Below are 51,557 nucleotides of genomic sequence, written 5' to 3'. Positions count from 1 at the left end.
GGTTGGAACGGCCAGGAACTCATCTGCCAGAATGCGGACGCGCTCCCCCAGAATCTGTGACGTAGACACTCCCAGATTTTCTCGGCTGGGAGCGCTTCCCCGTCGTTATGCAGGTGCAACTCCTGAGCTCAAGCTTGTGCGTTCGCCAAACCACTTCTTTTGCACCTGCCTTGTGAACCTCAAATCCAGCGACACCGCTGTCCAATCCGTTGAGCAGCGCCGACCTTCCAAACCAGGCCAAGACATGTATTCTCTTAGTTAGGATCAGCATAGAATCCGGACGGAGCCACCGCGTCAGGTTTACCAGCCCACGGCAGGGTTGAGACCTGGATCTCACAACCCATAACACCCGAGAGGCTCCGACTCCACAAAGCCGCGAGAGCAACTCCACGAGTCCGCGATAGGCGGGGACCACACGGCACACATCCGCCATCCTTAAACCGTACAAGTACTGGTGCTTCTCACCATCCAGACCTCTAATCCTCTTGCAGCGCGACCCGTAGCACGGCAGGCATTCGGGACATCCATTTTTCAATGGCCTTTTGCTCTTCTGGCTGCAGGCTATTCAGCCAGCGTCGGCTGCTGAGGCGCTGGCCGAGGCGCTCCACCGCTGTTTGCTCTCCCCTGCCCGACTGTGCCTGCAGCCGGACGATCTCGGCACGCAGCTCCGCCCGTGACGCCCCGTCGCGGGCCCGCTGGATCAGGTAGGCCTGCGACGACTCCGGCGCCCCAGCAATCACGGCTCCCAGGGTAAACGGCAGTCCACCTCGCAGGGCGTCAAGCAGCGGGGCAGGCCAGTTCAGCACCCGCAACTTGTTTTTAGCGAAGGTTCGCCAGGATTCGCCCAGCGGTCTGAACAGGGCGTCGAGGTGTTCTGTCTCCGGCCCCGGGGCCACTTTGGTCAGGCGCAACAGCCGGGCTCGGGCTTCGTCCCGCGGCACCGCGAGGATCATCGCCACCAGCTCCAGCTTCGCGTCCACCTCATCCAAGAGATTGAGATCCTCGCGCTGGAGATTTTCCACCAGGGCTGCGACGCGGGCTTCCTGATCAGTCATGTCCCGGATGGCCACCGGCACTTCGGTCAGACCCGCGAGTTGAGCTGCTCGCCAGCGACGTTCACCCGCCACGATCTCGTAGCCACCGTCAATGGGTCGCACCAGCAGCGGCTGCAGCACACCCCGCTCCTGCACACTCGCCGCCAGGGCCTGCAAGCTCGCCTCGTCAAAATTGCGCCTAGGCTGGGCCGCGCCCGGCCGCAGTTGGGTAAGGGGCAGCGTGCCTGAAGGCTGGACGGCTTTCCCGGCCTGGGCCGTGCTGGTCAGCAAGGCACTCAGATCCGCACGCATGGGTGGCCGCTTTCCCTTCCCAGTCACGACCGGACCTCGAAGGGGAGATCAAGGATGCGCGCGACGTCGGCGGTCAGCCGCAGGACATCCTGCCCGACTGGGCTGTTGGGAGCGAAGAGGCCCACCGGCTGTCCAGCCAGACTGCTGTCCATCCAGACCGCTTCACGCTGCGGAACCGGTTCAGCCAGCGGCGACAAGTACTGTTTCAACTGCTGCAAGACCTCGCGGTCGTGTGACCGCCGCGCATCGTACATGGTGGGGACGTACAGGCCGACCGTAAGCTCCGGGCGCAGATTGTGGTACATGTTCATCACCGCTTGCAAGCCCGGCAGAGCGTCCAGCCCTTTGTGACGGGTGGGCACCGGCACGATCAGGTGATCCGCAGCGAGCGCACCCATCGCCGCCAGCTTGCCGACACTGGGTGGACTGTCAATGATCACGAGGTCGTAGTTCGGCCGCACGGCACCCAGCGCCTTACGAAGCGACATCTCCGCTCCGATCACGCCCGGCATCATTGCCTCGGCCAAAGCCAGGTCGACCCGGGAAGGTATCAACTGCAGACCATGCACCTCCCGCGGTAGGGGGAGCGGCCTACCAGCAGTGGCTACCACATGGGCCGTGTCTTCGAGATCCACGTCCCCCAGGCCCAGCCAAGTGGTGAGGTTCGCCTGAGGATCGAGATCGATCAGCAACACGCGCTGTCCGGCCTGGGCCAGGGTATAACCCACATCGCGCGTGATGGACGTCTTTCCCGCTCCGCCAGCGTGGTTGAACACCGTCACGATCTTCATGGATTGACCATACTGTTTTTCCGGCTTTATGTGGCTGGACAGGACGGGTCATACCGGTATGACCTAAGGCTCAGCGGTTTCTGGATGGGCAGACTGCATGACGCTGTACCCGACCGTTGGAAGTTGGCTCACACACCTGGAAGCTGTGAGAATCCCCTGGCCCGGGGAACTGCTCTGGGAGAGCGACAGCTCGAGTTAGAAGCAGTCACCGTTCAGACTCAGGCCTGGCTTCCCAAGCTGCTCACGCCTGGCTTCTTAGAAGTTCCTGGTCGAGCTGGACAACGTCAAAATGAAAACCACCAACCTGCCCAGCCCCGAGATGGATCTGGCCAAAACATCAGGGGACCCCTTCATTTGTGGGTGGCGATCATCCATTTACCTAGTGGGGGAGACGTTGTCTTTTCTTTTTTCCTCCCCGCGCTTCGGCACTCACCGGGCCCTGCCCGTGCTTTACACCTCCGACGACACACCTGAGCGATTTGTACCCTTCTCCGACGACACACCTGAGCGATTGGTCCAGACTGCCGACGACACACTTGAGCGATTCGACTGCCCTCCCAGACGACACACTTGAGCGATTCGGGTACCCGACAACGACACACTTGAGCGATTGCCGACGACACACTTGAGCGATTGCCGACGACACACTTGAGCGATTCGGGTACCCGACAACGACACACTTGAGCGATTGCCGACGACACACTTGAGCGATTGCCGACGACACACTTGAGCGATTCGGGCAAAATTTATCGGCTGAGACGATAAATCTTCTAGGAGTGTTGATGATGATCATCATATCTTTTAATCAATATTCTTTTTCAAAGAAGGTAGAATTCATCAATCAAGGAGGCCCGTGTCGAAACCCAGTCGCTTCGACGAGCTGAATCTTTCCCGGCTCAACCTGATCTCGGCGGTGGACCAGGCCGAGGTTACGGAGTGGGACGTGACGTTCGAGAACCAGGGCCGGGTCGTCCGGGTCCGCTGTGAGGCGCTCCCGAAATATGCGGTGCCCCATGGCTTGGACAGCGACGTCACCGCCGCCCTGCTGAACCTCTACATTGAGCAGGGAGAGCCGGAGGACGGGCGATTTGCGGTGAGCGCCACCGCACTGCTCAAGCTATGTGGCTGGCACAACACGGGTAAATACCACGCGACCCTGCGCCACTGCCTCGAGCGCCTGCACACGTCCTCCTACAGCGTGAGTGGAGGGTGGCGGGACCATCCCAAGGGGCGATGGACCCATGCCAAATTCCACTTCATCGAATCCCTGGACTTCTCGAGCGCTGACCAGTACGGGACCTTCGACGAGCGCACCGTCATCTCGGGTCGCCTCGCGGACGCGATTGTGGCCAGCATTCGGGGCGGGTACCTCAAACCCTTGGACACCGAGTTCATGCTGTCGCTGTCCAGGCCCCGCACGCGGGCCCTCTACCGGATCCTAGATGGAGCGCGCTTCGATCCTGAGCATCCGGATCAGCCGCTTGATCAGTTGGAGGTCAACCTGATCGCCTGGGCGGAACAGTGCAAGCTGCCTAGTACGGTGCCAGGCAACATCCGCCGTGCCCTGGCGTCGCCGCACGAGGAACTAGTCAAACGCGGTTACCTACGCTCGGTCAGCATCACCGGGAGGGGCAAGGCGCAGGTGATCCGCTATGAGTTCGTGCGCGAGTTCACGCCCATGGACTCGGTCCTAGCCCGCCGCTTCCGGACCTACGGTGTGGCCGACGGAGTCGCGCGCAAGCTCCTTCGCGAACATGGCCGCGCCTTCCTCATCGAATGCATGGACCGCTTCGACACGCTGGTGCAGCGGGGCGTCCTGGTGGTGCGCAAATCCAAGGCCGCCGCCCTGATGCACCTGATTGGGCATCCGGACGAATACCCTTACCCCGTCGCTGGGGTCCCGCTGCCAGGGTCCACCGTCAGCAGCGAGGGATCCCCCAGACCCGTGGCGAAAGCCTCGCGAATGGAGCCGCTGCTGGATGTCCCCACCATCGCCGACGAGTTCGTCGCTCTCCCGCTCACGCAACAGGCGGAGAAGCTCGTGGCCCGCCTGGGATTCCTGTACCGCAAGCGACTGAGCGCCACCGACTTGGACCATGTCAGGCAGGCGGTCCTGGAGGGCCGGGTGGCCGCACCGTTGGTGCTGGAGGAGGCGGTAGCGGCTCTGGCCCGCAACGAGCAGGACACTTTCGTTCAGGGCCTCAAAGCCCAATTGAAGACGGCGTGAGGGCCGGAGAAGGCCAGCCTTGCCCCGCCGCTGGGTCGTGGAGCGCACCTTCGCATGGCTCAGAGAATGCCGTCGCCTGTCGAAAGACTACGAAGCGCTTCCAGAAACCACCGAGATGTTGGTGCATCTGGCCATGATTCGCCTCATGCTGCGCCGTCTGGCTCGGGACTCCCCTGGAGGTGAGCTAGCGGTCAACCCAACGAGTGTCCGCCGCTGAGGATCATTGACTCAAGCGCTCTGATCTGACGGAACACCTCTGGATCTGCTGCACCTGGATCATCGTAGAAGTGCTCTTCGTCCACTTCTGGCGGGAAGGCGGTCAGACTGACGGTCACGGACAGGCTCTGATACGAGTAGGAGACCTGGAGGTCTCCAGCCATGTGGCCGGTGACTTTGAACCATTGGGCGTCCCAATGCACCGGGTAGGGGTAGGGATCCTCCTGGTGGTAGTCGTCAATGATGTACAGCTCAAGTCTGCTCGGAAAATGAACCAGGCCGAAAACGGCATAGCGCTTCCCCACAGTCAAGCCTTCGGTTTTCCGGATACACGTAGCGATCATCTGCACACTTCAATCTCTCAACGACGTTAACAAACGCATTTTAGAAGCCCATGCCCAGCTCGGGCAGGGCGCGCGGCCCACCGTGAACGACCTGCTCCTGCTTCTTGCTGGGCGCGATGAGGAACTGTTTGTCCGGCGGGCACTCGACTTCCGGGTGCCTGAAGCGTTGCGGGAACGGCTGGACGAGGCCATGGATCGCCTGTCTCAGCAGAACTGCCGTCGCCTCTGGGTGTATCGAAAACGGCTGGAGGTTCTCACGTCTGGGGAAGAAGCCCTGACCGTTGCACCCGCCTCTATTCCCTTAACTCAAACGGCCAGCACCGTCACACCCCAGGTGCCTCATCAGCCGCCTCCATCAGCCCCACCGCTGCCGAGTCTCGCCTCACTGAAACGGCAACTTCAGCCCAGGGCGCAGCCACTCCCGAGAAAGGTCAGAAAGATGATCCTGCGCTACCAAGCCCAAGTGCTGGAACAGATTTCGGCTCCACTTCGACCCCTTGTAGAAGCAGGGCTACAGCTCAACCTGTTTCATGAACGGACGGCGGCGGCTGTACGTACCGCATTCCGAAGAGTCACTGGTCGCTTCCCAGAGGACACGGTGTAGCCCCAGTGAGGAGGCGGAGATCCAAGCCACCATAGGAAGAACGAGCTGTCGGCTGAGGAATACGGCCGATGGTGGCAGTGGACATGAGGGTTGCTGCTGCGGAACGGTGGGGATGGGCAGGGGAGGACGGGACAGGCCATCAGGCAAAGCCAGATGTGGTGAGTCCCCTTTAAGTTAGCGGTCGACAAGGTGTGGGCCAACGGATAGCCGCAACGTGAAGGACCCATGGTAAGAGCAAGCGGCGTGAGTGCTCCCGCCTCCGCTGGAGCCTGCCGCTGCTCCGCGTGGGGGCTCGTGGTGGGGGCGGCGGTCAGGCTGGTCGAGAGTTACGGCGGGCCACAGATGAACCTAATAAGGTTCGCCGTACACCATCCCGGATTCCATGGGAAGCATGCCACAGCGCCTGCCCAGCCCCCTGTCGGGGCGAGGAGTCATGCCCGTCAGACAAGGCGCAAGGTCAGGAACGCCAGGCGGTAATGCTGCGTGTCCAGCGTGAAGAAGGCAGCCCCCAGGTGCAGGGTGTACGCCCCAATCACGAAGTCCAGCAGGGGCCGCCGGGGCAGGCCGCCACCACTGGCCAGCCGCCGCAGGCTGTACCCCCGCAAAGTCTGCACTTGCCTGTTCCCACACCGCTAGCGGCGGCTCCGGGTCCACCTGCACGCCCGTCTCCTGTATGAATGCCGCCAGGTGCTCCCGTGTCATGTCCGGCGCGGCCAGGAGTTCCGCGAACACGCCCACGTGAATCACCAGGGGACCTCGAGGGCGAGCCGCGTTCAACTGCACCGCGATCAAGGAAGCGCCCTGCTCCGCAACGAGCAGGGCACTCAGGACATTTGTATCCAGGCAGGTGGTCATTCCTCATGCCCCCGCTCCTGTCGGTAATACGCCACGCTGTCCACGTCCAACGGGGGGAGCGTCCCGATGAAGCGGGTGAAGGGATTCTCCTCCAATGGCAGGTCAATGACGAGCTGCTGCCCGGCCTGGAGTAGCTGCGCGATCTCCTCGGGCAGCGTCAAGCGGCCTTGCTCGTCCACGGTCGCGGTCACTCTCGTCATCGGTCCCTCCTTCATCAGGCATGGTACGTCCCGGCCGGGGGGCGGCCATGTGCCCCACCCCCCGCTTCAACCCCCCGGCAGCAGCCGCTGCACTGTTCCGATGCAGGACCCGCCCTACGGCCGGGCGTCCAGCGCGTTTTGCCACGCCACCTCCCGCCCGATGAGCGCCTCCAGCGGATCGTGCTGATACCTCAGGAAGGTGGGAACGATCGTCGTGAGGAAGTCGTCAGCGTCCCCCGCGGTCATCAGGGAGAACGTAGAGACCCGTCCTCAGTGTGCAACTTCAGCAGCACGGGGGGCGGCAGCAGATTGTCCAGCGAGAGGTTCTGCTCGAACGCCCACAGGGGACCCTTCCGCGCCCCGGACTGCACGAGGTACTCGTACGCTTCGTGCCACGTTAGGCCCGACTCGTAGGTGTCCGGCAGGATGCTTTCCTCGCCCCGGCTGGTCCGGGTCTCGTACGCCGCGTCCCCCCGCCCACGGTCGTCATGCACGACGAGGGTGGTGAACTCGTCCGGCAGGCGCATGGGGTTCGGCTGAGTCAGCATGAAGCTGGGCGTGAGCAGGCTGTGCAGGAGGTGGACCAGGTTCCTGGGCGTGAGAGTGCTCCGTCTGTCAGGGCGAGGGTCTATTCGGGGGCCGTCTCTTCGAGCGTAAGGGCAGGCCGGGTTGGTCTGAGGCATGACGAAAGGGGGAGAGGCCAGGTCGCGGCCCCTCCCCCGGGAAGGTAAATCAGAACGGCAGGTCCTGCTCGTCCGCCGGGAAGTCATCCACCCCCTAGTCGATGTCGAGCCCCCCGGTCCGTCCAGCAGGCGCGGCAGCTATGGCGGCGCGTTCCCGGCGCGGCTGGGCACGGGCGGGCGTGCAGGTGGAGTTCCCCTCGCCGCTGGTCGTGTTGCGGGCGAGCGCCACCACCAGGCTGGCCTCTCCCTTCTTTTGGCGGCGCTTGTTCCCGCTGTCGTCAGTCCAAGACTTGTCGATGAGCGCTCCCTGCGCGAAGACCGCGTCGCCCTTCTTCAGGTTCTCCACCGCCTCGACCTGCTCGCGCCACACTGTCACGGTCACCCAGTGGGTTTTCTCCTGCTGCTGGTTCTGGCGTTGCGGTAACGCTCGTTCACCGCCATGCGCAGGTCGGCCACCGCGTCCCCGGCGGGCGTGTACCGCACCTCCACGTCCGCGCTGAGGTTCTCGTTGAGTTCAACCTGGTTCATGCCGCCCGCGAGCCGCACGTTCCTGCCGCTGTCCGTGATGAGGCTCGGTTCGCCCCGATCAGTTGGCTGACCTGGGGATCGCGGACGACGGGCGCAACGTCCTGAAGAACGCCGAGGGCCAGCTCCATAGCCTAGGTGGGCATGAGGTTTCCGCAGGAGAGCAGGAGGTCAATGGCGAGCTGGCGTTTGAGGTTGGGGGCGTGGAGGTCCAGCAGTTCCACGAGGGTGTGGGTGAGGAGGGGTTGTAGCGAACGGTGAGGGACCTCGCCCTGACGCGGGCGGGATGGTGATGCCGCCCCTGGCGTGCGGCCGGACGCGGAGGCGAACGCCGAGCGGCCAGCGGTCACTGGCCGCATGAAAAAAGACCCACCCGGGAGGGCAGGCCGAAGAGAAGAGAGGGGGATATTGACCTTAAAGGTTGGGCAGAGGACGCGATGTCAATAGGGGCGCGCGGGGTTATTGAAGTGCAACTCGTGGAATTCCGGCAGGCCGTTCGCGGGGCTCGGGCTGATCATGAGGACCTCGCGGAGGAGTTGGAACGGCGCGGTGTCGGCAGGCGAGGTGCGGGTGGAGGGTGAGAGTCCCCGTGTGGAGGCTGCCCTTCCCGATCCAGTCCATCTGGCGCAGCAGGGCGTAGGTCGCGTGGTTGAAGGTGAGGTGGCCTTCGAGGAGCCACCAGGCGGGGCATCCTTCTTGCAAGGCCCAGGCTTGCAGGGCAGCATTGAGGGTGGGGTGGTGCCCGGTGCGCAGGGCGTGTTCGGCGCGGGTGCGGAGCATGCTGCGGCAGGCCAGGGGGTCGCCGGGGAGCTGGCGCAGGAGGGTGCGGACGCGGCGGAGGTCGGCGATGGCGCGGTTCTCTTGGGCGAGGAAGAGGGGCGTGCCGTCCGGGTGCTTCAGAGTGCGCAGCAGCTGACGAAGGGTGTGGTGTTCGTGGTGCAGGTCGGCGGTGTGGGGGGCCATCGTGGTCTCTCCTTCGGGGGCCTGGCGGGGGGCCGGGTGGGGGGTGGGGCGGCGGAGCGTGAGGCGCGGACTGACCCTTCTTCAGGGGCCTCGTTCACTCCGCCGCGGCGCGGCCTTCCTACCAGTGGCGTGGGGGGACGTTAGAAGAGGGGGCCAATCAGGAAGGCCCACAGCGCGAGGGTGGAGGCGACCAGAAAGGGGGAGAGGTGGAGGCGAAGTTTGGGGTCGAGGCGGGGGGCGAAGCGGTGAAGCGCGAGGGTGAGCGCGGTCGCCAGGGCTACGTGGAGGAGGGCGAGCAGCAGGCTGACGAGGTGGAGGAGAACGCGGGCGCCGGTCGGGAGGGGGCGGTAGGAGGGTTGGGGTGGGGGGATCATGCGGGGCTTCTTACTAGTTCCGGATGGCGTTGCCGACGTTCTTGCGGGCGTCTTCTTCGAGGGCCGTCAGGAAGCCGTCGGGGGGCGTGATGCCGTGCTCGGTGAGTTTGGCGGCGAGTTCTTCCACGGTGAGTCCGGCCATCAGGCGGCCACGTTCGGGGTTGTAGAGGGCTCGGTCAGTGAGGCTGGAGTAGAGGAGGGCGTCTTCTTCGGAGGCGTCTTCGCGTTCGATGTTGAGGTAGTGGTGCCCGAGGGGGCGGTCCCATCCGGCGTCGACGAGAGGCTTCTGACCGTCGATCTCGGTGCGGAAGAAGTGCTTGCTCATGCGGGGCGGGCTGCCGCTTGCGGCCAGGGGCATTCCGGGTTGGGTGGATGAGAGCAGATGAGTGCATCTGGTTTATCTTTTGAAGCGGTTTGGATTCCAGAACTGAATTTGGGGGCGATGTAAGGGGTTGGCGGGCGCTGGGCGGGGGTGGAGGGGACGTTGGGGGGCGGGTTACATGACGTAGAACGTTTTGTTTATGTAATTCCATGTAACGCCCTTTTTGAGGGTCGAGCCGCCCGACCTCCCGGCACATGAGAAGCTGAGTGAAACAGTAGTGAGGGGAACGCAGTCAGATGAGAAGCGTGGGGCAAGATCGAATAACTGACGAAGTAAGCTTTAGACATGACGAAGTAAGATCGTAACAAGATCACTCAATGCCTGCGAACGGACGAAGGTACGCAGTATGCTGAAGGTCGTCAATCTCTCTTCAGGGTAGAAACTGCAACTCCCCCGCATCTGAACGTCGCCACATCTGCCCACTCACGCCACCACCGAATCCCACCACTCAACGTCACCTTCCTGCTCAATTCGTCCGTCCAAGGAGCCCGACCATGACCCAGGATTTACCGCCACTGACCCTCGACGTATTAATGGAAGTGACGGGCAAGAGCCGCCGCAACATGCAGGAAATCGTGCGGCAGTACCTCCTCATCACGGGCGACCAGGCGCAGTACTACAAGCGCCGTAACTTCCTGGAGATGCGTCTCACGGAGCAGCAGCGCGACCTGATTCTCCAGGGCATGCAACTCGCCGACGAACGTCGGATCAGTTACGCGGATGCCTTTCGTCAACTCGCAAGCGACCAGGAAAGCCCTTCTGGTTGGTCGATCACGCGAGCAGATTGGATGGCGATGACTGAGCAACTGACCGATCTGCGGACGTATGTGGGCACCCTGGAATCGCAGTTGGAGGAGCTGACGAAGCGGGCGGAAGCGCAAGAGACCTCCAACCTTGAGGTGCAGTCCAAGCTGGATCGGTTGCAGGAAACGCTGGACAAAGCCCTCAGTCCACTGGAGTAAGTGGGGGCACGGGTGCGGGTGTTCCGGGTGATGCCGGGCACCCGCACTCGCGTGTATTGCACTTGGGTTCAGAGGCTTGACGTGACCTCGGGAGAGTCCAGACAGGGGGTACGGTCGAGACGTCTGCGCCACTACTGAAGGCGTGATTGGTCGCCGTTTTCCCCGCGTGGTGATGCCTGGTCGAGCGGCACGAGGACTGTCCATGAACTCGCTCGGTCCTGCGCACCGCAGCAGGCTGGAGCATCCCTGAACGGGCCAACGGCGCCTGAACTTCGGGGACATGATGGCTTCGGGCGAGGTCCTTTCCAGGGACGCCAAGGCATCTCGCAGGACCGTCATGGGTGGCTGCCGTGTGTGCGGTGAGAGTTGCCGAGTCGCTGTGCCGTGCTGGGTTCTCCTTGCGGGGGACCCCGAAAAAGCCAGTCCTTCCCGGCTCCTCTTTGGCGTTCCGTGTCTGGGGGATGCGTGGATGAAACACCCCAGAAGCAGGTGCTTTCGTGCTGGGTGGTAGGGCAGGTTCAGGCAGGCCACCCAAGCGTCGGCACACCACCGGAAGGGGGGAAGACCGCCTTACCAAGCGGCCTTCCGCGTGGGGTTCGCGGACCTGGGCTGCGTGAACGGTGCGGCGAAGAGGCGATCAAAAAGGGTCTGAAGGGGGGAGCGTGTAGCCCTGCTGGAGCAGGAGGCGTCCCAGGTGTTCGAGGTCTATGACATGCACCCAGGCGTCCGGTGAGGAGCGGTCCGGCAGGGCGTGCCACGCAGGGCCGCGAGGTTCGTGGCGATCGGTTGCGGGCTGATTGTCGGTGGTGTGTCTGCCCCCTGATGTACCACAGCCTGAAGTTGTGTCCAATCCAGACCCGTGATCTGCGTCAGCAGACCGTGGTCGGGAGGAGAGGGCACCTCGTCCTCCGCATCCCAGTTCCGGCCGAGGTCACCACCGGGAGCTTCGGGAGGCACGTCTGCTGGCAGTTCGTTCAAGGTGCGTTCAGTCAATGTCTGAGGCCAGACCACGAGGGCTCCATCAACGAGGTGGACGGTGACAGTGGAGCCGTCCTGGAATCCAAGAGCCTCGCGCATATCGGCAGGCAGGTGGAGGGTCAGTCGGTTGCCGGAGATCTGGCAGGTCATATCCATGGTGTGGACTCAAATGCCTGCGGCGTTGAGAATGGCTCCCAGGACGACCCGTGCTTTACCAGCCTCGACCGCTTCGGCCACGGTCCTGTCCCCGAAAACGGCGTGACGATGGGTCATGAAGTAGTGGACGCCTGCCTCGGTGCCGTTGACGGCCCAGGCTGCCCTGCGGATGTCCTCGATGGTGATGATCTCCTGGTTGCTAATGGCAATGGGGTCGATGCCATGATCCGGAATCACATGAATGCCCACACCTTTCATAGCAGCCTCCTTCTTCCAGGGTAGAGCTCAAGAGGGAAAGGGAGTTCCATCATGGCGTCAGCCTCCTCACTGGATTCCCTGACGCTCCAGCAGGACGCGCAAGTTGGCCGCGGCGATCACCGCATCGACGTCCTGCTCGTGCCGCCACCGTCTGACCAGCTGCGCGGCCGCATATGCGAGCGCTCCCCGCTGTCGCTCCGTGGGCTGGGGCACACGACACATCGCCTCGACCACCGTCATGAGTTGCTCCCGTTCCCTCTGCGACGTCGGCCGCCTCATCCATGGGTTGGAACTTCCAAGTTGTAGGCCTGGTGCCCCCCCATGCCCTTCGGCGAGTTCCTCCAGGTGGTACGGCAAGTCCACGTCCGCATGCGCCGCCGCCACGACCTCCCGGTACGACGATTGCTGCTCCGAACGGGCGACCAGGGCCACCCGGTAAGCCCGGTAGACCAACTGCTGGGCGACCGAGAGGGGACGAACACGGCTCAGGTCCGCCTTGAGCTCCATGGGCTCACTGGTCAGGGTCGACAGCAGGTACGTCAGGGTGTGGAGCTGGATCAGCGCCTGGGACGGCGCTGAGGTGGCGGTCGCGATCAGGTCTCCCAGCTCCGCTCGGAGCCGGTCAGGGGTGACCAGGTAGGGCTGGAGTCCAGTGACACGGACCACGTGTGTGGCGGCGATCTGGCGGGCCTCTTTGTTCGTCAGGCCTGTTCCCTGGCCACCTGGCTGGCCTGCGGCCAGCTGCTCCCCATACCCCCGCAAGGCCCGCAGGACTTCTTCCAGATGGGGTGGGGGGGACGGGTCCTCCCGGAAGCCACGGTGGTGGTCGAGGTCGTGGATGATGCCGAGCAATTGCAGGGTGATCCAGGGGAGAGGGCCTTCAATGGGTGGGGTGCCGGGGAACTCGGGGGAGGCCATACCCACAACCTACTCAAAATAATACTCATCGTCTATGGAAATCAGATCTGAAGTTGCGGGTGAGTGGGGGGGTGACTCCGCATCCCCTGCGTCTTCGTTTCGCCCAGAATGTTCGTGCTCTTCGCAAAGCCCGTGGACTGACCCAGGAGGTCTTGGCGGAGCTGAGCGGGCTGCACTTCACCTACATCGGAGGCATTGAGCGGGGCGAGCGCAATCTGGGCATCGACAACATCGGCCGAATCGCCGATGCCTTCGGGCTGGACGCGGCAGAGCTGCTGCGGCAGAGACCAGAGACACGGGTTGACTCTGGCAATGGTCCCCAGAAAAGTTAGAGGGCGACTCGTGATGGATCCCAGGCTGTGTGGTGGGTGCTCGGATGCCCGGTCATTCTGCCCTCAACAGCGAAGAGCGTCGCCGTCGTCTTCCCGATGCTGGCTCCCTCCACTAGGCGGCGGGGAATCACTTGGGGTCACCTGGGACTGCGAACAGGTGGAGGGTCAGTCACTGGCTCTCTAAGTGAAGGCTCTTCAGGTATAATGTTACTTATGCCTGAACAGCAGCCAAGACCCGGTGGGGGAGAGCTCGCCTTCTACCGCGGTGACCTGCTCGCCCTCACCCGGGAATGGACCAGCCTCCACGACGAGGAGCTGCGGCGCCGGGCGGTCAAGGCTGCTGCAGACAGGGACATCTCAGCTCTCGTCAGCCTCACCACCGCTTACCTCAGCCACGCCGGCGCGTCGGGTGTCCTGACCAGCCCCCACACGGTCGCGGCCTATGGGCGGGGCGTGCGGCAATTCCTGGCGTGGGCTGAGACTCAGGCCGTCAGTCTGCTGCGCCCCGGGCGTCACGAAGGCCAAAACTTCGTCAACGCTCTTCTGGCCGAGGGCCGGGCGCCCGCAGGCGTCTCTCAACGGGTCGCGGCCGCCAGCTGTCTCTACCGGGCCCTGCGCTGGGCCGGGGCGACCGACGCCACGCCCTTCCAGGATGTCCGCGTGCCCCGCGATCCCACGCCGGGGCTCGTCAAACGCCCCCCCTACACCGACGACGAACTCCACGATGTGCTGCAGGTGGCCGACGTACAGGCCCGGCTCCTGCTGCTGCTCACGGCCCATGGGGGGCTGCGGATCAGCGAGGCCCTGGCGCTGAGGTGGGAAGAACTGGACGAGGGGGCACGGCGCCTCCTGGTCACGTCTGGCAAGAGCCGCAAGAGCCGGGTGGTGGCGATGAGCACGTCGCTGGCGCGGGCGGTGCGCGATTACCGGGTCCTGTACGGCCCCGGGGGCACGGAGCAGCTCAACGGGCTGCGCACCACCAGCCCCGACCGGGTGTTCCGGTTCGCGGATCCGGAGACGGCCCGGTATCACCTGGGCAAGGCGTTTCAGGTTGCTGGTGTGAAGTTCCGGGGCTTTCACCCGGGGCGGAAGTATGCGGGGACGCGGCTGCTGGGGCAGGTCAAGGACTTCGGGCGGGTGGCGGCGCACCTTGGGCACGAGAGCGTGGACACCACCCGCAAAGGGTACGCGGCCCTCCCGATCGATGACCTTAAGGGTGACCTCGCCGGCTGGTAGGCCGCCTACGCCGCGCTGGTCCGGACGGCTCGCGATGCCGAAGGTCGTGAGCCATTGCAGGAACGTTCACTTCCCACGCCGCCGCTCCAACAAATGACTGTTTCTGGTTGGATCGAAATATTGGCAGATATTTCGCCTTAAACAAAAAACGACTTCGAAAAAAGCCGTCTGGGACGATCTTTTTTTGACTGTCTCACAGGAACGCCAGGAAGGGGCCTCCAACCGAAGCCGAGGGGGTACAGACCCCTCGAACGGAGCTTGACCTTCTGGAGATCGCGGCCAGCCTTGCGGTCGTTCGTCTCCGTAAGGAGGTGCACGCGCGGTAGGCTGCTCGGTCCTGACCCCCGGCTTCCTCCAGGTAGGACGACCCGGACCAGCCCAGCGAGTAACGGCTGAAAGGGCGCCAGGAACGGTGCGGCCCGCGCTGCCGGTGCAGACTGCCCCCATGCGGTCTCCCCTTCTGTCCGTCCTGGAGCTGGTGCCGCTCTCTTCCGCCCGGCAGACTGGGTGCCAACGAGACGGTCGCCACGAGGGCGAGCGTGACCATGTTGACCCGCCCCAGGCCGTCGAGCCAGGGAAACGAACGCCGGGCGGTCCAAGCCGTTCCCACAGCTGCGAGGCCGATGACCCGCACTTCCGTCAGGCCCTACTCTATGTCCCGCCGGGAAAGGCCATACAGCGCGAGCAGGGGAAAGAGGGGCAGCAGGAACAGTGTCCCCGACGCGAGCCGCCGCGCCCAGTCGGGCAGGGCCGGGCGTTCCTCTCCATCCTGATATGCCGCCTGGGTGAGCAGCAGCACGGCCAGGGTCAGGGCGAGGTAGGTGGACGACGAGAGCAGGCCCTCGAATAGGCGTTCGGCGTTGTGCAGGCCGGCGACCGGCAGGGCCAGCACGAAGAGTCCAGTGAGCACGGCCGCGGGGGGCAGCAGCCACGACAGCACGGTCAGCAGGACCCGCACTGGAGCCTCCAGTAACTCGGGGCGGGTGAGCAGCCAGGTCACGCTGAAGGCGAAGGCCGCTCCTGCCAGGGGCAGGAAGACCCATGGCTCCCCCAGGGAGCGGGGGACGGCGTCCAGGCCGATGCCGTCGAAGAGGGCCGACACCAGCGCGATCAGCAGGCCCATCACGCTGATGAACAGCGTGCCCCCGACCAGCAGGGTGGCGTTCGTGACCATGCCGCGGAACAGCAGCGAGGTGCGAGAGGACGGCGAGGGTGGTCAGAGCGGTCACGCCCAGGGTGCCCCAGGTGAGCCGGGCCTCCCGGGTCAGGAAGGCACCCAGCAAGGAGAAGGCCAGGGGGAGCATCACCACGGGGACCGTCAGAACGGTGGACCAGGGCGCGGGGAACGGGGCCTCCTCAGCCCACTGCTGGAGCCACCAGAACAGCAGGCCCTGCATGAGGCCCACAAGGAGGGCGAGCCACGGGGCAGGCACCGCGAGAACGGAGGGAGACACGGCTCAGTCTCCCGGGGAGAGGTCGACAGGAGCATCCGACCGAAGGGTGACCCTGAGCGCAGGGAGGACGAGTGGGCCTCGGCCTGGGAAAAGCTTCCTCTCCCTCACGGCGACCCCGGGAAGCCCGAGGCGTTGCAGCCGTCCACGCCCACCGTGCCTCCCCGACGCCGGCACACGGGCGTCAGGGCTTGACGGCTCACGGCGGCGATCACGATCCTGACCCCGTAGCCGAAGTCTGTGGTCTTCAGCAACGGTGAGAACTGCGCCAGGGCCACGAACGCCCCTCGCCCGTCCGCCCGTCCCCAGTTGAGGTACTGCTGGCCGTCCCAGAGGTAGACGAAGTGCAGGTCGCCTGGGCGAGTGTTCTCCAGCGGAAGGATCAGGGTCAAGACGCTGGGCGTGAGGAGCCGCTGAGCGTAGATGCGGTAATGACCAATCACCCGGAAGGGCACCTCGTTCAGGATGTAGCTCTTTGCGAAGGGTGCGGGCAGAACCGGGCGCAGCTTCTGGAAGAGAAAGCTCACGCGCGGCTCGTACACGTACTCTCCCGGTGCGCTCTCGACCCCGACGCGCAGGCCTTTCCCCAGATCGAGCTCCCGGCGGGTTTCGGTATGCGTCAGGAAGTCCAGACGCTTGGTGTACAACACATCGGAGGGGGCGGCGGAGGCCAGGGAGAGGGGGACTCCGGCCCACAGCAGAAGGCGCCTCACGGGACCGTCAGCTCGTGAACCGGGGCCAGCAGCCACACGACCCGGCCCGTCTTCAGGGTCACCTTCAGGCCCGCGTGCACCTCATAGGTGCCCGCAGGCAGCGGTGTGCCGTCACTCCGGCGCCCATTCCATCCGCCGCGCCACGGGAAGGGCAAGGGCTGGCGATCTTCCGAACACGGGGACCACCCCTGACGCCCCCAGAAGCCGGGTGAGCCTCCCACCACGTCCCCGCTGCGGGGGTCGACCACGTTGACCACGGGCTCACAGCGCCAGGCTCCCTGAGCCCGCCAAGGCGTCACGTCCGCGGAGAGCTCAAAGCCATACTGGCTTCCCCCGGGCGCCTCCAACTTCAACTGGGCCTGTCCCTGCCCCTGGCCAGGCACCCGGGTGAGAGGCAGGATTCGGAAGCGCACCCGGTCCAGGGGGAGCCTGCGCTCCCGGAGCAGGCGTTCCACCCCTGCCTGTGCCCGGCGATCCGGCACGAAGACGAACACGACCTGCCGTCCCCCTTCCTCGCCCAGGCGCGTCCGGAACTCGATGCCAGACGCGCCGTCACGCAGCACGGCCCGCACCTGCGCGGTGCCAGTGGCCGGGTTCCTCGCCACCACCTCGAACGTCTGGTCCGGGGGGCGGATGACCTCCGCGTCGGGGACCCCCACCTCGAAGGTCGCGCGGATCAGGTACCGACCCGGCGGCACCAGCGCCCCGGTGGGGAGTTGCAGGTTCCATTCCCGGCGCCCCACTGTCACCGTGCTGCGGGCGGGGACCGGTGTGTGGTACAGCACCGAGAGGCAGTTCTGCGCTCCCGGCACCGGCAGCACGACCTCGCCGGTAGCCGCATCCCGAATCTCCACCTCCAGGGCACAGGCGCCGTGGTCCAGCAGCAGCGGCTCCTCGCTGGGATTGGTGACCTTCAGCTCGATGGGGAGGGTGTCTCCCTGGTGCACGCGAGTGGGGACCTCCAGCCGGGCCTGGTGAAGCGCACGGAACGCAGGGCCTTCCGGCAACTTGCCTGCCGGAACCGGCGCGATCACGACGATGCCCGGGGGGAGGCCCTGTTCGGCCAGGTACGCCCGGGCACGCTCCTCCATGCCGGGCAGCAGCAACTCGACGACCACGCGGTTGCGGGTCTCGTCGATGTCGATGCTCTGCCAACCGTCGATGCCCCGGGCGGCCACCTTCGCTTCCAGGAGCTGTTCGGCGTTGAACTGGCCAGGCACGAAGACGACCGTCTCCGGAGAGAAGCCCCGTCGCCTGAGTTCCTCGCCCTGAACCGCGAACAGCTCGCGCACGGCCGCCTGACGCTGGGCAGGGTCAGTGGAAGTGGCGTAGACGGAGAGCAGGCCATCCCGCACGAAGAAGCCCCCGTAGGCCGGGGCTCGGCGGGCGACCTCCGCGTTCAGCTCGTCGATGTTCAGACGCAGGGCAGGCTGGGAGCGGGCGGGGGGCCCGGGAGGCGGCGTCACCTGACCGAGCGCGGAGCCGGACAGCAGAGCCGAGAGCAGCAGGAGTCGGGGCCAGGACATACCTCAGCTTTTGGCAGCCAGCCTGACGGCGCATGAGGCGACGTCGGGGCTGCGGCGTCCGGCCTTCACGTGGGAGGGGGATCCCAACGGCTAAACATCGTGCCAGGTGGAGGGGCGCCGATCACCTCACTTCCCCGGCTGAAGCTCCCAGACCTGTACGCCCTCTTGGTTCAGGGTCACGAGTGCCCGACCCCCTTCGCTGAAGCCCAACGGCTCGGCCCGGACGGGCAGGCGGCCCAGTGGCTGCCCGCTGCCGCCGTCATGCAGGCTGAGCCCCTGTTCACCCCGGTTCAGGGCGAGTAACCGACCATCCGGGCTCCACAGCAGGCGGCGCGGCTCCTGCCAGGACGCGGGCTGGTCCCGGTAAGACGCCTGTGGGTACGACCGCAGGGCCTTCCCGGTGCGGGCGTCCAGCAGCCACAGCCCATTGCCCCCCGACACGGCCACGCGTGTCCCGGCAGGATTGGCCAGGAGCCGCGGCACCGAGATGCCGAGGTTTCCCAGCGATTGCACCTTCACGCCGGTGCGTGCTCGCCAGATGCCCGCTGGCCACTGGGACGACAGCGGCTTACCGGGCTCGAACCGCGGGTACTGCATGCCCAGCACCCAGGCCTGACCGTTCACCCACTGCACCGTGGGGACGGAGACGGCCAGCACGCCGCCGCGTTCCTGTTCCTGCCCCGAATAGGAGGGCACTCCCCGGCCCACGCTCGTCCCGGTGTTCACGTCCCGGACCTCGAAGGTGTCCAGGTTGCCCGGCACATGGTTGACCCCGGCCAGGAAGCCTCCGTCGGGGGACCAGGTCAGTTCCTGGGCCGGAAAATTCGGGAAGGTTCGCTCCCGCCGCCCCGTGCTGACGTCCCACAGGTAAGCCGCACTCCCAGCGGCGTACTTCTCGATGATGACGCCGCTCATCGTGAAGAGCCCGCCTGCCAGCCCCTTCCCGTTCGGACTGAAAGCCAGCGAGCGACCGCCGATGAACTCGTAGCGCGGCGAGGCAGGTGGCAGGAAGCCGCGCAGGGTTCTCAGGGTGTTCCCCCGCGTATCGGTCAGGCGCACCGTGGCGTCCCCCAGGTTCAGGGCGAGGGTCCGTCCATCCGGGCTGACGGCGGCGGTCTTCACCGTGCCGTAGGTCGCCTCGTCCAAACCGCTCCTGAGATTCCAGCGCTTGACGGTGCTGTCGGCGCTGGAGGTCCAGAGCGCGTCCCCGGCGGGAGCGAGGGACCCCACCTGCTCCGCGTGTCCCACGAGCACCCGTTCCCGTCTCAGGTCCGGCAGGCCGAGCTGGACGACGTTCCGCCCGGAGGCGACCAGCACGCCCTGCCCACCGGGCCGCAGCGTCAGGGCCTGCACGCCGTCGGGCAGCCGGGCCTCCCCCAGCTTTCGGCCGGTCGCCAGGTCCCAGCGCTTCACCGTGCCGTCGTTCGCCCCGGAGATCAGGGTGCCGTCCGGAGCGAAGGTCAGCGCCGTCACCCGCCCGCCGTGCGCGGTCTGGCCCGCACGGCCCGCCTGGGTGGCCCGCGCAGCAGAAGGCTGATCCTTGAGGGTGCCAGTCCTCTGACCCGTCGCTGCGTTCCACACCACGATGCCCCCGCCGAAGGACCCGGAGGCCAGGACTACAGCCGCCGGGTGAACGGCCAGGGACAGGACACGGCCGTAGAAGCTCTGCTCGCGGGACGGCTGTTCCGCCACCGAGGTGATGCGGAAAGCGTCCCAGGTGCCCTTCCCTGTCCGTGCATCACTGCGGATGAGGTGCCGGTTGCCGACCATGTCGAGGTGCGAGTAGTACACTGCCGTCCCATCGGGGCTGAAGACGACCGCGGGGCTGCTGGGAACCGCGTCGCTGGAACTGTGGCTCCAGCGGACCCGGCCCGTCGCCACGTCATAGGCCTGAACGTCTGAACCGACGTTGACGAGGGTCTGTCCGTCGGGACTGAAGACCAGCGCCCCGTCGTATGTGTTCGTGGTGGCGATCCGGCGAAGTTCCTGGCCAGTCCGGGCGTCACTCAGGACCAGGGTGGCGCGGCTTCCCCGGATCCGGTCGAGCCGCAGCACCGCCACCGTCCGGCCATCCGGGCTCAGGGCCAGTGGTCCGGTGCCCAGGCTGGGTGTCTGCACGGTGGTCCGTAGCTGAAGGGTCAGGGGCGTGGTCTGGGCGACAGCCGCCGTGGACACGGCCAGCAGGAGGGACGCCAGCAGCAGGGATCGGGCCATGCCACAGGCTAAGGGGCGAAGCTGACCCCAGCCGTACCCGGCCGAAAACGTCCTGCTGCACGTTCACCTGGCCCCAACCTGAGCCGTCCGGCATGTTGCGCCGCACGGTTCCATCCGTCACCCTGGAGAGACCAGCCTCCGAGGCCGCCGCTGGCGTGGCCCACGCAGGGAGGCCGCCCCCCGGAGCGCCGGGTGCCGCGTGGGGCCACTGGACCGGGCAGGGTGCGGCCAAGTAGACGCTTTCCTGCCCCCCGCACCACAAAAGCGCCTCGTGGGTGGGACCTGATCTGTAGGCGCGTGCTCCCACAGGTTGAACAGGACATGTGTCGGACTACAGTCGCGTATTCTTCCGACACGAGTCCGGCTGGATTCGAAAGGAGCTGTGCATGTCTCGGGCCACCCGCGCCATCAGGGAACCGCTGCTCAACCAGCAGGTTCCGGACACCACCGACCCGGCGGTCATTCAGCGCCTCTCCAGGGGGCTGCCCGCTGGCATCCGCATGCTGGAACAAATGGGCCTGAACCGCGAGCAGCAGGCCTGGCTGCTCGGCCTCAGTGCCCGGAGCTTGCAGCGTGCGGGTGCGGGGAACGGCCCCGAGCTGACCCAGGACCAGCTTACCCGGCTGAGTCTGGTTGTCGGCATCTACAAGGCGCTGCACATCCTGTACGACGACGCTGCGGCCGACGGCTGGCTCAGGCGGGCCAACCGGCGGCACCCCTTTGCCGGGCAGACCCCCCTGGAGTACATGAGCCGGGGCGGCATCCCCGCGATGTACGAGGTGCGCCGACTACTGGATGCCGACCGCAGCGGGATGTTCTCGGTCACGCCCGAGGCCCGCAAGGCCGCCTCGAGTTTCGAGACGGTGGTGGACCTTTGAGGGAGCCTCCACCGCTCCGGGCACACCAGGCCCTGACCTCCCGGCTGATTCCCTCCCGCTACGAGGCCCAGACGCCCCGCCCGTCGGTCCTCGGCGCCATTGCCCAGGACCGGGACGAGTTCGACATCCTGCTCGACCTGGACAACCTCACCAACGGCCGGGTGACCAGCGGGCAGGGCGTCACTTATCAGCCGTACGAGCAGATGGTTCTGGCTGCCTTCGAACATGCGGGCAACAACCGCTTCAACGTGCCGGTACCGGGGCACGGCGCGTGGTACGCCGCCGACAGGCTGGTGACCTGCGTCCACGAGGTGGCCCACCACTTCAAGGCGAGGGCCATCGACGAGGGGCTGACGGACACGCCCCATGTGACGGAGTACACCGTCTACGAGTGCGACGCCCAGGACACCTTCTACGACGCGATGCAGGATCCGGACTATCTCGGGCACCTGGCCATCGACCCGGATTCCTACGCCTATTCGCAGCCGCTGGGTGAGGAGGTGCGTGCCGAGAACCGGGCAGGCATCGTCTACGAGAGCGTCCGCGCCCCGGAACCCGGGCAGACCTGCGTGGTGTTCCTTCAGCCCTGGGCCGTGCGCAACGTGGGCCGCACCAGTCAGGTTTATCTGCTGTGGGATCCGGCGCGGCAGGTCGCTGTGGCCACCCGACAGCCGCCGAGCCCAGACGTGCTGCGGACATGACGGGGCCTAAGACCGCCGGGCACGCTCCTTTTCACTGTCGTCAGGGCCAGAGACAGACCCACCTGGCCCCGTTTCTCACTGGAGCCGCCACCAGTTCAGCGCATTGCCGTCGCGCACCAGCAGTCCCGTCCCCTCGGGCGTGAAGGCAGCGGTGGGCCAGGGCGTCGGATACCCGCACCCGGTCAGGCGCGTCAGGCCTGTGGTCAGTGCGGAGGGCAACTTCACCTCCCGCCGTGTCTCCAAGTCAGCCACACGCAGGCCGTAGAAGGCCGCGCCGCATCCGTCCCCGGACGCCTCATACAGCAGCACATGACGGCGGTCCCGGGCGTAGTCCAGCAGCCTCAGCCCCCGGTACGCCTCCTCCGGGTCGCCGGTCCGCAGGGTCAGGCCAGGGTCCGCCTGGCCCGTGCGGGGGTCGAGGCGATAGAGGTACAGGTCGGCCTGTTCGAGTTGCACTTTGCTGCGCCGGGCCACTCCCCGCACCACCGCCCGGCCGTCCGGACTCGGCAGGAGATACGGGCGAGAAGTGCTGCGCCATGCCTCCTGCCACAGGACCCGGTCCCTCTGGTCGGTAGCACTCAGCCGCGACTGGGAGCCCCCACCCGGCCGCTGCCGGACCTCCGTCCGCAGTTGGATCGTCCCCACTGGGCGGGCATTGGCCTCCTGACCCAGCAGCCGTCCGGTCACCGCGTCCCAGGTGCGGCCCTGCCAGTCGTCGCCCCCATTCTCCAGCCGCGCGAACAGCGTCCTTGGCCCGGAGAAGCTCAACTCCGTTCGGTAGACGTTCTCCGGCAGCGCGAAGGTGTGCAGGGTCCGCCCGGCGCGGTCGAGGACCGCCACACTTTCGGAGCGGGCGGCGGCGATGAATTGCCCGTCTGGACTCACCACCAATCGGGTCACGCCCTCCAGTCCCGGCCCACCCAGGCGCCGACCCTGACCCCCCGGACGCACCACCCGCAGTTCGCCCTGGCCGTCGCCGGTGTCCAGCGCCACCAGGGCGCTCCCGCCGGGCAAGGGCACCGACGCCGTGACTGGCGTGCCCAGGGGACGCACGAACGCGCCGTCCGATACGCGGCGGACCTCGGGCACGCTGCCGTTCCGGACGGTCAGGAACAGCGTGCCGTCCGGCGAGGGCACGGCGTCGCGCAGTTCACCCGCCCCCACCGTCCATCGAGGCCCCTGACCGCTCAGGCTCCATAGGCTGACCTGATGCCCGCTGGCGCTGTACACGCGGGAGGTCGCCTGAGGCGTCGCGGTCAGCAGCCGCCCCGCATCCACCCAGCGCACCTGGGGCTCGCCGTCACGCCTGACCCCGAAGCTGCCGAGGACCTGCCGCGACAGGACCTTGCCGTCCCGCGTCGCCACGTCGAGATACAGGGCCGCATTCGGGTCGTAGTCACGCTTCTCCACGCTGCGCAGGGCCGCCACCCGCGTGCCGTCGGGCGAGGGTTCCACGTCCAGCACCTGTCCGGCGGGGAGGGTGATGTCACTCACCGGCCCCTCCCGGCCCGACAGGCGCAAGGTCGCCCGTCCCTGCTGAGGGGAGAGGACCGTCACGCCGTACCCATCCGCGCAGCCGACCAGGTGCTGTTGCGAGGGAGCACAGATGTCCCCTAGCACGGCCCGGCCGTCCGCTCGCAGGGTGTAGGCGGTCTGATAGGGCGTCGCCTTTTTGTAGCCCCGGACCCGGATGAACGGCCCGGTCAAGGCACCGCCGTCCGCGCGGTAGCCGTCCAGAAGCAACCTCGGCCCGTAGTCGGCCTTCGCGTCCGGCAGGCTGGATGGAAGTGTCAACACCTGGCGCGACAGCGGCCTCCCGGTCTGCGCGTTCCAGCGGTAGAGGAGCCGCGTCCCGTCCAGGGTGTAGGCGGTGCCGTCCGGTCCCCAGGCCAGGCCGCCCGCGAAGCCCGCCGGGGAATTCAGGGTGTCGAAGGTGCCCGCCGCGTGGCCGTCGATGCGGGCCGTCCCGCCGGGAGAGAGTTGGAGGGCGGGGGCTGCGCCGGTCAGCACGGCGCAGGTCAGGGCAGCGGCCAGCCGCCAGCGGCGGGGCACCGAACGAGGCGTCGTCATGGACCCCCAGCCTAGGGGCGGCAGGCTGACGGGCCGTGAGAGGGGGCGTGAACGCGAGGTCCGTTCCGGCCTAGGCGTACGGCTCATGTCTGGCCTCTGCGCTGGCCGTTCAGCGGCGCAGTTCTCCCACGAACGCGAAGTCGCGGTCCAGGCCGTTCAGTTCCAGGGGCACCCTCTGCCGCGCCGTTCCCTCCCCGTGCGTCCCTTTCAGTTTCCGTGGGCAAGTGTTCGCAGGTCTGCCTGTGCCGCGCAGTGCCGGGGCGACGGCGTTGGGCCACGAGCCTCCGTGGATCTCTCACCTCCTCGCGCACAGCCTGGCGTCAGACACCGGACGTAGCCTGAGGGCATGTTCCCCACCTTGTGGACCCTGGCTCTGGCGGTCAGCCCGCATGCGGCGTCTCCTCGGCCCTTGTGCGCCGACATCCTTATCTCCCCGGTTTCCGTCACCGTCAAGAACGAGCGCGGCCTGGTCCTGGGCACGGCCGCTGCTGGATTTGATCCTTACCGCTCTACTGGCGATACGCTCAAGGTCACTTTTCAGAAGGGTGAAGATGGGCGCTACACCATCACCGCGTCCAAGCGCTGGTATCAGCCCACCACCGTGCGGGGCGTGCGGGTGCAAGAGGGAAGCTGCGGCCCGGTGAACCCGCCCCACCTGACCCTGACCTTGAGGCCCCGGCCCGACGCCCCGCTGATCCGCGACTTCCAGATCCGCTCCACCCGGGGCGACGTGAGTGGCTCCTGGCCCGCCTGGACGGCCTACCGGGTCTTTCTGGATGCCCCGGCGAGTGTCCGCCGCGCCGTGACCTGGCACTCCAGCCGCCCGGAGGTCGCCTCCATCGACCGGTTCGGGGTCCTGCGGACGAAGTGCCTCAAGACCCTCCAGACGACCGTCATCACCGCGACCCTGAAAGCGGACCCGACCCGGAAGGCCACCGCCCGGTACCGCACCGGCTCGGCCCGGATCGACTGTCGCAAGGCCAGAGGACACTAGGGCGTGGTGAAGTGGCCCCGGCTGCTGGCCATCCTGGTGACCCTGGGGGCCGTGGGCCTGTTCGGGCTGGCCCTGGCCGTCGCGGTCTTCGTCTCAATGGATGAGATCTCGGGTGTGCATCTGCCCCAGCTGTACTGGGTGGCGGCGGCGCTGGCGCTAACCGGGGGCCTGGTGGGCTGGGGCGCGGCTCGGCTGTGGGACCGCAGCGACCGGGAGGAACCGTGACGCCCAGGGGACGCCATGGCTGGGGGCGGGCATGAAGGACCGGAGGCGGTGGATGCGGCGCGTGGTTCTGGCCCTGGCGCTGATCGCCTTCGGGGCCTGGCTGACTTCCCCCAAGGGGAACGGCGTCCAGGGGATGTGCACGCACACGCCCTTCTGCCTGGACCCCCTGGTCTACCTCCGGAACGCCGAACGGCAACCCTGGCAGCAGGACTACTCGACGGCCCTCAACCTCCGCCCCGGCGAGACCCGGGAGGTCACCCTGGTGTTCGACCTCAATGGCGTTCCTGCCGACACGCCCGTGAAGGTGGTGCAGGTCAGCCGCCGCTGGCTGAACCGTTCCATCGGGGAGCTGTTCGCCCGCCCCCAGGGACTGGGCCACGAGACCGTCTTCTACCGGGACCCGGACCTGATGGTCCACGCCCGCCGCCCCTTTTTCCAGGGCGGTCAGCTCACGCTGAAGGTCACGGCGGCGGGGGACGCCCGGCCGAGTCTCTCGGTGCTCGATCTGACCGTGCAGAAGCAGGGCACGCGCTGGGGCAGCACCGGGCAGGCCACCCTCCGCCTGTGGCTCCATCCACCCCGGGAAAGGAACAGGCCTCCAGGTCTCCCGCTCCCGGTCAGCTTCACCCCGTAGCCTGTCGCCATGCCCTGGAAGAAGTCTTTCCTACTCGCCTTGCTTGCCGCCACCCTGACGAGCACGGCCACGGCGGCCCACGTCGCGGTGCGCTTCGGTTCGCTGCACTGGATTGACGCGCAGGGCGGCCTGCCCCGTGTCCAGGCGGGCCGAGTGCTGGTCCCGCTGAAGCCCGCCTGCAACCTGCTGGGCCTCACCTGCCGGGTCCAGGGACGCAGTGCGCGGGTCGGGAGCCGCCTGATTCCCCTGCAAGACGGCTTCGTTCCGCTGCGAGCGCTGGTGGCCGAAAACGGGGGCTACACCCTCACCTACGACAACGTGGCTCACGTGGCCGTCGTGGGCACCCTTCCGAACGTGGACATGCTGGCCACCCCCTGGATGCAGGCGAACAACGACTGGGGCGTGCACCTGCGTTCGCCCTACCGGGGGCCGCTTTCCGTGCGCAAGACCAGGGAAGCCGGGCGCCTTCGTTACACCCTGTCCACGCACGGCAGCGGGCTGAACGAGATGACCCTCCTGAGCGGCTTCCCCCCGGGCTGGGGAGCGAATGTTCAGTCGCTGGACGTGACGGGCGCCCAGCGACCCAGCCTGCCAGACAACCCCAACCGTGACCCCGGGTGCAGAGGCCAGACCCAGTGCACCGGCTCGGTCGGACGTGAGGCGCTGTGGGTGCTGGCCGCCCTGGACGCGAAATAGGCTCGTGAACCACGACCCACCTTTGACCGATGCCGTCGTCAGGTCCGTGACCTAGCGTGGTCGCATGACCCGAAGTCTGCTGGCCACCTGGTAGCACGACCGCATGTTGCTGCCCCTACGGTGGGGCTGGAGCAGCCTGTGAGCAGGACCACTGCTTGGCCCTCCATGCTGCGCCTGTGGCGCTGTGGACGTTGGGTGGAGAGCAACACGGTGCCGGGCTGTCAGGACCGACAGGACTCCACCTGGCCCAATCCCGCGATCTGGGCGGTCATGGGCGTACTGGCCACTGCCGGGGCAGGCTTGTGGCGGTCTGCGGGCAGAGGTTCCTGAATTCCCCTTTTACCTCGCCGGCACGTCCTCGCCCAGCAGCATCCGGGCGACCGCGGCTCGCAGGGCTGGATCTCGCAACAGGGGCAGGGCCTGATCGGCGTGCCCCCCCTCGACCAGTCCCCTGGCCAGCGTGAACGCTCCCAGTGAGTGCTTTTCAGCGGGCAGTCGGGAAAGGGCCTCCCTTGCCCAGGCCACATCCCCCTTTCTCGCCCGGATCTCGACGACCTCTACCCAGGTGTCCCCCGGCAGCGACGTGTGGGTGGCCAGCGTGTCCAGCGTCGAGGGTGAGACCCGTGCCAGTGTCGCCAGCACGCTCCTTCTCGCCTCGTCCGGGACCTTGGCCGAGAGTTCCAGGGCGGCCATCAGCAGCAGGCCGGCCTGTTCCTGTCTCCCTTTCTTCGCCCGCATCTCGGCGCCATTCACCAGGGCGTAGACGGTCGGCAGCGAGGGCGAGGCCTGCGCGCGCCGGATGGCCTCCCCGAGGTCTCCCCGTTCGGCCAGGCCCTGCACCAGCGCTCCTCGCAGGCGGTCCGGTCCCTGCGGGTCGCGTCCCCTCCAGCCCTGGATCAGGGCGTCGGCGGCGGATATCTGCCCCAGCCGCGCCAGAGCCCGGACCACGGCAGAGGTGCTGTCAGGGGCGCCGCTGCCCTCCAGGGCCACCCGCGCCTCCTCGACCAGCCGCCGGGCCACGTCGGTCTGGCCCTGACCCGCCAGAATCCCGCCGAGTTCCGCCAGGCTCTGGACGCGGAGGGAGACGGGCGAGATGGTCCGGGCCAGTCGGGCGGCCTCGGCGGCGTGTCCGGCCGTCGCCAGTTCACGGGCGAGGTGCCCACGCATGGTCCAGGGGAGTGGTGCGGAGATCGCCACCTGAAACGCCCGCCTAGCGTCTCCCAGCTTGAGCAGCAAGAGGGCGCTGCGGATGCGGACAAAATCCTCTGCTCCTTCCAGCGGAAGCTGATCCAGCGCCTGACGCGCTGCCTGTGGAAAGCCCGCCTGAGAGAAGGCTTCCATCACCGCCAGCCAGCGCCCCTGATTCTGGCGGTCCTTCAGGCTGGGGATCAGTTGCTGTGCCCGGCCCAGAGTCCCCGTGACGGCGACGGTGGGAGCGATGAGGGGAACGAGCCGTGCCCGCTCCTCGGGGGTCAGGCGACCGTAGGCTGCCCAGGTCGCGTCCGCCACGGCGCGCACCTCCGTTTTCGGCGCTGGGGAACTCATCGCCACCTGGGTCAGGATGGCGAGGGCCTGCACGCGTTCCACCGGTGTCCCCAGCGTGCCCAGCACCTGAACTGCCACGCCGCTGCCCCTCGCCTGCAAGAACGGCAGGGCCGAGATGGCCCAGACCCGCACCCGGTCACCGCTGTCCACCAGGGTCAGGGCACGGTGCGCGACCTCCACCGCGCCCTGCCGGGCCAGGGCAGGCATGCTCAGCATCACCGCGTCCCGGCGGGCCTGGGACGGCAGCGGGCGCAGCGCGGCCAGCCAAACGTCGTGCGGACCGAGTTCGGCCCGGGCCAGGTGGGGCAACTCTGGCAGGGCGGCACTCGCGGGCCAGGTCAGCACCTGGGAGGCGACGGTGCGGCGCTCGGCGGGGGTCAGGTCACGGGCCTGGGCACCGGGGACCAGCAGGGCACCCAGCAGCAGGGCGGCGGGAAACAGGCGCATGGGTCCAGGGTGCCGGAGGAGGCCTGACGCTCGGTGAGGACAGACCCCTCCAGACGAGGGTGCTTCAGGGGATGGTCAGGGCCAGCAGCACCGACACGGCGGCCAGCAGCAGGGCCAAGGCACCGAAGCCTGCACTCCAGCCCCAGAGGCCCCGTCGACGGCGCCGCACCGCTGCGACCCCGAAGCCGAGGGCCAGCACCGCGCAGAATGCAGCCAGCGGCACCGTCTGGTTCATCAGCAGGTATGGACGGTCGAGGGTGAGGCGCGACCGATAGGTGTCTGGAACCTGCACTGAGACCGCCAGAACATACGGCCACGTCAGGACGGCGCAGGCCAGAATGGACCCCTTCACGGCAGACCCAGCACGGTGAAGCTCGCGCCAGGGGAGGTGCCGACGCCCAGCAGCAGCGCCCGGCTGTCCGGGCGGAAGATGAGGGCCACGTCCTCCAGTTCCAGCGTGACGGGCGGCACAGGCCAGACGGTCTGCTTTCCGGTGGCCACAGTTCCGATCACCAGCGCCGCGCGGCCCTCTTCGAGGTAGGCCACCTGCCGCCCGTCCGGCGAGAGCGCCAGGGCGCGCACCCGCCCCGCTGTCGGCCAGCTGCGCAGCGTCTTTCCGGTGCGGGAGTCGTAGATCTTGACGGCATGGGGGCGAACGGCATAGGTCTGCCCTGCCCCGGTGACCGTCTGGATCGCCACGACCAGCGTCCGGCAGTCGGCGGTGGTGGCCGCCAGGCGGACGTTCTCCCGCAGGGTCAGCCCGAACCGTACCCCTTCTAAGGCGCTGAGGCTCCAGAGAGAGGCCCGGACGCCCGCACTACGGGCAACAAAAACCGGCGTGCGCTCGCACACTGCCCTGCCCGTCGGTGTGACGTCGGCCGCCTCACTGCCGGAGTGGCGGTAGGCGCGCCCCGGCAGGTTGCCCAGGAAGACCTCCCCGGTACGGGCCAGGACCCGGTCCAGCGGGACCACCCGGCCGCCCAGGACGAGTTCGCGGTCCCCCAGGGTGAACCCCGCCACGTGGTTGACGCCGGTCACCGTCGGCCCGACCGCCTGGCCGCTTCGCGTGTCCCAGAAGCGCAGCGGGCTGCCACTCACCAGCAGTGTTCCCGCGCGGTTAAAGCGCAAGCTCGTGACCCGCCAGGATTGCGCGGCGGCGCTCCAGCGCACCCGGCCCGTGCCCGCCTCCACCAGGGAGACCGGGCCGTCTTCCCCCGAGACGGCCATCAGCCGTCCGTCCGGGCTGTAGGCCGCCACGGTCAGGCGCACCTGGGGCAGAGGGTACGCGGCCACCTCCTTCCCCGCCGGGGTCAGGGCCAGCGCCCCCAGACTGCTGGCGCTGATCAGGTTCCGGCCGAGCCAGGCCACGTCCCGCACGCCGATGAACGTGTTCAGCCGCTGCGGTGGGGGCAGCCGCTTCCAGATGGAGAGGTCCCAGACGCGCGGGCTGCTGGTGCCGTTCGCCAGCAGGAAGCGGCCGTCGGCGCTGAAGGCGAGCTTTTCCGTTCCGTCGGCGTAGGTGGGCAGCGAGCGGCCCTGTCCGGTCTTCAGGTTGTAGACCGTGACCGACTGGTTGTACGCCTTGGGGAAGCTCATTCCCCAGCCCACGGCCAGGCGCTTGCCTGCCGGATCGAAGGCGAGCGCGCTCGCGGCCGCCGGAGTCAGGGGGTTGTCCATGAAGGTGGTGTCCTCGCCTGCGAGGCGCGTCAGCGTGGGCAGCGGCTCCAGCGACGGCAGGGCGTAGCGCAGCACCCGCTCGCCCTGCAGGGCCGCGAGTTGCCGCCCATCCCGGCTCAGCGCCACGGCAGAGGACGAGGGGAAGGTGACCGGGGAGGGTAACGTCAGCCTGCGCCACCGGCCCGGCTGACCGACCAGGACTTCGTCCCCGCAGCGCACGGCCAGGGTCTGGCCACTGGCGGCGAGGGATGGCGGTGCAGGCCGCCCGTCGGTTTTCCCGCAGAGGTCGCGGGCCAGCACCGTGACGCCTGTAGCGCGCACCCGGACCAGGGTTCCTCCCTGATCCAGCGCGAGAAAGTCGGCGCCCGAGGAAACCACGCCCGTGAGCGTGCGGCCCGTGGGAGACAGCAGGGCAAGGCGCTGCCCGCCGGGACGGAACAGGCCAAGTCGGTCGGCAGACGCGGCGGCCACCGCCTGCCCGTCCCCGCTGACCGCCACCAATGCGGCCGGGCCACCGGGAACACTGCCCTGCGCCTGCACCCGGATGGCCTCCGCGCCGGGTCCCGCGAGCAGGGCCATCAGCAGCAGGAGGTGGCCCCTGCGCCGACCGGAGGTGCGGCATTCTGGCTGCGTCCAGCGCCTGGACCTCACCGGACCTCCAGCCAGGCGGCGGGGGCGCTCAGCCATTCCACGCGGCCATCCCGGCGGGTCACCCGCAGCCCCGCCCGCACCTGATACCGCCCGGCGGGGGCAAGCTGTCCATCGGTCAGGCGGCCGTTCCAGAAGCCGTTCAGCCCCAGGTGCAGAGTGTCGCCGCGCGGGCAGGCTTCCTCCCCGCCCCGCATCCGGGTGAAGCGCGTCTGACGGCTCCAGTCCACCAGCTCGCCCGCCGGGTTCAGGACGGCCGTGATGAACTCGCAGCTCTGCGCCACCGGAATCAGCCGGGTGGCCGCCTCCCGGTTCAACTTGAGGTCGAAGTGGCTCTGGCGCTGCTCCCCCCCGACCAGATCCGACACCCGCAAGGTGGCCTGCGGCGCCCGTCCCACCGGCGGGACCTGGGGTTGCGGCAAGCGGATGAAGCGGACGCGGGCGAGCGAAAGACCCTTCTCGCGGGCCTCCCGCTCGATGGCCCGCTGGGCCCGCAGATCCGGCACTGCGAGTTCGAGGAGTTGCACCCCGTTCCGGGTCAGGAAGCGGGGCGTGCGCTCTGGGGCTCCCAGATAATTCCCGAACCAGAACGCTTTGACCACCTGCTCGACGCCGCCGTCCGGGGCCGCCGGGAGGATGGTGAAGCCCACATCCGCTGGGCGCAGCACCTGGTCGCCCTGTCCGAAAGCGGCTTGCAGGGTGTACTTGCCGGGTGGGAGCGCGTTCCCCAAGGGGTCACGCAGGTCCCAGTACACGCCGGGACCAGCCGGGTCGGGGCGGGTCAAGTTGAGGGACTGCCCTGGATTGAGCCGAGCGGTGAACAGCGCCTCGGCGCAGGCGACATTGCCGGGCACCGGGCGCACCACCTTTCCGCCCGCGTCCTTGACCTGCCACCTCAGCTGGCTGCACAGCCCGGCGTTGAACTCCAGCGGCTGTTTGCCAGTAAACGTGAACCAGAAGCTGATGGGCAGGAGGTCGCCCTGGGCCACCCGTCTGGGGATCTGGAGGGCCGTACGGTGCGGCACGTTCCAGGTGGTGTGGGGAGGTAGGGCTTCCGGTTTGGGCACCGAGAACACCACGATGCCGAGGGGGATGCCCCTGGCGGTCAGGTGGGCCTTGGCGGGTTCCAGGTATTCGGGGAGGCTCAGGCTGACCGTCACCCGGTTCTGCTTGTTGCCTGCGCCGATCGAGTTCCAGCCGCGTATGCCGCGGGCCGCATATTTCGCCTGCGCGAGTTGCAGGGCGCTGTAGCGCACCACCTCGAAGCGTGGGTGCTCGGTGTCGATGCCCTGGGCCTTGAGGTCCGGTCCCCGGTGCTCCAGCAACGCCTTCAACACCGCTGCGCGGGATGCTGGGCGGTCGTCGGTGACCTGGATGATGAGCTGCGGGCCGTTGACGTAGATCCCGGCGAAAGTGGGGGCCTTCAGCCCGATCTTGACGTCATAGGTGTCGGCGTAGGGCAGGGTGCCGAAAGCGGTGGTCACCCGCGGGGCGGCGGGCGGAGTGGACTGGGCGAGGGCGGGGCCAGCCGTGCTCAGGCAGAGCGTCAGGGTCAGGGCGAGGGCACGCAGCGGCACGTCTGTATGGTAGGCACTGAATCTGACGGCGGTCTGGCTCCCTCCGACTTCCGCGGGCCAGCAATGCCGTTCAGATGAGCCCTGCGGTCGGGCGATCCACCATCCCATCTGCAGGACCCAGCCAGGGCACCTGTCGTACGGCGAGCGGTATGGAGCGCGGCAGGCGCACCTCCACGCTTGCGGTGCTTGTAGGCCCTCCCCCTGTGGCGAATCTGGTCTGACAGGGCACCCTCACCCTGCTGTTCCTACCGGGAGGAGCCGGCGGGCAGCAGGAACTCTGGCCCACCCGACGAACTGATCAGGCGATACACCGCACCGTCTTCCGGCGTGCGCGGGACGGTCGAGGGAATCACCCGGAGGTGGCCCACCTGGCAGGCGGCCTGCTGGTCTGGGAGGCCACAGGTCACCCGGCGCACCTGACCGTCCAGCGAGCGCATCTCACCGGTCCGGAGCTCGGACGCCGCAAAGAGGTTGGCGCGCACCAGGGCGTCGAGCTCTTTGACGTTGGGATACCGCCCCTTCCACACGATCAGCGACGCGGTGAGGTCGCGGTCGCCTGTGACGCCGGGGTAGAGCAGGACGACGGGGCCGGAAACTTCACGCTCCACGACCTGGTAAGCCGCCTTGCAGTAGATGTCCTCGTGGCCTTTGGCGCACAGGCGGGTCCACTCGCGACTCGAAGGCGGCGAGCCCAGGTCCAGCCCGGCCTGCCAGAAATAGCCGCCGACGAGCAGCAGCGGTACGGCCAGGATCAGGCCCGCCAGCAAGCCCAGCATAAAGCTGGGAGAGATCGGGCCTCCACGGCTCAAGCTCTGCCCGCCTTCAGAGGAGAGGACACGTTCCTGGGCCGCACGGGGGCCGTCATTCCAGCCCCTGGATGCCGAGGGTGGCGCGGTACTGGCCCCGGGCCGACTCGCCGATCAGCAGCAGGCCCACCCGCTCCTTCCCCTCCTGGGTCAGGGTCCACAGGCTGCTGGTCAGCGTTCCCGCGTCGGCCCGGTTGCGCAGGGTCCACCCCGCTTGCCGCAGTTGCGCGGCGTAGTGGTCGAACAGCGCCGCTCGCGACAGGGTGCTCTCGATCCCCGCGTACTGGGTGACGTTGTCCCCACTGCTTCCGCCTCCCCGTGGGGAGACGGTCGCCCCGGCGGGAGGCGCCAATCTCGGCAGCAACCGGGCCGGGTCGAACCGCTCATCCTGGGCATAGCGCAGGGTCTGAGCCAGGTCCGGAGCACGTTGCCGGCCCAGCGTGACCTGCGTGAGCCCACCGACCCGCCGCGTCTGGATGCTCAGTTGCTGATCTGGGTTCTGGCGGTAGTAGGGCCGGCCCCCAGTCGGCGTGCTGGGCAGGAAGCCCCCCTCGGGAAATGGCCCGCCCGAGGACAGAGAAAAGACCTTCCAGCCAGCAGGCGCCAGCACCCGGGCGAAATGGGCATCGACCTGCTCGGGCGTCAGCGCCGTGTCGAAGTAGACCGTGACCCCGGCAGGATAGGCAGGGTCGGGCGTCTCGGTGACGACGCTGCCGATCACGCGGCTCCCCTGCGGCAGGGCGAAGCCGAGATCAGGCGGAAGCTGGCCAACCAGCACACTGCTGCGCAGCGAGGCGGGCCCCCACAGCGGCGTGAGTGTCCTCTGAAGCAGTTCACGCTCGGGGGAGACGGCGGGCGTCTGGGCGAGGCCAGAGGACAGCGTCAAAGCGCCCAGGAGGGCCAGCAGCTTGAAGGACATGACCCAGCCTTACGGGTTGGGGCTGACCGGGGATGAGTCCGCTCTGAAGGGGATGCTGGCGCCCGCTCCATCGTGGGAGCTAGGCTTTCTGACCTCTCCTGAGTGGGGGCTAAGGCCTGGGCAGGGAGGCCGCGTTATAACGCATGGCAGGGCGCCCGTCTCCCCAGTCGACCTCCACCCACAGCGCCGTCGCCTGCCGCACCAGCGCCCGCTGCGCCTCGGTGGGCGAATCGAAGATCAGCATGGACATCCCCATCCCCGGCACGAGTTGCCGGTTCATGCCGGTGCGTGGCTTCCAGCGCAGCACCTCCTCCCCGAAGCTGTCGCGCAGCACCAGCCAGGCCTGCCACTTCCCGACCTCCTGAAAATTCCGAATGGGCGCCCAGAGGGTCACGCTGACGGGCGCGGGTGAGGCCTCCCCGGAACTCAGCCGCGCGTCGAACTCCTGAGCCGCCCGGACGAGCACGGGATACTTCGGATCCTTCCAGGCACAGGCGCCCCGCAACACTTCGGCGGGCGGCGTGAACCACACCTGCCGTTGCCCAGCTCGCTCTCTCGCCGCGCGCAGTTCGGCTTCGGTCGTCAGAGTCTCAGGCGTGCGGCAGATCTGGAGGCGCTCCGCCTGGGTGGGGTACAGCAGGCGTTCCGGGGAGGGCGCCGGGGCCATGCCCAGGCCACCCGCGAGCACGAGCGAAAGAAGCCACATGGGCGCAGTCTGCCCGCCCTCAGGCGGCCGAGCATGAGGGGCGCGGGCGGCGGGGAGCGCCTCCCTTTACCGCAACCAGTCCAGCGCAGCGGACGAAGCGGGTGGATTCAGGGCCTCGGGGTCGGTTTCCGTGCTGAAGTACACGCTGATCAACGTCCAGTGGGCGGGGTCGTCGTCCGTGACCCGGCTTCCTTCGGTCCGCCCCGGAACAGTGGGCTGGACGGCATAGACCGGCACCCAGCGGTTCAGGGGCAGGGCCTGTTCCGCTGGAGGCAGGGACGCGGTCGTCCCATAAGCCGAAGGAAGGTCCAGGCAACTGCTGGAGGACGTTCCCCCGGCCCGGACCACCAGGCGGCGCTGGGTGCCCGTGCAGCCGTCCTGAAGCAGGCCCACGGTGACAGGCAGCCGACCATCCTGAGTCGCCTCTTCCAATGGCCCCTGGATTCCCTGGGACAGGGCGTAGGTCCGCGCACCCCGGGGCGGCGTGAGTTCCAGGGTCGAGACCGTCCCCAGCACTCCGGCGAGTTCCTCACCCGTCGGGGCCCGCGTGGTGACGGAGGCTTCGCGGCACCCGGCGAGCAGCAAGAGGGGCACCAACAGAAGGGAGCGCACCAGGCCAGCATGCCACCAAGCCACTCCGAAAAGGGGCGAATCTGCGCGGCCTTCAACGTGTGGGCCTATTCTCTCCCTGTTCCCCGGAGGTCCGGATGCGTCTCGTCCTGCTGCTTGCTGTCACGGCCTTCCTCACCGCCTGCCGTCCCGAGGAGCCTGTCCCCGAGACGACGGCACCGTCCACGGTCACAGAGGCCGATCTGCTGGCCGCCATCGACCGCACGCCCCATCCCCTCCCCGACCTCCGACCTACGGTACTGGGTGAGGCGGGCACCCTGGCCGGGCCGACCTCCCCCCTGTTCCCCGTGGGTCAGGCCGTGTTCCTGGGCTGGCCGTCTCCGTCCCCTGCGGGCTCTGCGGTGTCCGGCGCGGGCCGCATCCTTGAGCCGGGCCGGGTGGAGGTGCATCTGCCACCCGAACCCGGCCCCAGCGGGAGGGAGCGGCCAACGGCCCTGGAGTGGGTGCGGGAGTTCAACATCTTCGAACCCTGCGCCGTGGACACCCTCCGGGTGGATTCCGGGCAGGAGGACGTACGCCTCGCCCGCGTAGAGGTCACGACACGCAACCCTGAGCTGAACGTGGCATCCGGCGTGGGGGACGCCTTGGCTGATCCCACTGACCTGCGGTTTGCGACGGAACCGCCCCCGGAGTTCGTGAACGTGCTGCCTCACGCCTTGACCGAGACCCGCGCAGTCAGCGACCGGACCGGCTTTCTCCTTCACGCCGATGGGGACGTGTGGGTGCGGGGCGAGCGGCGCTGCGTCTTTCCCTACGTCGCGCGGCTGGAGGACGCCGACCAGTACAACCTGTTCGTGAACCTGAAATTGCGCCGGGGCTGGAACGTGGTCCGGGTCCGGCTGGACGGCGGTGTGCCGCGCGGCAGGCTGAAGATCACCGAACTGGTCGTCACTGGGGGAGCGGCGAGCTTCTCCTTCCAGCCGGATGGACGGCCCTGATGACGGCACTGTTCAGACGGTTGGGAGCGGTAGCCCTGCTCCTGGTCACGCTGGCGGCCGTGGCCACCCGGTCCAGGCCAGGGCCGCCGATCTCTCCAGGGGTCCTGGCGCCGTTGACCGGCGTGTTGATCCAACGACTACGACAACCTCGCTATGAAGGTGGATAAGGCTCGCTAGGACAAGATGGAAGGGTGGAGCAACAGATCTTGAAGGTGATCCAGGCCCAGTCGGAACACGGACACCGCGCGGTGTCCGTGTTTCTTCCGTTTCACCGGCTGGTGAGTGGTCATCCACAGCGCACACCGAACGTACCCAGACAGTCTTGACGCTCGAGAAGAGCGCAACTTCACTTCTTCAGCTTGTCCTTCGAGGCGCCACCGGCTTTCCTGCCCGGCCGCTTGACCGTCTCCTTGATCGTCATCTTCGGATGCCGCGCCGCCGTCGCCTTGTCGACATACCTGCCCGTGATGGCAGAGCGGTAGGCCACTCTTCCCTGTTGCGGCTCGGTGGGCGGTCGATCTGGTGGCGGCTTCTTGTCCCGCTTGCCGCTCATTTCCTCGGCGTGGAGCGAGGGTCCGGCCGAGGCTCGGGACGAGGCTTGTTGTTGCCGTCGCGGCTCTTGTCTTCGATCTGCCGGTTGGAGTTCTGCGTCTCCACCGGGGGACGTGAGGGCGGTGGCTTCTTGTCCTCGGGCATGGCCCGAATCTACCTGAACAGGGTCATGGCCAGGACTGCAAGCACGATGATCAGCCCGGACACGGCGATGTTCTGCCATCCCAGCCACTGGTACTTGAAGTCCCGCACGCGCCGACTGTCCTCCAGGTACCCGATCCACATCCCCTGCAGTTCGTGAAGCAGGCGGTCGTACTGCGCGCTTTCGCGCTCGTAGTAGACGTCGCTTTGTCTTGCCTCGTACCAGGCTGCCGTGGTCCTGTTGGTCACTCGTAAGCTGATGAGCCCGGCCAGCATCAGCAGGGTGATGATCGCCAGGGCAAGCACACTGATTGAGAGGCCGTTTTGCAGCCCCGTGGGCTGGTCCGTCAGGGTGCGCACAAAGGTGACCAGAGGAATCGCGCCTGCGGCCAGAGTGGCGTTGGCCCTCGCGCGGTCCTCCGCCGTCTTGATGTCGTTCGTCGCCCGCTCCACGTCGTTCTTCAGGTAGTCCAGCAGCTTCTCGCCGGACTTCCGGGCGTCCTCGGGCGTGGCGCGATCCTCCTGGCCACCGCCTTCCGCAGCACCCCCGGGCAGCACCCCTTGTGGCTGCTCGTCGGTCGTTGGAGGAATCGAGTCCATACCCCAGGCTAACCGCTGGGCTCCCTGCCAACCATGATGGCTGGCGCCGCGCCCCGCGGGGTACAGCCAAAAGGAGGTGGGAGGCGGCTCGGAGAGGCGGACTGCGGCCTCGCTCCCCTAGCCGCCGAAGCGTGAAGGGAAGAGGCAGCCAGCAGACGACGGAGCACTGTCCCGGCCGGGACAGCAGCGTGCCCCATAGGGCAGACTTCATTCGCGGCCGCCAATCCTGGGAAGGGCATCGTAGAAGGCTTTGAACAGACCGACGAGGCCCCCAGCCCCCAGAAGCGTTGCCAGTCCCGTGAGCCAGGTCGGCGCCCTGAGCGCGATGATCGACTGGCGGTAGTGCAGATCGGTCTCAGTCATGCGCCGACGTTGGGGCGGGGGGCGGGGGGAAGGTCTCCCCGGGCAGGGCGAGATCCGCTTTTTCCGCTGGGGCTCCCCCCGCCCAGCCAGGAACTTACGGTGAGCAGCGGGCGAGGTAGCGCGCTTGTGGGCCTTCGGTGATGACGTCTCCATCTCCGATGTTGTGGCATGACCCCCGGGCATGGGCAGCACGCCCCGGCGGCTAACCCCTCTGGAAGTTGCTCGACCACCACGTTGAGGTGGCTGGTGCAGGCCCATCGCCTGCCCCCAGACCTGAGCCGGCGGCCCCGCTTAATAGACCAACATCCACCGATCGTCTGCCCGTTCCTTCTGGACAGTGAAGGAGGAGCGGACCTGACTACCCTTCAAAACGCGGCATGAGAGTCGCGAGGGTGTGCCAAGACGACCGAGAGGGATGCAGCAGCAGATCTTGAAGATGGTCGAGGCCAAGCCGGAACACGGACACCGTGCGGTGTCCGTGTTTCTTGATCCGTACGCCTTTCTCGGTTACCAGCAGCTCCCCAGTTACACAGGCCCAGATAAACGCCACACCGACCACCGTCAGCAGGGTGGAGACCCGTTCAGCACGGGTTAGCCCGGTGTCTTCCAGATTGAAGCCCCTCGTTTTGAGCGCGGAGTGCAAGTTTTCTGCCTGCCAACGCTGGGCATACCGTCGGAGATTCGGTCCCACGTGCCCCCGATAAGCGAGGTACAGCGTCTCCCCGGCCGCGTTCTTCGTCGCGGCCACCCGGAGTGACACACCGTAGATCAGGGTCTGGCGACGCCAGACCCTGACTTCGCCCACTTGGAGCTTGTTGAACACAGCCCACACGGGCAGACGGTGTTGGCCGATGGTGGCGCGTGCAGGCAAGCGAATACAGGGAGCGATGCTGTGCTGATCGAGGAAACGAAACCAGTGCTGGCCGATGAATTCTCGGTCTGCCAGCAGGCACCGGACCTGCCGATCCGGGCAAAACGTCAGGAAGCGCAACACGAGTGATTCCCGAGTACGGGAATCACTCGCCCCACCATGTGGGAGCAATGCCCACATGAGGGGCAGACTGAACCCGTTCCACACAGCAGAAAGCAGCAGGATGTTCACGTCCTGCTGGCCGAGTCGCCAGTTGGTCCGGTCGAGGATCAGATCGACGGGACCGTCCGGCAGGAAGGACAGCGCAAATCTGGGAAACAAACCCTCGGGGAAAGGAAATTGGACGAAGCGACAGAGTCGCTGGTAGCGAGCTGTGAGCGTACCTGGCAACGGAACATGGGTCTTGAGGGTGTAGAGGACGACCGTGCGAGCCTGAATGACCGCCAGGACCAAGGCGGTGAAGACCATCAAGCGGCGGGCATCAAGGGGGAAGGCAGACCGCAGAACGGTCTGCAAGGTATCGTGAGGGGGTCGGCTCTTGGGTGCTTTCATCGCAGAAACACCGTATAAGAGCCGACTTTCTGCTGCCTGTCATCCGTTTTGAAGAGTAGTCAGGGAGCGGACACTTTGTGGCGCTGCCCAGGCAACCTGCCGCACTTGCCGTCCTTGCGCTGGGCCGATTGCTCAGCCTGCACGCAGCCAGCGCCTTTAGCCCGTATTGTCAAGACCGGGCATCTTGAGGTTCCACGGCCGGCTGCGTCGTTCCAGGCTGAAGAAGCCTGGCTGCACATGGGTCAACTGCTCGAGCAACTCGGCGTTGAAGCCGACACCGCTGGCGATCTGGTCGGGCGTCTGCACCTTCTGCTCGATCAGGAACTCCAGCACCTGCGCGAGGAGCAGGGGCCGCTCGGGTTCGGTCTCCAAGTCATAGGGTTCGACCTTCAGCCAGCCGCGCTGCGCCAGGTACTTGCGGTAGTTCGTGTACTTGTCGTCGTTGAGGATGCCAAGCCGGTGAACCCGGTGCAGCATGAACGCGATGCTGACCTTCCACTTGGGTTTAAGGGCACGCAGAGCATCCAGGTTGAGGCTGGACAGGTCACGAAGGAAAGCCTGCTCGGGAAGCAGGAAGGCCTGTGCGAAGCGCCACGCCTGATCTTCCAGCAGCTTGAACGTGTCGTCGTCGTCCAGGCAGGCCGGGGCGACGTGGCGATGCAACAGGACATGGCCAATTTCATGGGCGACATCCGCCCGGGACCGAAAAGCATTCCGGCGAATCGAGTTCAGCATGAAGTACGGGCGCGCGTCCGCTTCACGCCATTCTGAGAAAGCGTCCAGCCGATCGGTGCCCAGGTCATGCCGCACCACGATGGCCCCGCTCTCCTCGAGCAGCCAGACCAGGTTCGGTGCCGGGTTCTCCCCCAGCTTCCAGTGCCGCCTGGCAATCACGGCGGCCGCCTCGATCATGTCCTGGGTAATCTCCTCAGGAGCGCCTGGCAGCTCGCCCACCGCGGGCATGACGACAGGAGGCAGATCGACGAGCTCCTGAACATAATCCACGGCGTCCCAGAGCAGCGACATCTTGGCCTGCGCCCGGAGCCTGGCCGTGCGGGTGGCGGCGCTGAAGGAGCGGTAGAAGACTTTCCGCTCGCCGAAACGCGGGGCCGGGCGACTGAAAAAAGCCACCGGCTGTTCCAGGGCGTGGGCGATCGCGTCCACAGTGTCAGGGGAAGGGACCCGGACCCCCGTCTCGTAGGCGCTGACCGCAGCTGGCGTCAGACTCAGCAGACGGGCAAGCTCGGACTTCGAGTACCCCCGTGCTTCGCGTGCCTGGATGAGCCTGGCTGCGGTGAAGCCAGGGTTGCGTGCGTTCATTCGGTCTCGCTGCCTTCCTTCCGTGCGGGGCGGGTCGTGAAGCGCCGGCTCGGCTGGCCCGCATTGAGGTCGATGTCCTCCTCCGCCCGGCCGAATTCAGGGTAGAGGGAGAGCAGGTCACGCTGGAAAAAGAATTGCGTGGCGCTGCCGTCAGGGACGCCGAAGGTGACCCAAGCCGGGACCTGCTTGAGCCGATCACCGCGGCGGAAGCCGTACGTCAGCTGGACGAAGGTCTTCCCTTCCAGGTTCTGGGCCATGGTCAGATCTTCAAGTTCGTCGCCGACATACAGCAGCCTGTTCTGGGCATCCCGAATCAGCCGCCGTACGTAGTTGGGCGCCCCTTTGACTTGACCGGGTGACCGCGTCTTGTGGACGGTCATGATGACGTCGAGCTCGTCGTGGACGAGCGTCAGCATCTGTGGATGGCCAGCGATGCCGGTGTTCACGAACACAGCGTCGAATCCGTGCAGATCGCCTACATCTGCGCAATGCTGATCGACATCACCCCACCGATCCGTCCCTTTCACGCGGTTCTGGAGCTCCTCCCGGGTGTAGCGAGGAGGTCTGGCGGGGTCCGGGCGGCACTGCGCCACGACAGCCCTGGTGAAGTTCCGGAGCGCTCCGGTCGCTTCCAACCGCTCGAATAGGGTCTGGTACGGGTTGGGTGGAGGCAGTACCTGAGGGCGCATGTCCTAAAGGGTATGAAATTCCTCTGGAAATTTCAACATTAGCTAGACAGGCGCTCCGATGCTGCAACAAATCGGTAGGTAGACGCACTTTTGTCAACAGGGCCACCCACCAACCAAGTCTGTCCATTTTGGGTATACCCCAACTTGGCGTCAGGAGCCGGATGGGAAAGGCGTCGGGATAGGGTCGGTTTCGGATTTTTCTGACACACGCCGCTGAAGGTCGTAGACCTCACCCTGACAGTCCCTCTCCCGGTGCTCAGGTCTGACGCCCACTGCTGGTGAGATGGTCTGCGCCCCACTGCCCTGCGCATTTGGCGTATTGCTCCCACAGAGGCAGGGCCGTAAGGTGCAGCCACGATGCCCAGCCGCATACGCTAACCCCCTCAGACCCCTGGCCCAAGCCTCGAACCGCCTGCTTTGTGCAGAGCTGGTTCGGCCTGACCTGATCTGAGGAGAACCCCTTGAGCGTCATCCTGTCCCAGGTCTCTATGACCTTCGGAGACCAGCCCCTCTACCGGGGCGTCAACCTTGAACTCCACCCCGGCGAACGCGCCGCCCTGCTGGGGCGCAACGGCAGCGGCAAGACCACCCTGCTGCGCGTCCTGGCGGGCACGCTGGTCCCGACCTCCGGGCACGTCACCCGCTCTGGCCGGCTGGCCTTCCTGCCGCAACTCACCGACCTGCCCGACGTCCCGCTGCTGGACGCGGTGCGCCCCGACGCTCTCGGTGCAACCCTCCACCACCTCCGGGCGGCTGAGGCCGCACTCGTCCACCCGACCCCGGAAGTGCTGAATACGTACGGGGCGGCCGAGGAGGCCTACCGTCTGCTCGGCGGCTATGACTTCGAGCAGCGGGCGGCGGAAGTGCTGGACGAACTGGCTCTCAACCCGGTCTGGTTGACCGGGCAGCTCTCCGGCGGGCAGCGCCGCCGCACCCTGCTGGCCCGGCTGCTCCTGACCCCGGCCGACACGTACCTGCTCGACGAACCGACTAACCACCTCGACTGGCCGAGTCTGGAGTGGCTGGAAGGCTGGGTGCAGGCCAGCCCGGCAGCCTTCCTGATCGTCTCGCACGACCGTGCGTTCCTCGACGCGACGGTCACCCGCTGCGCTGAGCTCGAACGCGGGGAGCTGCGCGAGTACCCCGGCAATTACACCGAGGCGATGGAGGTCAAGCGCGACCTCAGGGAAGCCCGTGAACGGCAGTACCACGCCCACCAGCGCAAGGCGCAGGCCCTCGAACAGGAACGGGTCAATGTGCAGCAGCGGGCGGCGAGCACCGACCGCTACAACCACAGGCGCAAGAAGCCCGGCAACAAGAAGTTCGCCAAGATGCGTGCCCAGGACGTGGCCCGCACCCTCGCCCGACGGGCGAAGGCATTGGAGCGGCGGCTCGACCGCATGAATGCTCCACGGAGACTTCTCACTGACCCGAATCTGGTGCGGGTGGGACTCAGGGAGGCCGCACATGGGCCGAACGACATCCTCAGCCTGTCGGGTGTGGACCTGGAGGTGGGGGGCAGGCTGCTCGTGCAGGGCTTAACCGCTCATGTGCGGCGCGGGGAGAAGATCGCGGTGGTGGGGCCGAACGGCAGCGGGAAGAGCACCCTGCTGCGTGCCCTGCTGGGACGGGTGCAGCCGTCGCGCGGGGAGCTGCGCCGCGCCGAACTCGCGGTCCAGTGGTCGGGCCAGCACGGGGAGGAGCTCGCCGCCTTCGGAACCCAGCAGGAGGCGCTGCTGGCTGTCGACGAACGCCTGACCCCACAGCGCATGTACGAGGTGCTCGCTCGCCTGGGCCTGCCCCGCAGTCTGGATCACCGCGTGGGGGACCTCTCCGGGGGGCAGCGGACCCGGCTGTCGCTGGCCCGGCTGAGCCTGACGGCGGCGCAGCTCCTGATCTTGGACGAACCGACGAATCACCTCGACCACGCGGCCATCGAAAGCTTGCAAGGCGTGTTGCAGGCCTTCACAGGGACGCTGATCTTCGCGTCGCACGACCGACAACTCGTGGAGGAGGTGGCCAGCCGATATTGGTGGGTGGAGGATGGCGAACTCCGGGATGTCATGGACCTCGCCCTAGAGGTGGAAGCCAACGCCTCTGAGCCATGATTGGGGCCGTCCCATCGGCGGTGCGGCTAGGCGAGGGCCAGCGGGCGCCCACCTCGCTCGGCCCGAGGTGTGTGAAGAGCCCTGCCTGGGGGCCGCCGAGGTCAGTGAGATGGCTTGAACGCGGCTCTGGCCCGGGCAACGGCCTGATGGTTCGCTTCTGCCCACAGCCACACCGGGCAGAACGCTTCACTCAGGCTGCGGCCCAGCGGGGTCAGGGTGTACTCCACGTGCGGGGGGATGACCGGATGAACGGTACGGGTGACCAGGCCGTCCGCCTCGAGTTGCCGTAGGGTCTTGGTCAGCATCTTCTGACTGATGTCGCCCACATGCCCGGCCAGCTGGGTGAAGCGCAGCGTGCCCTGCTCTTCGAGAACGTCCAAAACGACCATCGTCCACTTGTCTGCGAGGCGACCGATCATCTCGCGCACCAGTTCCTCCATCTGCACGTCCGCCGCCTCCACCCTTTCACTCTCCATGAGGCAACTATAGTACTTACGGGTGCCTACTTCCCAGAAGAGAGTGAGGGCGATAACGTGACTTCCAGCGGCGGGCGGCCAAGAGGCTGCGGCGCCCCGGAGGACTTCATGACGAACATTGCCCTTATCACCGGCGGCAGCCGCGGCCTCGGCCGCAGCATGGCGCAGCACCTTGCCCGCAGTGGCCTGGACGTGATCTTCACCTACCAGTCCCGTAGCGAGGACGCGCAGGCCCTTGTCCGCGAACTGGAAGCCCTGGGCCGGCGCGCCGCCGCCCTCCCCCTCGACGTCTCCGAGGCGGGATCATTCCGCACCTTTGCCGGGCAGGTCCGGGGCGTTCTTCAGGGCTGGGATGAGGATCAGCTCTACGATCTGGTCAACAATGCCGGGATTGGCCTGCACGCCAGCTTCGAGCAGACCACCGCCGAACAGCTCGACCGGCTGTACGCCATTCACGTCAAAGGGCCGTACCTGCTCACGCAGGCGCTGCTGCCTCTCGTGCAGGACGGCGGGCGCATCCTGAACGTGTCCACCGGCCTGACCCGCTTCGCTCTGCCCGGCCACGCCGCGTACGCCACCATGAAAGGCGCTGTGGAAACCCTGACGAAGTACCTCGCCTTGGAACTCGGGGCACGCCGCATCAGCGTGAACGTGCTGGCACCGGGAGCCATTGAAACGGACTTTGGGGGCGGCGCCGTCCGGGACAACGAGCAGGTCAACCGCATGATCGCCGGGAATACCGCGCTGGGCCGCGCGGGCCTACCGGACGACATCGGGAGCGTGGTCGCGGCCCTGCTGTCGCCCGGCACGGCCTGGATCAATGCCCAGCGCATAGAGGCGTCGGGCGGTCAGAACCTCTGACCGTCGGGCGCCACTTAGACGCGGTTTCACAACCCGGGAATGCGATCAGGCGGTTCGCCAGCCGAGTCGGCTTGTATCCAAATGCTCTCCATCCGTTGATCCTCTTCTTCGTCGCGGTTCCCCAGATCCTCGTGCAGCATCTCCACTGTGTCGTCGTCCAGGCGCAATTGGTCGAGCAACTCCGTGAAGCTGCTCGCCAACGTGATGAACTTCGACTCGGTGTTCCAGGCGGGTTGGCCCATCACGAACACCCCCACCCAACACTCGCCCTCCTCGGTCAAGTCGAGGAAGACACAGATCATGCCAGCTCGAGTTTGCGGTGGGTCATACCGCCCAAGGAACGCCAATGGTTTCTCGCGTGAACGCGCCGGCAAGGCTCTACAGGTCATGACCCATGCTCCCTCCGCCTCCCAGAACGAATAGAACCCTTCGGGGTTAGATCCCCGGGCCGCCGCGTACGCTACCGGTAACGCGCACAGCGCTTGCGCCGTCGGTAGCGCGTCTGTTTCTCGAAGGCCAGCGGCAGAACGCGACACTGCCAACTGCATCGCGTCGTGGAGCTTCCCAAGGCAACGCACAGCGAAGAAACGTCTCTTGAGCGGCAGTGCTGCTCTACTCGCAGCCCACACCGTCGCCGTCACGGTCCAGGTGCTTGCCGTAGCCGGGCTGCCCCACCCGCACCGGGGCCGCTCCCGCCGCTCGGGCCGCCGCACAGTTCTGGTAATACACACTCGACGCAGGCGGAACGGACACGGGCGCCGGTTGAGGCCGAGGGGATGGGGCCGTCGCGGGTGAGGGTGCCGCCGTCCCCCGCCGTTCGGTCGTGATCGCGTATTTCCCGCCCGGCTGCACGGTCACGGTGACCGTGCCCTGCTGATCGGTGCGGTAGATGGTGGCCCCCGCCTTGCGGTACAGGTTCAGCGCCGTCGCCGTCGGGTGCCCGTAGTTGTTGGGACCGACCGACACGACCACGTTCCTCGGCCGCACCGCCGCCAGCCACGCCGCACTGTCCCCGTTGGCGGCCCCATGGTGGATGCTCTTGTACACGTCGATGGGACCCAGGAAGCTCGCAGGGTACTTTCTCAACCACGCCTGGGTCTCCGGAGTCTCGGAGTCCCCCGTCAGCAGTGCCCGGAACGTCCCAAACTGGAGGAGCAGTCCCACACTGTTCGCGTTCTGGTCACCCTTGGGCATCCCCGGGGGAGGGGGGATGACGGTGAGCTTCACAGCCCCCAGGTTGATCACCTGCTCGCGGGCCAGCAGCCCCTGGGTCCCGGCCTGGCCCACCACGTTCAGGAGGCGGCCATAGGTCTGGGTTGTCGAGGCGATCCCGTTGTTCAGGAACAGCTTGGGCTTGAACAGCGCGATGGCCGGGATCAGCCCGGTGATGTGGTCGGCGTCCCCGTGGCTGGCGGCGGCGAGGTCGAGGCGAGTGACCCTGTACTGGCGGATCAACTCCCGCATCCGGCTCTCGCTGCGCCCGCCGTCGTACAGCAGGGTCTGCCCGGTGGGGGCCGTCACCAACACCGCGTCGCCCTGACCGACATCGAGGAAGCGGATGGTCAGGACACCGGGCGGGGCGGCCTGGGCCGCGGCCATGCCCAGGGTGAGGGCGGCCAGGGTCAGCCGCCGCCTCACAGGTCAATCTCCCCGCTGGGGGCCGCGCTGTTCAGGGCATCGAGCTGGGACTGGGCCGCCGTACGGCGCCGGTCTGTCTCCGCGTGGTCGATCTCGATCTCGAGGTCGCCGTGCTCGACGTGCAGGCGGACCACGTCCCCCTCCCGGACCCCGCGGGGCAGGCTGGCGAGGTCCCAGTCGGCGGTGGTGCCGTCGGGTAGCTCGACGCGGGCGACGCCCCCCTCGATGCCGTCCACGGTGATAAGGGTTGGTCCCGCCAGGGTGGGCGGGGCGTCGTCGTGCTCGGGCCGTGCGTGCTCCTGGTCCATGCCGCAAAGTAGCGCGTGGGGGCGGGAAGGGCATGTCAGGATGCCGCCATGCGAACCGTATGGATGGCAGGGGTGCTCGCGGCCCTGACGGTGGCAGAGGCCGCGACCGCGACAACGACGACCGACGTGGTGCTGCGGCGTTCAGCCAGCGCCACGTCGGCGCGAGTGGCCGTGGTGCCCAAGGGCACCACCCTGACGATGGCCTGCTCGGGCCAGTGGTGCCGCACGACGCACCGGGGACAGAGCGGGTACGTGAGCCGGACCTACGTGCGCGTGACCAGCACGGCGACCAACCTGCAGGCCCCCGCGCTGCCAGCCCAGCGGGCGGAGGTGTATTACGCCAACTGCTCGGCGGCGCGGGCAGCCGGAGCGGCGCCCATTTCCCGCGGTGAGCCGGGCTACCGCTCACGGCTTGACCGGGACAACGACGGCGTGGCCTGCGAGTGATGTCTTGCGTGACGGTCCGGGAGATCCACGACCGGGCCAACGAGGAGCAGGCGGAGTTGCTGCGAGAAGCGCTGATGGCCTCTCTGGCTCCAGAACAGCCGCGGGAATTGGTTGGCTGCATTCTTCCGGCCAGGCCCCCCATTGGCGGAGAAGAGGAGGTCACCTGAACTGAGGAGACGCCCTCCTCCATCTTCGTGGATTCGGTGGGCGGGGGTGCGGGCGACGCGCCCCTGTTCGGTCCTAGCACGAGAAAAGAGGACGGAACAGGTGAAAGGGCGTCCGGAACATCCTTTCTCTCAGCGTCAAGGCGTGAAGCCGTCCTTATCCGCCAGGAGCGAGAGTAGAGACGGTGCGCCTGCTGGCGCACCGCTGCTTTTGGATGCCTTGAGTATGCGGTCCAAGTGCATCTACAGGTTTCAGCCTATTGTCGCAGCGCAGGCAGAGGCCAGTCCGGGCCAGCCACCACTTGGGCACTACGCGAGGCGGCATACCAATCACAAAGTGTCAAACCAGCGAGGCAGCATGATGTAAACGATGACGCCGCCAATGAACAGCAGCGTGACGCCACGTGTCACATAGTCATTCCGTCCACGCGCCATCAAGAACCCAGCGGCGACGGCCAGAAAGAGCAGCAGCGTGAACACATCGGTCAAGATGCGGAGTGTCCAGGCCATCATCCCCATTGCTCCAGCCAAGCCGCCTTGTTCTGGCAAAAAGGTTTGTACGGTTACTGCGATCAGGCCAGCAATAAAGGAGGCGATAAAGACCTTGGGCTGCAAGCACCAGGTGGCCAGTGCGATCAGGTTGGGTGGGGGAATCCAGCGTTCCGGGCGATGCTCGAACGTGTAGACCTTGCCCATGTGCTTTTTAAGAGTGGATGCAGGTCGGTGGATCAACACGTATGGCAACTGCACATACGGCACGCGTCCCCCCACGAGTTCCTGCCAGTAATGCACTTCGCGACCGTCGATTTTGAGCGCCAAGGCTGGATCGAGCTTCACAGGCTCTGCCGCAGGCTCAGCAGTGGCAGCCGCTGGCCAGGGCAAGCCGGTACCGCGGGTGAAGACCACGCGGTACCCGTCCAGGGAGCCGAAGAAGAATTCCGGATCCTTCGGAACATCGAGCACGTGTGACCAGTACCGGTATTCACGGGCCAAGTTCGCGTCTACTGGGCACCAGCCATGGGCATCAAGCCACACCTCGGCCCACGCGTGGGGGGTGGACAGCCAAGGGGTGATGATCCACCCGTACACTGGCCGCGCTGGGATGCCGGCGGCGCGACACAGCGCTGTGAACAGCACGGCGTATTCCCCGCAGTCCCCCCGCCGACGGGTCAGGGTGCACTGTGCCCCCCGAGCCTCGGGCGGGTACTGGTAAGTCACGTGGTCACGCACGTATCGGAAAAATGTGCGGGCTCGCTCCTCGGCCGTGGTCTCACCTTGCGTGAGCGTCTGGGCGAGCTCCCGGATTTCTGGTGTCAGGGGAACCAGTACCTCCTCGTTCAGGTCGGCGGCGACGGGTCCAGGCAATTCCAGGCGGTCGACGCCGAACTGGTGTGGACGCAACGTCAATCTGGCCGTAAATGTCGGGCGAATGCCACGTGGCAACGTGACGCTGACCAGTTGGTTGCCGCGGGAATCACGGGCTGCTGTGCCCGGCCCATCGTAGTGGAGGTCAAGAACTTGCTGGCGCCCATCGGACGTCGGGAGGGGGAGCAGGAGCGCCAGCGACTCGTCGGCGGCAATGTCCCACGGCCAGAATGAACTGCGGAGAGTGAACGTCCGTACCTGCTCAGCGCGCGCCATTAGGAGCTGACCTCACGAGTGGATCCGTCTGCCGTTGTCAGTGGACGCACTGCCGATGCCGAGAAGCGCTGCACTCCCCGCAGGAGAGCCGAATTCCACCGCAGCCGCCGAAGGTGCTTCGACTGTAGTGCACGTTCTACCCAGCCCGCCAAGGCTGCCCACTCGCTGTCCCGCACAGTGAAGAGCACAAGGCCCATCATGGCCAGAGAGAACGACACTAGGCCCATAGCCACCCCAATTCCAAGATGAAAAGCCAGCCCGATGGGCACCCACACGAGGTGGAAACGGTTAAATAGCATGAACGGGAAGCCGACTTGGTAGATCACCGCGCTGTACGTTGCGGCTGTGACCACCCAAGGGTTTTTGAAGAGTTCTTGCATCCACGGCCACGGGGGCGTAAACCAATTGACCTGGGTAACGTAGTACAGGGCTGTACCGTTCTTCCAGACGTCACCGTCCAGTTTGAGGGTGCCAGCCACGAAGTACAGCAAGCACAGCTGTACGTAGATGCCAATTACCGCCAGGTTGTGGAAGAAGCGGCCCGGGCCCGCCCGCCCGGGTGATGTACGCAGCAGCAGCATGTAAAGCAGGACGATCCGCAGCACATTGTCTCCACCGTCATGTGTAATGCTGCGTGCCTCTGCCCACAGGTAGCCGACCAGGGCCAGAAGGGTGGCCAGGCGAGGCTTATACCCCAGGACGAGGCCCAGACCCCCTGCAAGCCATAACCCGAAGAACAGGTAGATTCCAAGCGGAGAGTAAACGAGCTGGTCGACGGCTGCCCCCAGGTGTGGTCCGAGGAGACTGCCGGTACCGGACATCATGGGTCCGGCCTGCCCGTAGAAGTAGGGAACGTACGCCAGCTCAGTCAGACACCGGTACGCGATGGCCGAGCCAACAAAAATCTGTAGCAGACGCACGCCGACCGTGTTGAACAATTTGGATTCCAGCTGCCTCACCAGCGTGGGGCGCCGTGCAGCCTGCGTGTTGTCATGGGATAGCGTCTTCATGGCTTACCTCCAAATACCTGGCGCAGCCACGGCCACCAGCGGGTGTTCGCCCACGTCAATGAACTCTGCTTCCCTGGGAGGGTCGTGACGTTTCGACCAACGGTTCACAGGGGTCAAGGACAAGTAGATCTGAGCGCGGTCGAAGGTGTGGCCAGTTGCAATAGCCTGGTCACCGCAGAACCCACTGGCCACGCGGGTCAGTCCGCGTGTGGCGAAATCGACGGCACTCTTTCTGAGCCGTTTGGAGCGCTTGCAAGCTCCGGAACCTGGGTCATTGCTGCATTCCTGGCTTGCAAGGACCTCCTGACGGCTCACACTGATGATGCTGTGCCCGTAGTTCCCAAGAACGCGTCCAATGCGGTCATAGGGAGAAACGCGGTTTTTCTGATGGCGCTGCCATATGCCCTTGGAGACGTTGATTAAGTGTGTAACTTTTGTGTTTGATAGGCACTGTAAGTGCACTTCTACACTTGAGGAGATTGGATTGGGGGCGAATAGACCCCAATCTTGGTAGAAATATTTACCAATGATTTGATTGTGGACGTTGGTCTGAGTTTTGATAGGATTGGCTGGGCTGACAAATAGCGCTGTTGCAGCAAAGTAACCCGTAAAGATTAGAAGAGCCATAAAGTAAAGCGCTTTCTTGAGCATACGTTATCCCCACAATTCGGTATAGGAAACGAGGGAGTTTGAAGCCGGCCAGAAGGAAAATTCCTGCTGATGGGGCCATGGGCATTTGCGTTCCGTGGCCCCACCAACCTGATCCGATCAGTCCAGCACGGTTTCGCTCAGCGGTACGTATTCCATTTCGGGAGCGATGCTGCCCTTGGAGAAGTTCTTGTACGCCTCGGACAGGTTCTTGACGCCTTCGGAGAACACGGTAAACACACCTGCTGCGGCTGCAGCACGCACGAGTTGCACACCCACAGCGGCGGCGGCCGCAGCAGGAACAGCCTGGGGCGTGATCTCGTTCTCAGTGCTGCCCGTGCTGACGGTGTTGTACATTGGCACCGGGTTCTGGGCAGCGGAAACGCTCGTGGCAGTGATCAGGGCAGCGAGGGCGACAACAGCAACGGGTTTCTTCATGGTGGATCTCCTTCTGGTAACGCAGTAGGTAGGCGCCCTTTTGGGCAGCCCCCTGAAGGGTCCCGCGGCCCCGCTGGAGCGAAGCGACGCAAGACGGGCGAGAAACGTGGTCAATCTGAGGCCCCAGTTGACAGGTGAATGCGATGACAGCGTTGCGTAACGCCCGCTCGTTCATCGCGGTCAGCATGCGCGTCAGGGAGTGAAAATTTTGGAAACTTCTGGTCCACCGTGTGCCTTGGGGTTGGAGGCTGACCAGCACTCAGGAGTTGCACCTGCATAACGACGGGGAAGCGCTCCCAGCCGAGAAAATCTGGGAGTGTCTACGTCACAGATTCTGGGGGAGCGCGTCCGCATTCTGGCAGATGAGTTCCTGGCCGTTCCAACC

Annotated in this window: 56 protein-coding genes and 3 pseudogenes; 17 read left to right on the top strand and 42 right to left on the bottom strand. The window is 66.5% G+C overall.

From position 1 onward, the window contains the following. Positions 1-476: 476 nt before the first annotated feature. Together F8S09_RS18215 and F8S09_RS15125 are read right to left on the bottom strand one after the other, a co-directional pair. The gene (locus F8S09_RS18215) at positions 477-1,346 is read right to left on the bottom strand and encodes a ParB/RepB/Spo0J family partition protein (protein ID WP_152872300.1); all 870 of its coding nucleotides are present in this window, start codon (positions 1,344-1,346) and stop codon (positions 477-479) included. A 23-nt stretch (positions 1,347-1,369) separates the two neighbouring features. After that, on the bottom strand, positions 1,370-2,137 hold the full coding sequence (locus tag F8S09_RS15125; protein ID WP_152872299.1) for a ParA family protein: 768 nt from the start codon (positions 2,135-2,137) through the stop codon (positions 1,370-1,372). A gap of 853 nt (positions 2,138-2,990) precedes the next feature. On the opposite strand from F8S09_RS15125, the gene F8S09_RS15120 reads away from it, so the two are divergent. Next, positions 2,991-4,364, top strand: coding sequence for a replication initiator protein A (locus tag F8S09_RS15120; protein ID WP_322618864.1), 1,374 nt, complete (start codon positions 2,991-2,993; stop codon positions 4,362-4,364). 19 nt (positions 4,365-4,383) lie between these two features. After that, a pseudogene (locus F8S09_RS15115) lies at positions 4,384-4,581 on the top strand (transposase); the annotation flags it as partial. Here the strand turns inward: F8S09_RS15115 and F8S09_RS15110 are convergent. Further along, positions 4,556-4,930, bottom strand: a complete 375-nt coding sequence (locus F8S09_RS15110) for a hypothetical protein (protein ID WP_152872298.1) — start codon at positions 4,928-4,930, stop codon at positions 4,556-4,558. The pseudogene F8S09_RS15115 and the gene F8S09_RS15110 sit on opposite strands and share 26 nt — an antisense overlap. Positions 4,931-5,006: 76 nt before the next feature. On the opposite strand from F8S09_RS15110, the gene F8S09_RS15105 reads away from it, so the two are divergent. Then, a complete protein-coding gene (locus F8S09_RS15105; protein WP_152872297.1) occupies positions 5,007-5,528 on the top strand; it encodes a hypothetical protein in 522 nt (173 codons plus the stop codon). Positions 5,529-5,968: 440 nt separating this feature from the next. Here the strand turns inward: F8S09_RS15105 and F8S09_RS17750 are convergent, their stop codons facing one another. From F8S09_RS17750 to F8S09_RS15085, 5 genes and pseudogenes are all read right to left on the bottom strand, one after another. Then, positions 5,969-6,142 (bottom strand): hypothetical protein, encoded by a 174-nt coding sequence (locus F8S09_RS17750; RefSeq protein ID WP_194165377.1) that lies wholly within the window; start codon positions 6,140-6,142, stop codon positions 5,969-5,971. 237 nt (positions 6,143-6,379) lie between these two features. Beyond that, positions 6,380-6,583, bottom strand: coding sequence for a hypothetical protein (locus F8S09_RS15095; protein WP_152872296.1), 204 nt, complete (start codon positions 6,581-6,583; stop codon positions 6,380-6,382). Between the two features lie 114 nt (positions 6,584-6,697). After that, complete coding sequence (locus tag F8S09_RS18210) at positions 6,698-6,829, bottom strand: hypothetical protein (RefSeq protein ID WP_265469100.1); 132 nt, start codon at positions 6,827-6,829, stop codon at positions 6,698-6,700. After that, on the bottom strand, positions 6,829-7,131 hold the full coding sequence (locus tag F8S09_RS15090; protein ID WP_152872295.1) for a hypothetical protein: 303 nt from the start codon (positions 7,129-7,131) through the stop codon (positions 6,829-6,831). Before F8S09_RS15090 ends, F8S09_RS18210 begins: the two co-directional genes overlap by 1 nt. A gap of 229 nt (positions 7,132-7,360) precedes the next feature. Further along, positions 7,361-7,794: pseudogene (locus tag F8S09_RS15085) on the bottom strand (single-stranded DNA-binding protein). Between the two features lie 62 nt (positions 7,795-7,856). Here F8S09_RS15085 and F8S09_RS15075 point away from each other — a divergent pair. Next, entirely contained in the window at positions 7,857-8,042 is a 186-nt protein-coding gene (locus F8S09_RS15075) for a hypothetical protein (RefSeq protein ID WP_152872292.1), read from the top strand. Positions 8,043-8,250: 208 nt separating this feature from the next. Here the strand turns inward: F8S09_RS15075 and F8S09_RS15070 are convergent, their stop codons facing one another. The 3 genes from F8S09_RS15070 to F8S09_RS15060 form a co-directional block, all read right to left on the bottom strand. Then, positions 8,251-8,754, bottom strand: coding sequence for a hypothetical protein (locus tag F8S09_RS15070; RefSeq protein WP_152872291.1), 504 nt, complete (start codon positions 8,752-8,754; stop codon positions 8,251-8,253). A 140-nt stretch (positions 8,755-8,894) separates the two neighbouring features. Further along, positions 8,895-9,128, bottom strand: a complete 234-nt coding sequence (locus tag F8S09_RS15065) for a hypothetical protein (protein ID WP_152872290.1) — start codon at positions 9,126-9,128, stop codon at positions 8,895-8,897. A 13-nt stretch (positions 9,129-9,141) separates the two neighbouring features. Continuing rightward, positions 9,142-9,486 (bottom strand): hypothetical protein, encoded by a 345-nt coding sequence (locus tag F8S09_RS15060; RefSeq protein WP_152872289.1) that lies wholly within the window; start codon positions 9,484-9,486, stop codon positions 9,142-9,144. Between the two features lie 518 nt (positions 9,487-10,004). Between F8S09_RS15060 and F8S09_RS15055 the strand changes: the two genes are divergently transcribed. Further along, entirely contained in the window at positions 10,005-10,472 is a 468-nt protein-coding gene (locus F8S09_RS15055; protein ID WP_152872288.1) for a hypothetical protein, read from the top strand. Between the two features lie 705 nt (positions 10,473-11,177). Here F8S09_RS15055 and F8S09_RS15050 read toward each other — a convergent pair. The 3 genes from F8S09_RS15050 to F8S09_RS15040 all read right to left on the bottom strand — a co-directional run bounded on the left by F8S09_RS15050 (position 11,178) and on the right by F8S09_RS15040 (position 12,782). Then, entirely contained in the window at positions 11,178-11,606 is a 429-nt protein-coding gene (locus F8S09_RS15050; RefSeq protein ID WP_152872287.1) for an AbrB/MazE/SpoVT family DNA-binding domain-containing protein, read from the bottom strand. Between the two features lie 9 nt (positions 11,607-11,615). Next, positions 11,616-11,864, bottom strand: a complete 249-nt coding sequence (locus F8S09_RS15045) for a hypothetical protein (RefSeq protein ID WP_152872286.1) — start codon at positions 11,862-11,864, stop codon at positions 11,616-11,618. 66 nt (positions 11,865-11,930) lie between these two features. Further along, positions 11,931-12,782, bottom strand: coding sequence for a hypothetical protein (locus F8S09_RS15040; RefSeq protein ID WP_152872285.1), 852 nt, complete (start codon positions 12,780-12,782; stop codon positions 11,931-11,933). 71 nt (positions 12,783-12,853) lie between these two features. On the opposite strand from F8S09_RS15040, the gene F8S09_RS15035 reads away from it, so the two are divergent. Both F8S09_RS15035 and F8S09_RS15030 read left to right on the top strand, forming a co-directional pair. After that, positions 12,854-13,114 (top strand): helix-turn-helix domain-containing protein, encoded by a 261-nt coding sequence (locus tag F8S09_RS15035; protein WP_322618863.1) that lies wholly within the window; start codon positions 12,854-12,856, stop codon positions 13,112-13,114. Positions 13,115-13,327: 213 nt separating this feature from the next. Then, positions 13,328-14,350, top strand: a complete 1,023-nt coding sequence (locus tag F8S09_RS15030) for a tyrosine-type recombinase/integrase (RefSeq protein WP_152872284.1) — start codon at positions 13,328-13,330, stop codon at positions 14,348-14,350. Positions 14,351-14,996: 646 nt separating this feature from the next. Here the strand turns inward: F8S09_RS15030 and F8S09_RS15025 are convergent. From F8S09_RS15025 to F8S09_RS15010, 4 genes are all read right to left on the bottom strand, one after another. After that, the gene (locus tag F8S09_RS15025; RefSeq protein WP_152872283.1) at positions 14,997-15,524 is read right to left on the bottom strand and encodes a hypothetical protein; all 528 of its coding nucleotides are present in this window, start codon (positions 15,522-15,524) and stop codon (positions 14,997-14,999) included. 384 nt (positions 15,525-15,908) lie between these two features. Next, positions 15,909-16,514, bottom strand: coding sequence for a hypothetical protein (locus F8S09_RS15020; RefSeq protein WP_152872282.1), 606 nt, complete (start codon positions 16,512-16,514; stop codon positions 15,909-15,911). After that, positions 16,511-18,040: a hypothetical protein gene (locus tag F8S09_RS15015; protein ID WP_152872281.1), complete on the bottom strand. Its 1,530-nt coding sequence runs from the start codon at positions 18,038-18,040 to the stop codon at positions 16,511-16,513. Before F8S09_RS15015 ends, F8S09_RS15020 begins: the two co-directional genes overlap by 4 nt. 126 nt (positions 18,041-18,166) lie before the next feature. Further along, positions 18,167-20,254, bottom strand: a complete 2,088-nt coding sequence (locus tag F8S09_RS15010; RefSeq protein WP_152872280.1) for a WD40 repeat domain-containing protein — start codon at positions 20,252-20,254, stop codon at positions 18,167-18,169. 386 nt (positions 20,255-20,640) lie between these two features. Between F8S09_RS15010 and F8S09_RS15005 the strand changes: the two genes are divergently transcribed. Next, positions 20,641-21,132, top strand: coding sequence for an MbcA/ParS/Xre antitoxin family protein (locus F8S09_RS15005; RefSeq protein WP_227978731.1), 492 nt, complete (start codon positions 20,641-20,643; stop codon positions 21,130-21,132). Further along, a complete protein-coding gene (locus tag F8S09_RS15000) occupies positions 21,129-21,833 on the top strand; it encodes an RES family NAD+ phosphorylase (protein ID WP_152872279.1) in 705 nt (234 codons plus the stop codon). The genes F8S09_RS15005 and F8S09_RS15000 overlap by 4 nt, the downstream gene beginning before the upstream one ends. 75 nt (positions 21,834-21,908) lie before the next feature. On the opposite strand, the gene F8S09_RS14995 is transcribed toward F8S09_RS15000, so the two are convergent. Then, positions 21,909-23,903 carry a WD40 repeat domain-containing protein gene (locus F8S09_RS14995; protein WP_152872278.1) on the bottom strand — a complete coding sequence of 665 codons (1,995 nt, stop codon included), beginning with the start codon at positions 23,901-23,903 and terminating at the stop codon, positions 21,909-21,911. Between the two features lie 346 nt (positions 23,904-24,249). On the opposite strand from F8S09_RS14995, the gene F8S09_RS14990 reads away from it, so the two are divergent. The 4 genes from F8S09_RS14990 to F8S09_RS14975 are packed head-to-tail and all read left to right on the top strand — an operon-like array spanning position 24,250 to position 26,452. Continuing rightward, the gene (locus F8S09_RS14990) at positions 24,250-24,897 is read left to right on the top strand and encodes a hypothetical protein (protein WP_152872277.1); all 648 of its coding nucleotides are present in this window, start codon (positions 24,250-24,252) and stop codon (positions 24,895-24,897) included. A 3-nt stretch (positions 24,898-24,900) separates the two neighbouring features. Further along, positions 24,901-25,122 (top strand): hypothetical protein, encoded by a 222-nt coding sequence (locus tag F8S09_RS14985; protein WP_152872276.1) that lies wholly within the window; start codon positions 24,901-24,903, stop codon positions 25,120-25,122. A gap of 52 nt (positions 25,123-25,174) precedes the next feature. Continuing rightward, positions 25,175-25,756, top strand: coding sequence for a hypothetical protein (locus F8S09_RS14980; protein ID WP_152872275.1), 582 nt, complete (start codon positions 25,175-25,177; stop codon positions 25,754-25,756). Between the two features lie 9 nt (positions 25,757-25,765). Continuing rightward, positions 25,766-26,452 (top strand): hypothetical protein, encoded by a 687-nt coding sequence (locus F8S09_RS14975; RefSeq protein WP_152872274.1) that lies wholly within the window; start codon positions 25,766-25,768, stop codon positions 26,450-26,452. Positions 26,453-26,791: 339 nt separating this feature from the next. On the opposite strand, the gene F8S09_RS14970 is transcribed toward F8S09_RS14975, so the two are convergent. The 8 genes from F8S09_RS14970 to F8S09_RS14935 all read right to left on the bottom strand — a co-directional run bounded on the left by F8S09_RS14970 (position 26,792) and on the right by F8S09_RS14935 (position 35,389). Beyond that, positions 26,792-28,444, bottom strand: a complete 1,653-nt coding sequence (locus tag F8S09_RS14970) for a hypothetical protein (RefSeq protein ID WP_152872273.1) — start codon at positions 28,442-28,444, stop codon at positions 26,792-26,794. Positions 28,445-28,508: 64 nt separating this feature from the next. Further along, complete coding sequence (locus tag F8S09_RS14965; protein WP_152872272.1) at positions 28,509-28,796, bottom strand: hypothetical protein; 288 nt, start codon at positions 28,794-28,796, stop codon at positions 28,509-28,511. Continuing rightward, positions 28,793-30,772, bottom strand: a complete 1,980-nt coding sequence (locus F8S09_RS18205; RefSeq protein ID WP_152872271.1) for a WD40 repeat domain-containing protein — start codon at positions 30,770-30,772, stop codon at positions 28,793-28,795. The genes F8S09_RS14965 and F8S09_RS18205 overlap by 4 nt, the downstream gene beginning before the upstream one ends. Further along, a complete protein-coding gene (locus tag F8S09_RS14955) occupies positions 30,769-32,346 on the bottom strand; it encodes a hypothetical protein (RefSeq protein WP_152872270.1) in 1,578 nt (525 codons plus the stop codon). The genes F8S09_RS18205 and F8S09_RS14955 overlap by 4 nt, the downstream gene beginning before the upstream one ends. Before the next feature lie 245 nt (positions 32,347-32,591). After that, positions 32,592-33,155, bottom strand: a complete 564-nt coding sequence (locus F8S09_RS14950) for a hypothetical protein (RefSeq protein ID WP_194165376.1) — start codon at positions 33,153-33,155, stop codon at positions 32,592-32,594. A 52-nt stretch (positions 33,156-33,207) separates the two neighbouring features. After that, entirely contained in the window at positions 33,208-34,071 is an 864-nt protein-coding gene (locus tag F8S09_RS14945) for a hypothetical protein (RefSeq protein ID WP_152872268.1), read from the bottom strand. A gap of 109 nt (positions 34,072-34,180) precedes the next feature. Further along, the gene (locus F8S09_RS14940; RefSeq protein ID WP_152872267.1) at positions 34,181-34,777 is read right to left on the bottom strand and encodes a hypothetical protein; all 597 of its coding nucleotides are present in this window, start codon (positions 34,775-34,777) and stop codon (positions 34,181-34,183) included. 66 nt (positions 34,778-34,843) lie between these two features. Beyond that, positions 34,844-35,389, bottom strand: coding sequence for a hypothetical protein (locus F8S09_RS14935; RefSeq protein ID WP_152872266.1), 546 nt, complete (start codon positions 35,387-35,389; stop codon positions 34,844-34,846). A gap of 95 nt (positions 35,390-35,484) precedes the next feature. On the opposite strand from F8S09_RS14935, the gene F8S09_RS14930 reads away from it, so the two are divergent. Continuing rightward, the gene (locus tag F8S09_RS14930) at positions 35,485-36,345 is read left to right on the top strand and encodes a hypothetical protein (RefSeq protein ID WP_152872265.1); all 861 of its coding nucleotides are present in this window, start codon (positions 35,485-35,487) and stop codon (positions 36,343-36,345) included. 173 nt (positions 36,346-36,518) lie between these two features. On the opposite strand, the pseudogene F8S09_RS18365 reads toward F8S09_RS14930, so the two are convergent. From F8S09_RS18365 to F8S09_RS14900, 7 genes and pseudogenes are all read right to left on the bottom strand, one after another. Further along, positions 36,519-36,707: pseudogene (locus tag F8S09_RS18365) on the bottom strand (IS4 family transposase); the annotation flags it as partial. Beyond that, on the bottom strand, positions 36,692-36,898 hold the full coding sequence (locus F8S09_RS14920; protein ID WP_152872264.1) for a hypothetical protein: 207 nt from the start codon (positions 36,896-36,898) through the stop codon (positions 36,692-36,694). The gene F8S09_RS14920 and the pseudogene F8S09_RS18365, both read right to left, overlap by 16 nt. A 152-nt stretch (positions 36,899-37,050) precedes the next feature. Then, positions 37,051-37,638 carry a hypothetical protein gene (locus F8S09_RS14915; RefSeq protein WP_152872263.1) on the bottom strand — a complete coding sequence of 196 codons (588 nt, stop codon included), beginning with the start codon at positions 37,636-37,638 and terminating at the stop codon, positions 37,051-37,053. A gap of 207 nt (positions 37,639-37,845) precedes the next feature. Further along, positions 37,846-38,001: a hypothetical protein gene (locus tag F8S09_RS17745; RefSeq protein WP_194165375.1), complete on the bottom strand. Its 156-nt coding sequence runs from the start codon at positions 37,999-38,001 to the stop codon at positions 37,846-37,848. A gap of 358 nt (positions 38,002-38,359) precedes the next feature. Further along, positions 38,360-39,424, bottom strand: coding sequence for an IS4 family transposase (locus tag F8S09_RS14910; RefSeq protein WP_104992488.1), 1,065 nt, complete (start codon positions 39,422-39,424; stop codon positions 38,360-38,362). Positions 39,425-39,580: 156 nt separating this feature from the next. Further along, a complete protein-coding gene (locus F8S09_RS14905) occupies positions 39,581-40,744 on the bottom strand; it encodes an ImmA/IrrE family metallo-endopeptidase (RefSeq protein ID WP_152872262.1) in 1,164 nt (387 codons plus the stop codon). After that, the gene (locus tag F8S09_RS14900; RefSeq protein WP_152872261.1) at positions 40,741-41,433 is read right to left on the bottom strand and encodes an HAD family hydrolase; all 693 of its coding nucleotides are present in this window, start codon (positions 41,431-41,433) and stop codon (positions 40,741-40,743) included. Before F8S09_RS14900 ends, F8S09_RS14905 begins: the two co-directional genes overlap by 4 nt. A gap of 488 nt (positions 41,434-41,921) precedes the next feature. On the opposite strand from F8S09_RS14900, the gene F8S09_RS14895 reads away from it, so the two are divergent. Continuing rightward, the gene (locus F8S09_RS14895; protein WP_152872260.1) at positions 41,922-43,541 is read left to right on the top strand and encodes an ABC-F family ATP-binding cassette domain-containing protein; all 1,620 of its coding nucleotides are present in this window, start codon (positions 41,922-41,924) and stop codon (positions 43,539-43,541) included. Positions 43,542-43,642: 101 nt separating this feature from the next. On the opposite strand, the gene F8S09_RS14890 is transcribed toward F8S09_RS14895, so the two are convergent. Beyond that, the gene (locus tag F8S09_RS14890) at positions 43,643-44,017 is read right to left on the bottom strand and encodes a winged helix-turn-helix transcriptional regulator (protein WP_152872259.1); all 375 of its coding nucleotides are present in this window, start codon (positions 44,015-44,017) and stop codon (positions 43,643-43,645) included. 108 nt (positions 44,018-44,125) lie between these two features. On the opposite strand from F8S09_RS14890, the gene F8S09_RS14885 reads away from it, so the two are divergent. After that, the gene (locus F8S09_RS14885; RefSeq protein WP_152872258.1) at positions 44,126-44,878 is read left to right on the top strand and encodes an SDR family NAD(P)-dependent oxidoreductase; all 753 of its coding nucleotides are present in this window, start codon (positions 44,126-44,128) and stop codon (positions 44,876-44,878) included. Positions 44,879-44,904: 26 nt separating this feature from the next. Here the strand turns inward: F8S09_RS14885 and F8S09_RS14880 are convergent, their stop codons facing one another. The 3 genes from F8S09_RS14880 to F8S09_RS14870 form a co-directional block, all read right to left on the bottom strand. Beyond that, positions 44,905-45,180 carry a hypothetical protein gene (locus F8S09_RS14880; RefSeq protein WP_152872257.1) on the bottom strand — a complete coding sequence of 92 codons (276 nt, stop codon included), beginning with the start codon at positions 45,178-45,180 and terminating at the stop codon, positions 44,905-44,907. A gap of 310 nt (positions 45,181-45,490) precedes the next feature. Next, a complete protein-coding gene (locus F8S09_RS14875) occupies positions 45,491-46,516 on the bottom strand; it encodes an excalibur calcium-binding domain-containing protein (RefSeq protein WP_322618862.1) in 1,026 nt (341 codons plus the stop codon). Next, positions 46,513-46,824 (bottom strand): DUF3006 domain-containing protein, encoded by a 312-nt coding sequence (locus F8S09_RS14870; protein WP_152872256.1) that lies wholly within the window; start codon positions 46,822-46,824, stop codon positions 46,513-46,515. The genes F8S09_RS14875 and F8S09_RS14870 overlap by 4 nt, the downstream gene beginning before the upstream one ends. Positions 46,825-46,872: 48 nt before the next feature. Here F8S09_RS14870 and F8S09_RS14865 point away from each other — a divergent pair, with 48 nt between their 5' ends. Further along, entirely contained in the window at positions 46,873-47,271 is a 399-nt protein-coding gene (locus F8S09_RS14865; RefSeq protein WP_152872255.1) for an excalibur calcium-binding domain-containing protein, read from the top strand. A gap of 494 nt (positions 47,272-47,765) precedes the next feature. Here the strand turns inward: F8S09_RS14865 and F8S09_RS14860 are convergent, their stop codons facing one another. From F8S09_RS14860 to F8S09_RS14845, 4 genes are all read right to left on the bottom strand, one after another. Next, positions 47,766-49,076, bottom strand: coding sequence for a transglutaminase-like domain-containing protein (locus tag F8S09_RS14860; RefSeq protein ID WP_152872254.1), 1,311 nt, complete (start codon positions 49,074-49,076; stop codon positions 47,766-47,768). Next, a complete protein-coding gene (locus tag F8S09_RS14855) occupies positions 49,076-50,086 on the bottom strand; it encodes a hypothetical protein (RefSeq protein ID WP_152872253.1) in 1,011 nt (336 codons plus the stop codon). Before F8S09_RS14855 ends, F8S09_RS14860 begins: the two co-directional genes overlap by 1 nt. Before the next feature lie 3 nt (positions 50,087-50,089). Beyond that, positions 50,090-50,737, bottom strand: coding sequence for a DUF5819 family protein (locus tag F8S09_RS14850; protein ID WP_152872252.1), 648 nt, complete (start codon positions 50,735-50,737; stop codon positions 50,090-50,092). A gap of 117 nt (positions 50,738-50,854) precedes the next feature. Further along, positions 50,855-51,172 carry a hypothetical protein gene (locus tag F8S09_RS14845; RefSeq protein WP_152872251.1) on the bottom strand — a complete coding sequence of 106 codons (318 nt, stop codon included), beginning with the start codon at positions 51,170-51,172 and terminating at the stop codon, positions 50,855-50,857. Positions 51,173-51,557: the final 385 nt, after the last annotated feature.

The sequence above is a fragment of the Deinococcus terrestris genome, assembly GCF_009377345.1.
Classification (GTDB): domain Bacteria; phylum Deinococcota; class Deinococci; order Deinococcales; family Deinococcaceae; genus Deinococcus; species Deinococcus terrestris.
This window is presented reverse-complemented; position numbering and strand designations above follow the sequence as displayed.

Coding starts and splice junctions, on each gene's coding strand:
- F8S09_RS14845 (WP_152872251.1), bottom strand. CDS start 51,172: ATGAAGAAACCCGTTGCTGTTGTCGCCCTCGCTGCCCTGATCACTGCC.
- F8S09_RS15030 (WP_152872284.1), top strand. CDS start 13,328: ATGCCTGAACAGCAGCCAAGACCCGGTGGGGGAGAGCTCGCCTTCTAC.
- F8S09_RS14860 (WP_152872254.1), bottom strand. CDS start 49,076: ATGGCGCGCGCTGAGCAGGTACGGACGTTCACTCTCCGCAGTTCATTC.
- F8S09_RS14890 (WP_152872259.1), bottom strand. CDS start 44,017: ATGGAGAGTGAAAGGGTGGAGGCGGCGGACGTGCAGATGGAGGAACTG.
- F8S09_RS15005 (WP_227978731.1), top strand. CDS start 20,641: ATGTCTCGGGCCACCCGCGCCATCAGGGAACCGCTGCTCAACCAGCAG.
- F8S09_RS15095 (WP_152872296.1), bottom strand. CDS start 6,583: ATGACGAGAGTGACCGCGACCGTGGACGAGCAAGGCCGCTTGACGCTG.
- F8S09_RS14920 (WP_152872264.1), bottom strand. CDS start 36,898: ATGAGCGGCAAGCGGGACAAGAAGCCGCCACCAGATCGACCGCCCACC.
- F8S09_RS15050 (WP_152872287.1), bottom strand. CDS start 11,606: ATGGATATGACCTGCCAGATCTCCGGCAACCGACTGACCCTCCACCTG.
- F8S09_RS14900 (WP_152872261.1), bottom strand. CDS start 41,433: ATGCGCCCTCAGGTACTGCCTCCACCCAACCCGTACCAGACCCTATTC.
- F8S09_RS15065 (WP_152872290.1), bottom strand. CDS start 9,128: ATGATCCCCCCACCCCAACCCTCCTACCGCCCCCTCCCGACCGGCGCC.
- F8S09_RS15010 (WP_152872280.1), bottom strand. CDS start 20,254: ATGGCCCGATCCCTGCTGCTGGCGTCCCTCCTGCTGGCCGTGTCCACG.
- F8S09_RS15070 (WP_152872291.1), bottom strand. CDS start 8,754: ATGGCCCCCCACACCGCCGACCTGCACCACGAACACCACACCCTTCGT.
- F8S09_RS14995 (WP_152872278.1), bottom strand. CDS start 23,903: ATGACGACGCCTCGTTCGGTGCCCCGCCGCTGGCGGCTGGCCGCTGCC.
- F8S09_RS17745 (WP_194165375.1), bottom strand. CDS start 38,001: ATGACTGAGACCGATCTGCACTACCGCCAGTCGATCATCGCGCTCAGG.
- F8S09_RS14895 (WP_152872260.1), top strand. CDS start 41,922: ATGACCTTCGGAGACCAGCCCCTCTACCGGGGCGTCAACCTTGAACTC.
- F8S09_RS14850 (WP_152872252.1), bottom strand. CDS start 50,737: ATGCTCAAGAAAGCGCTTTACTTTATGGCTCTTCTAATCTTTACGGGT.
- F8S09_RS14945 (WP_152872268.1), bottom strand. CDS start 34,071: ATGTCCTTCAAGCTGCTGGCCCTCCTGGGCGCTTTGACGCTGTCCTCT.
- F8S09_RS15040 (WP_152872285.1), bottom strand. CDS start 12,782: ATGGCCTCCCCCGAGTTCCCCGGCACCCCACCCATTGAAGGCCCTCTC.
- F8S09_RS14980 (WP_152872275.1), top strand. CDS start 25,175: ATGCGGCGCGTGGTTCTGGCCCTGGCGCTGATCGCCTTCGGGGCCTGG.
- F8S09_RS14885 (WP_152872258.1), top strand. CDS start 44,126: ATGACGAACATTGCCCTTATCACCGGCGGCAGCCGCGGCCTCGGCCGC.
- F8S09_RS14865 (WP_152872255.1), top strand. CDS start 46,873: ATGCGAACCGTATGGATGGCAGGGGTGCTCGCGGCCCTGACGGTGGCA.
- F8S09_RS14915 (WP_152872263.1), bottom strand. CDS start 37,638: ATGGACTCGATTCCTCCAACGACCGACGAGCAGCCACAAGGGGTGCTG.
- F8S09_RS14970 (WP_152872273.1), bottom strand. CDS start 28,444: ATGCGCCTGTTTCCCGCCGCCCTGCTGCTGGGTGCCCTGCTGGTCCCC.
- F8S09_RS14870 (WP_152872256.1), bottom strand. CDS start 46,824: ATGGACCAGGAGCACGCACGGCCCGAGCACGACGACGCCCCGCCCACC.
- F8S09_RS18215 (WP_152872300.1), bottom strand. CDS start 1,346: ATGCGTGCGGATCTGAGTGCCTTGCTGACCAGCACGGCCCAGGCCGGG.
- F8S09_RS15025 (WP_152872283.1), bottom strand. CDS start 15,524: ATGGTCACGAACGCCACCCTGCTGGTCGGGGGCACGCTGTTCATCAGC.
- F8S09_RS18210 (WP_265469100.1), bottom strand. CDS start 6,829: ATGACCGCGGGGGACGCTGACGACTTCCTCACGACGATCGTTCCCACC.
- F8S09_RS15045 (WP_152872286.1), bottom strand. CDS start 11,864: ATGAAAGGTGTGGGCATTCATGTGATTCCGGATCATGGCATCGACCCC.
- F8S09_RS15055 (WP_152872288.1), top strand. CDS start 10,005: ATGACCCAGGATTTACCGCCACTGACCCTCGACGTATTAATGGAAGTG.
- F8S09_RS15125 (WP_152872299.1), bottom strand. CDS start 2,137: ATGAAGATCGTGACGGTGTTCAACCACGCTGGCGGAGCGGGAAAGACG.
- F8S09_RS15060 (WP_152872289.1), bottom strand. CDS start 9,486: ATGCCCCTGGCCGCAAGCGGCAGCCCGCCCCGCATGAGCAAGCACTTC.
- F8S09_RS15015 (WP_152872281.1), bottom strand. CDS start 18,040: ATGTCCTGGCCCCGACTCCTGCTGCTCTCGGCTCTGCTGTCCGGCTCC.
- F8S09_RS15090 (WP_152872295.1), bottom strand. CDS start 7,131: ATGCTGACTCAGCCGAACCCCATGCGCCTGCCGGACGAGTTCACCACC.
- F8S09_RS14905 (WP_152872262.1), bottom strand. CDS start 40,744: ATGAACGCACGCAACCCTGGCTTCACCGCAGCCAGGCTCATCCAGGCA.
- F8S09_RS14975 (WP_152872274.1), top strand. CDS start 25,766: ATGCCCTGGAAGAAGTCTTTCCTACTCGCCTTGCTTGCCGCCACCCTG.
- F8S09_RS14910 (WP_104992488.1), bottom strand. CDS start 39,424: ATGAAAGCACCCAAGAGCCGACCCCCTCACGATACCTTGCAGACCGTT.
- F8S09_RS14930 (WP_152872265.1), top strand. CDS start 35,485: ATGCGTCTCGTCCTGCTGCTTGCTGTCACGGCCTTCCTCACCGCCTGC.
- F8S09_RS14940 (WP_152872267.1), bottom strand. CDS start 34,777: ATGTGGCTTCTTTCGCTCGTGCTCGCGGGTGGCCTGGGCATGGCCCCG.
- F8S09_RS14855 (WP_152872253.1), bottom strand. CDS start 50,086: ATGAAGACGCTATCCCATGACAACACGCAGGCTGCACGGCGCCCCACG.
- F8S09_RS14880 (WP_152872257.1), bottom strand. CDS start 45,180: ATGATCTGTGTCTTCCTCGACTTGACCGAGGAGGGCGAGTGTTGGGTG.
- F8S09_RS14990 (WP_152872277.1), top strand. CDS start 24,250: ATGTTCCCCACCTTGTGGACCCTGGCTCTGGCGGTCAGCCCGCATGCG.